This window comes from Cytobacillus sp. OWB-43, assembly GCF_034651445.1.
GTDB classification, from domain to species: domain Bacteria; phylum Bacillota; class Bacilli; order Bacillales; family Cytobacillaceae; genus Cytobacillus; species Cytobacillus kochii.
Genome location: NZ_JAYEFF010000009.1, coordinates 36545 through 94215, shown reverse-complemented (window position 1 = coordinate 94215; position 57671 = coordinate 36545). Strand labels below are relative to the sequence as shown.

The following is a 57671-nucleotide window of genomic DNA, read 5'->3' as shown; positions in this document are numbered from 1 at the left end:
GGTATTATTTAATTTGCCTTTATAGTACAGGTAATCAACTTTGTTTTTTGTAGCCGTTAATTGGGAAGCTAATATTGCAGTATATATTGTTGTTAGAAGGACAGCTAATACACCAAGTCCTAATACAGAATCATTTTTTAACATAAAATTACACCTCCTTCTAAATTTATCTTTTCTAAATAAGAAGAATTTATACGAAGGATAATTAGTTGATTAGGAGGGGAAGAGGATGCATTGGGAATGTCGATATTGTTATTTTCCAACTACAGTGGAAGGCGATAGGGTTTGTTCATCATGTGGCGCAGAATGGGAAGCAGCAAAAATTCTAGTTGAAGATGATGATTAAGAAACAAAAGGTATGAGGAGTTAATTTCAATGAATTACACAATAGGCAGCACGCTGATCCACGAGGGTAATAGATTCACAGTTCAAGATATTACGCACCTTGACCAGTTGACCTTTCTCTTTTTCGCAGAGAGTCCTGCTCAGGGGGTTAGGGAAGATTTGATTAAGTGGAATGAAATTACATTAGAGGAGGACAATTATGCCAATAGTTGATATTGATAAAACAAAGCAATTGGAATTTGGATATGGTGATATTGAAGTGGCTGCAGGACTTTTGCAATCTGATGATACAGTCGGTACCGTGTTGTTTTGGAATAACGAGAAGAGAAATGAAATTGGTGCTTATCATGAGTACGGTGAAGATAAAGTTATGAGTGTAGAAGAAACACCAGTACGGATGCTCTTTACAAAAATTGAAAGTATAGATGTTGTTATTGATGCATTAGAGAAATCTAAACAAAAGATGCTATCTAAAGATAAACAAGTAAACACAAGATAGAGAAAGTTTACTACGAAAAGAAAGAGCCCATCCAAGCTCTCTCTAATCGTGTGACCATATTATGGAAGTGGGTAAGAAAATATACCTAAGTAGGCACTGCGGAAGATTTTTAATTCCTTACCCAATAATAATTTATCCATAATTAATAAAAGTATGCATGAAAAATAAATAATTTAACAAAAGAAGAAAATAGCTCATATAGAGGGGTTGATTAAATGAAGAATAGATATGAGACACTTGGCGAGACTACCGTCATCTTCATAAAACGTAGAAACGGTGATGTGTTCAACACATTTATTGATACTTCTGATCTGGAAAAAGTAGATAGTTTCCCAGGTAGTTGGTTTGTAAATTACAACAAAAAGACAGAATCCTATTATGTGATGGGCAACACAAAAAACAAAGAGGGGAAACCTGCTTTGATCGGCATGCATAGATATATTATGGACGCACCAACAGATAGATTTGTGGACCACGTAGACAGGAACACTTTAAACAATAAAAGAAATAATTTGAGAATAGTAACCTTGTCCGAAAACAACCAAAATACAAGGGTTCAAAAAAATAACACATCTGGTGCTAGAGGCGTCACTTGGGATAAAGATAAGAAAAAATGGAGAGCTACTGTCAAATATAGAGGGAAGGTTTATTATTTCGGTTATCACAGAACTGTAGAAGATGCTTCGCTAGCAGCTAAAGAAGGAAGAAAAAAACTTCTCCCTTTTGCAAATTAAAAGTCCCTGCAATGCAGAGACATGACCAGGAATCCCCGGCACCCAATTATATTTTAACATAGGGGGTTCCTGTATGAAAGAAGCTGCCAGCATTAAAAGAATCGAATCGTTGTTAAAAGATTATCATTGGATGAAAAAAGAAGTGGAGCGCCTTGAAAAAGTACTATTTGGATATTCTACACCTATGAAAAGTTGGGGTGTTGCTCAATATGGGATAGAGGCAACTTTGCCAAAAGGAAGCTCTGGAAAAAGCCAAGCGGAGTTAAATAACATGGATTTACGTGAAGAACGTTTATATAACAGGCTAGAGCGACTTAGAGAGAAAGTATATGTTATTGAGTTTGCTGCCGAATTATTGGAAGATGAACGCGATAAAGTCATTTATGATTGTATCCTAGATGGCATGTCATTCCGAGAGATATCTTATCATTTGTGTATATCTAGAAATCAGGTCAAAAAAGCCAAAGAAACCATATTGAACCATTTGAGCCAAAAAAGCCACTTTGTGCATTTGTTGAAACACGAAAAATCCGCCTGCTAAAATGGAAGGCAGGACAGGGGAGGCAGTTAAACAAGCTGCTTCCTCTATTTTTGTGCGTTGCTCACCTTTCGGTGATTTTATAGGAGGATTTACCCCGTTTTATGGCGAATTATGTTATAAAAAGGGGAGGATTGCATATGGAACAGGTGAAACGAGGATTGTGGATTTGTTCTAAATGTGAGGCAGTAATCACAGATTATAATGAGTACCATGACAATGATGGCGTTTGTGATGTGTGTTATTCCATTCCTATTAAAAAACGAAGGGGGCTTTTGAAATGAGAAAAGATCCAGGAGGAGGAAGAATTAAGAAGGACCCGGGTGGTGGTGGTAGTCATCACCAAGACCCCGGAGGAGCTGGATTTAGAAGAGACCCGAAACCAGGTAGCTACTATTTGGACCCGCCTCAAGGTGGGCATCATATTGATTCTGGCGGTGGAGGTATATGATGAGAATTACTATTTTAAGAGACCCTAAGCCAGGTGGACATCCTTCTGACCCTCCACGAGGTGGACATCACCAAGACCCAGGTGGTGGTGGACACTGATGGGAAATAAAGTGGGTGGAAGTCCAGATAATAAAGGGTGGGGTATTCGGTAATGGATAAGAAAAAGCTTAGAATTGCAATTTTAAAAGAAATAGATAGTGGTAATAAATTTTTAACCGAGAATAATTTTGAAGTTGATTCTGAAACTTTTGATGAAGCAGTACGTTTCTTATATAGTAATGGCTATTTAAAAGGAGTTTCTTTAGGAGATAACAGAATTCATTTTTTTGAAGGAACGGCTTACTTAACTGAAAAAGGTGAAGAATATCTTTCAGAGAATGGCACAATAGCTAAAACATATAAGGGGTTAAAAGAAATAAGAAGTTGGTTACCATAAGCACCTTTCGAGGGTGCTTTTTTTATGTTCCAAAACAACTCAAATATATGGAGGTGGCAGGTGATGTAGCATGGCTGAAAAATATGTACAAGCAGAAAAAGATTATGTAAAAGGCATGAAATATAAAGACATTGCAGAAAAATACGATGTCTCCATAAACACAGTAAAGTCGTGGAAAAAGCGATATGGATGGAATAGAGATAGGGGTGCACCCAAAGAAAAAAGTGTGCACACAAAAAAGCGTGGTGCGCCAAAGGGCAATATAAACGCTAAAGGCAATAATGGCGGTGCTCCTAAAGCAAATCAAAACGCTGTAACACATGGGTTCTTCTCCAAGTTCCTTCCTGCTGAGACATTAGAAATCATGGAGCAAATGGAAGAGCGTTCGCCTGCTGATTTGATTTATGACCAGATACAGATTCAATATGCTGCTATCATAAGGGCACAGAAGATAATGTATGTAGAGGATAAAGACGAGATCATAAAAATGCTCAAAAAGAAAAAGGATTCCGATTTTGCAGAAGAACGTGAATGGGAATATCAATTCGCTTGGGATCGTCATGCAACATTTATAAATGCCCAATCTAGAGCGATGGGTGAATTCAGAAGCTTAATTAAGCAGTTCCTAGATATGGCTCATGAAGATGACGAGAGAAGGCTTAAACTGGAGCAGATGCAGTTAACTGTTGATAAGACTAAAGCAGAGATTGAGAAAATCTCTAACGATGGCAAAAACGACACTACACCATCCATCACCGTTGTAGATAGATGGAGTGATGACAATGAGTAAGCCAACGATTGATATTCAGAAAGAGGTCAATCCTCATTTTAAAAGCGTCTGGACCACTAAGAAACCCTACAACATATTAAGAGGCGGCCGTAACTCTTTTAAATCATCTGTCATTGTTTTAATGCTTGTTTTCATGATGATGAAGCTCATAAGAAAAGGTGAGAAAGCAAATGTTGTTGTTATCCGTAAGGTTGGTACATCTTTAAGAGATAGTGTGTTCTTAAAGATTCAGTGGGCTTTACGTAAGTTTGGGTTCTCTGTTGGGAAAACAGGTGATTTTAAGGACAGTGTAGCACCACTAAAATTGACTCATAAAAGTACAGGTTCTACTTTTTATTTTTATGGGCAGGATGACTTCCAGAAACTAAAATCAAACGATATCGGAAACATTATTGGTGTTTGGTACGAAGAAGCAGCAGAGTTTGCAAATGCTGAGGAATTTGACCAGACGAATACAACATTTATGCGGCAAAAGCATCCTTTAGTTGATATGGTTCGTTTCTTTTGGTCCTACAATCCACCACGTAATCCGTACAGCTGGATCAATGAATGGTCTGACAATATGATTGGTGAAGATAACTACCTTGTACATGATTCGAGTTACAAGAATGATGAGTTAGGTTTTGTTACTGAGCAGATGCTACAGGATATCGAAAGGATAAAGAATAACGACTACGATTATTATCGGTATTTGTACCTTGGTGAACCTGTAGGACTCGGAACCAATGTGTACAATATGAGTCTGTTTAAGCCGTTAGAGCAGTTGCCAGATGACGATAGGGTTATTGCTCTATTTTACTCAATGGACACTGGACATAGCGTTTCTGCAACTTCCTGTGGATGTTATGGACTAACTGCAAGGGGTAAGGTGATTAGATTAAATGGTTACTATTACAGTCCAGCTGGTCAAGTGAATAAAAAGGCTCCTAGTGATCTATCAAAGGATATATTCCAATTTATTATGGCTACATCTACTCAAGCACCCTATACAGGAGCGAGGATTAGGAATCGTACAATTGATAGTGCTGAAGGAGCTTTGCGAAATCAATATTTAAAAGATCATGGGCAACATTGGAACCCAGTTAACAAGCTTAAAAAAGTAGATATGGTAGATTACGTTCACGACCTTTTAGCGCAAGGTCGTTTTTATTATCTTGTAAATCCATTACCTACTAATCTACCGAACTGTGACAGCAACGATATATTTATAGAAGAACATAAAAAGTATCAATGGATAGAGAAGACACAGAACACTGATAATCCGCAAGTGGTGAAGGAAGATGACCATACTTGTGATGATTTTCAGTATTTTTGTGTTTCAAATGCTAGAGACTTGCGTTTGAAGGTGTAGGAGGTGGTAGATTGAGAATTATTGATCGTGTCAAAAGTCTGTTTAAGAGGGGAGGTTATGATTTGGCTGGGAAGAACCTGAAATCAATTAACGATCATCCTAAAATCAATATTGATCCGAAAGAATTGGCTCGTATTGAGCGTAATATGAAGCAATATGCAAATGAATATCCACAAGTGGAGTATTTCAACTCGCAGGGCCTTTTGAAAAAGCGGGATTATATGCCACTAAACATGAGGAAATTAAGCGCCGATGTACTTGCAGGATTGATTTTTAATGAGCAATGCGAAGTTACTGTTTCCGATAGAAAAGACGAGGAAAAGAAGGAAAATAGCTTTAAATCAGCACATGAATTCATTAAGCATGTATTTGAACATAATAAATTTAAGAAAAATCTAGCTGATTACTTGGAACCTATGCTGGCGCTTGGTGGGTTAACAGTAAGACCTTATGTAGACACTGAAACTGGTAATATTGAATTTTCTTGGGCGTTGGCCAATGCCTTTTATCCGTTACGAAATAACAGTAATGGTATATCGGAAGGTGTGATGAAATCAGTTACTACCAAAATTGAAGGTAATAAAATTATTTATTATACATTACTTGAATTTCATGAGTGGAAGAATGGATTGTATGTAATCACTAATGAACTTTATAAGTCTGAAAGTCCAAATGAAATTGGCAAGAGAGTGCCACTTGATGAAGTTTACAATGGATTACAAGAACAAGCAGAAATATCAGGGCTATCCAGGCCTTTGTTTAATTATCTCAAACCTTCTGGTTTTAATAACATAAACCCCCACAGCCCATTAGGGTTAGGGATTGCAGATAATGCAGTTACTACGCTAAAAAAGATTAATGACACATATGATCAATTTTGGTGGGAAATCAAGATGGGACAGCGAACAGTGTTTGTTAATGATGCAATGTTAAGTACATTGTCAGATGAAAGTGGTAGACCTCCTATCCAAGTATTCGACCCAGATGTCAATGTTTATAAATCCATTCATATGGGGGATGGTAAGGACCCGGTCAAAGATGTCACGAGTGATATTAGGACCGACCAATATATATCAGCTATCAATCAATCGCTCAGAACGTTAGAAATGGAATTAAAACTTTCTGTAGGGACATTTAGTTTTGATGGTCGAAGCATGAAAACAGCTACTGAGGTTGTCAGCGAAAATGATTTAACCTACCGCACTAGAAACGATCACGTTTACGAAGTGGAGCAATTTATTAAAGGGTTGATTGTATCCGTTCTTGAACTTGCCAAAGCGACTACCTGGAATGGTAAAAGCCTGTTTGATGGCGAAATCCCCACGTTTGAACATATTGGTGTCGATTTTGATGACGGAGTATTCCAGGATAGAGACGCCTTACTCACCTTCTACGGTAAAGCTAAAACGTTTGGTTTAATACCAACAGCAGAAATTATCCAGCGTGTTTTCAAAGTACCTAAAGAGACAGCTGAGCAATGGATAAAAGAAATTAATGCAGATCAATTAGGAACGGAGCCAGCAAACGTTAATCACCGCAGAGAAAGGCAGTACACAGGTGATGATGAATGATTACACCACATCAATTAGATTTGTGGTCGAGTAACATGGCTGAATTGTACAACAGTCTTGAAGGTGAAATCATTAGGTTGCTTATTAAGCATTTAAAAGATGGTTCTAGGGATATTACTGATTGGCAAGCTAAGAAACTATATGAATTAAGGTTATTCAATAACGAGGTTGTATCTCTTCTTTCTAAGGTTACAGATGTTTCTGAGAAGGAAATTAAACGTATGTTTGAAGATGCTGGTGAGGGCATTATAAAAGACATTGATAAGAGTATGACGGTTCCGTCTAAGCCTATTCCGAGTAATTTGGATATGATTATGCAGGCTTATTATGAGCAAGCTTGGGGAGATATTGAGAACTACGTCAATCAAACACTCATTACAACCAATTTCGGTATAGGAACTGCTCAAATTGCTTATCAAAATGTGCTAAATCAAACTGCTGCAATGTTCAATACAGGAATTTATACATTTGAGGAGTCTCTCGAAAGAGCAATAACTGATTTAGCCCAAAAAGGAATCCGTACAACTCTTACAGACAGAGGAAATAACACATGGAGCCTTGAAGGTTACGTTAGAACAGTTTTGAAGTCCACACTAGGAAATACCTATAATGAATTGAGAACACAGCGTATGAGTGAATATGGCGTTTATACAGTGGTTGTTACTAGTCATGTAGGAGCAAGGAAACAATGCTCTGCCATTCAGGGGAATGTTGTTGATTTGAGGATGCCTAGTGAAATACCTGAGGATAGTGAGTATAAATCAATATACGACCCTTCTTGGGGTGCTGATTATGGAACAGCAGGCGGTCACAGGGGCGTCAATTGCAGGCATTTGCATATTCCTTTTATTCCAGGTGTAAATACCAATAATCAACCTCATTACGATGCTGATCTAAATGCTCAAGTCGCTCAAGCCAGGGATACACAACGCAGGATTGAGCGAGAAATAGTTAAGTATAAAAAGAAACTTATGGTTGCTGAGGAATTAGGCAGTGATAAGGCTGATTACTGGCGAATGATGGTCAGACGGAGACAGGCGGCTATGAGGGAGCATCTTGATAAAAATAACAAGTACCTTAGTAGAAATTACAAAAGAGAAAAAGTATATACTCCTTTATCCACACTGATGAAAGACTTTGAAGATAAAGGACATGCTAGTTATTTAAGTAAATCGGAATTGAGAAGTGCCAATGAACAATATCAAAGGTACAAATCATTATTAGGGAGTGAAAGGCTTCCAAGAAGTATAGATGGATTCCTTGATCTGAAGTATAATAAAGTAGGAGAATGGAATATAATACAAGATAATTATTATGTGAAATCAAAATTGAAGGATGGCCAGTTCGGTTCCACTATTAACCCTGAAAAACAAGCTCCACACATGCAGGCTACGAAAATTGAAGGTAAAAGTTATTTTTATGACAGTGTAGATGTTCAAAAGTTATTTGATGAATATGCTGGGACTGGGGTAATTGAAAGAGATAATAATGGCAAGAGGAGAAACACAGAAAAAATGAGAATAACCGATAATATTGGAATAGCTGTAAGTTTAAACGGAGTACGACAGGCGAACTTTATAAAAATACACCATTCTAAAAATAGAACTCATATAGTACCAATATGGAAGGATGAATAATATGTTTTCAAAAATCCCTTTATTAGATTCCAAGGCAAAGGTAAAAGTTATTTTTGATGATGACAGTATCTTAATAGGTGTTGTTGACCATTGGACTTCTCCTGGAGATAGCGAAAAGGGTGTGGAAGAATTAACGATTGTTCCAACTCAAGGGAATTTAAAAGGTAACTATATCAATTTTGATGAAACAGAAGTGAAAAGTATTGAAGTAATCGATTGAAGCACTTAACCTCCGAAAAATGGTTAAGTGCTTTTTTGTGCCTGGAAAGAAAGCTTTTGGAAGTACCCATTGTTACCTGACCTAAGCAAGTCATTAAAAGGCTTATTTATTATGCAATCAATCGCAGTTATGCGTTAAATAACTAATCCATCGCGGACAATACCGCGTCAACAAATGTAGGAGGAATGAAAGATGAATAGAGAGTTTCTAAAAAGTTTGGGACTAGAGGATGATGCGATTGAAAACATCATGAAAGAACACGGTAAATCAGTTAATTCCATCAAGGAAAAGGCTGATAAGGTAGAGAGTTTAGAATCTCAGATAGAAGATTACAAGACTCAACTAGATGAACGTGATACCCAACTAAAAGAACTAGGGGAAAAAGCAAAAGGTAACGAGGAATTAACAGCTGAGATTGACCGTTTGAAAGGTGAAAACGAAACAACAAAGAACGAGTATGAAGAAAAGCTTCAGAGGCAAGCTTTTGACCACAAACTAGAGAATACTTTGGCGGGTGCAAAGGTGAAAAACACTAAGGCATTGAGAGCGTTATTAGATATGGACACAATCAAGCTTGATGGGGATATTCTAAAAGGTCTAGATGACCAATTGAAAACCCTTAAAGAAAGTGATTCTTATTTATTTGAAACAGAGCAAAAGCCAAATTCACCAACAATAGTTGCTCCTGGAAATCCACAAGGTGGAACTGGTGGGGTAAACCCATTCAGCAAGGAAAGCTGGAATCTAACGGAGCAAGGTAAATTATACAAAGAAAATCCGGACTTATACAATGCGTTAAAAGCACAAGCCGGAAAATAAAAGGAGAATGATATAAATGACTACACGTTTACAAGATGTAATCCAACCGGAGATTTTCACTCCATACACAATTCAAAGAACTATGGAACTATCAGCATTAGTGCAAAGTGGAATTATTGCTAATGATACTGAATTCAATAACTTAGCAGGCGGGGCGAATACCCTTATTAATATGCCCTTCTGGAATGATTTAGGGAATGAAGAATCTCAAATCATGAAAGATGAAGGCGACATGTCTGTTGGGAAAATTACTTCTAGCGATGATGTGGCTCGCAAACATGCTCGTGTTAATGCTTGGGGGGCGAATGGTTTATCAGCAATGCTTTCTGGTGACGATCCAATGGATGCTATTGCTCAACTAGTTGCAGCTTATTGGGCAAGAGATATGCAGCGCACACTACTTTCTACGCTTGGTGGAGTATTCAAAAGCACTTCTATGTCCAGTAAAGTATATGACATTACAGGTCGTGACGGAATAGCTGGAACAATCAACATGAGTACATTTCTTGATGCTACTCAGTTGATGGGTGACGCAAAAGAATCACTAACTGGAGTTATGATGCATTCTGCTGTTGAAACAGAACTACGTAAACAAGATTTAATTGATTACGTACCGCAATCACAACAAGGCAAACCAATTCCTTACTTTAACGGAAAACAAGTAACTGTAGACGATTCTATGTTCTACGATACAGCTACAGGACAAGCCGAAATGTACATTTTCGGTCAAGGTGCTATTGCACTTGGTAATGGATCACATCCGCGAATCATCCAAACAGAAGTTAGCAGAAATCCATTAGCTTACTCTGGTGAAGAAGCGCTTATCAACCGTAAAATTTTCATCTTGCACCCACGTGGCGTTAAGTGGAATGAAGGCGGAGTGGCTAACGTATTCCCTACGAACTCTGAAATTGACACTGCAGCACGTTGGACTCGTGTTTATGAGCCGAAATCAGTACGTATCGTAAAGTTCCGATTCAATACAGTACCGCAAACACCAGCAGGTTAAGGAGGTTAAAACATGGCTAAATACAAGGTATTGCAACCGTTCAGAGACATTAAAACAGATGAAGTTTACAAAAAAGATCAAGAAATTGAAATGACTGTCAAGCGCGCTGATGAAGCTGCCGAAAACTTAAAAAATCACAAAGGTGAGTTTTTGGAACGTATAGATAACAAAGAAGATAATGAGGGAGACAAATAGTCTCCTTCTTTTATTAGGAGGGAGATTATGGCTTATCTCACTTTTGAGGAATTTAAGGAACTGAATAATCGTGATATTGATGAGAGTGATTTTAATAAATTACTCTCAAAAGCTTCTGCTGTAATCGATAACGTTACTAACCACTTTTACCAAAGGGTGAACATCGAAAAGGATAATACATGGCGTGTAAATAAATTTAAACAAGCGTTATGTACTCAAATTGAATACTTCCACGTTCTTGGAGCTACAACATTCGAGGAAATAAATAATGCCCCCCAGACCTTTCAAGCGGGGCGTACAAGCGTTTCTAATGCAAGTAGATATAATCCAAGTGGGGCGAACGAAAGTAAGCCCTTAATCTCGGAGGACGTTTATATATACCTAGAGGGGACGGGCTTGTTATTTAGTGGTGTGATGACATGGTAATGCCTAAACCGCCGCAAAAATTTTTAATCGATGCTTTTTATTATAAAGAGTACATTGGAGAGAATGATTGGTCTGAACCTGAATACGCTGATTCAGTTCTCATTGAACACTGCCGTATTGACAGAGGCGCAGCTTATAGCTCGAGTGCCTCTGGTAAACAATTACTATATAATGCGGTTGTTTTTTGTTATGAGGGCATGACTACTCCAATACCTAAATTTAAAGTTCAATCAGTGCTTCATTTTGACGATACAAATCATATTGTCACGAAGGTTATTCCTATTTACGAAGCATATAGCACCACTATTTATTCTTATGAATTGGAGGTGGTCTAATATGGGGGTAACAGTTAATTTAAGTGTTGCTCGTAGTAAGTTGAGTGCCAAAGCAGTTAGAAATGGTCAAAGGACTTTAGCAAATCAAGCAGCCGCAGATATGAATCAGTTCGTTCCAATGGATGAAGGTAACTTAAGGCAAGCAATGAGTATTGCTGTAGATGGTTCTGGTATTGAGTATCATCAAAAGTACGCTGCAAGGCTTTTTTATATGTACATGCATAATTACACCACTCCTGGCACTGGTCCGAGGTGGGATATGAAAGCTAAAAACCTTTATATGAATGATTGGAACAAGGCTTTCATAAAGGGGGCTGATTGGTAATGGATTTTACAGAAAGATTGACCGATAGAATTAACCTAATCCCCAACCTTCCGCTTAACTGTAAGAAGGGATATATAGGGGCAGAAGAATCGCTTGTTATATATCCCTTGCCTGGTTCACAAGTAATTAGAAAGTTCATGGATGGTGTAAGTGACCAGCAATTAAACTATGAAATTGCTATGAAATCGAAGTCACAAAGCAAAATACATCAATCACTGTGGTTAGTACAGGATGAATTAGAGAGATTAGAAGAGTTGGAGAGTAATAATAATAGTTTTGAATTTGAGGACCTTTCAATAACGAACAAACCTTTCATCAATCAATTAGATGATCAGGGTTGGTTCGTTTTTTTATTGGATATTCAAGCAACAGTAACAGTTTTTAATACTAAGGAGGAATAAGAAATGAGAAGAAAAAATGCATTAAGAGGACATTTTTTACAACCGTATCTTCCGGGTACAGAAACACCAGGGGAAGAGTGGTTAGAACTTGCAAAATACATTTCTGCAATAGGTGATGATACACAAGAAGGGACTGAGGAGCAAGCATTCTATGACGGTGATGGCACACCAGAAACGGATGTTGTTTCTGTAGCTGGTGCTTACACTCCAGAAGGCTTTTATGACCCTGAAGACCCTGCTCAAGCATTGATTGCTGGATTAAAATACAAAACTGGTGATGGTCGTAAGGTTTGGCACAAAGTCGTTTCGGCAGATGGCAAGAAAGAATGGGTAGGTAGAGCAACAGTCTCAGCAATAGTAGCTGGAGCAGGCGATGCATCTGCTTATGAAACATTTAGCTGTAATATTCGTTTCGATACAATTCCAAAAGAAACAGATTTAACTACACCCTGAGGAACCTCCGGAAGACGGAGGCGATGAAGAAATACCAGAAGGATAAGAGAGGTTTAATGCCTCTCTTTTATTTCTAGAGGAGGATTTATGATGTCAAAAGATATACAAATTGATATTAAAAGAACTGGATTTCCTGTGAAAGTTGGAAAAGTGGAACTGTGGTTTGATAGCTCTTTTGAAAATCTCAGAAGATATTTTAATGTTGATGAATTAGCACAAGAAAAATTAAAGGTGGCTGAGGAGAAAGCTAAACATATCCACTTTCCAGAAGAAATTACTGTTGAGAGTCTCGATGAAAAAACAGTAGATGCCGCATTTGATGTTAATAAAGAGTTCATAGCAGCTCAATATGACATTATATTTGGTGATGGCTCATTCCGTGAAATTTACAAAGAATACCCAGATATTCTAGCTTTAGAGAAAGCCTTAGATGTAGTGGGAGCTGCCATCGCTCAACGGCTTGAGGAGCAAGAGACATCACGATCTAAAGAAGCTAAGAAAAAACAAAATGAATATCTAAATAAAAAAGCCAAAAAGAAGTAGGTGATGCAGAGTGAGGTTAAACGACCCTCTAATCACCGAGTTTACTTTTAAAGGTGAAACTTATTCGATTGATCTATCTTTTGATAATGTGTTAGATGTTTTTGATGTTCTATATGACGAGGTTCTCAACCCTCTTGAAAAAGCAGAAACTGCATTAAACTTACTAATCGGTTGCGTTCCTGATTCTGATGTAATTGATATGTGGAATTTAATATATCAAGAGTTTATTAAAATTGAAAACGAAACGTCAATTGAATATGACCTTCAAGGCAATCCAATGCCTGTTCAACAAGAACATGAGCAACTTATTGATTTAAGTATAGATGCAGAATTCATATATGCCTCTTTTCAACAAGCCTATGGAGTGAACTTGTATAAAGAGCAAGGAAAGCTTCACTGGCATGAATTTCAATCTTTACTCAACGGATTGCCAGATGAAACGATCATGAAGAGGATTATTCAAATTAGGGCATGGAAACCGAAAAATACTGATTCACCTGATTATAAGGCTGATATGGAGAAACTTCAGAGGAAATATTCTTTAGCTCAGGAGGAGGTGGAATAATTGGCAGATGGATCAATTAGGATTGAGATTGAGGTTGATGGCAGACAGGTTACAGTTGCATCTAATGCTTTAGATAGGTTAGGAGATTCAGCAATTAGGTCTGGCCGTGGAATGACAGTTGTAGAAAATAGTATGGATAGTATTAGTGATAGTAGTACTCAAGCAAGCTCTAGTGTGCGTGGTGCAGGTAGTGCTATTGAAGGATTAGGAGAAAGTGGTTCTAGGGCAAGTAGAGATTTAAGGGGAGTAGAAGGCAGTGTTGATGGCTTAGCTGATAGTAGTACTAGTGCGGCATCTAGCGTTCGCGGTGTTTCAGATAGTTTAGATGGTATGGCAAGCCAAGCTCAAGAGGCGAGTCAAGAGGTGTCAAATGTTGGTGAAGAAACAGGTAGAGCCTCATTCGGCATAAAAGAGTTAGCCACCTCTTTGGGATTGGTGGCAATTGGTACAGCGGTATTTAATGAATTAAAAAACTCAGTGGATGCGGCAATTGCACGTTTTGATACACTTAATGCATTTCCAAAAGTATTACAAGCCTTAGGGGTTTCTGCTGAGGATTCAGAGAAGGCGATGAATAGACTTTCTGAAGGTATCGATGGATTACCAACTACACTTAATGATATCGCTGGCAGTGCTCAAAGAATGTACACCTCTTTTAATGACATGGATAAGTCAACAGAGTCAGCGATTGCATTAAACAATGCATTGCTTGGCTCGGGTTCAAGTGCAGAGGAAGCAAAGCGTGGAACTGATCAATATATTAAGGCTTTACAGACCGGAACTATGAATATGGATACTTGGAACACATTATCCGAAACGATGGATGTCGGTTTGATTAAGATTGCTGAAGGTTTTGGATTTGCTGGTAAAAGCGCTAAGGATGATTTATACAACGCTTTACAAGACGGGGCTATTACTTTAGATCAATTCAATGAGAAACTTATTGAAGTTGGTACTGGTACTGGGATCATGGCCAAACTTGCAAAAGAAAATAGTTTAGGAATTGCTACTTCTTTAGGGAACTTACGAAATGCAGCAGCAAAAGGGATTGCCGATATCATTAAATCTTTCGATAAGCTATCCCAACAGGTAACTGGGAAAGATATCGCTCAAAATATTGATAGTTTAAAAGCAATAGTTAACCAGTCATTTAAAGTGGTTGGTTCGGTGATTGAAAGCACAACACCAGTCGTCAAGGCCTTTGGTTCTGCGGTAGGAGCAGTTATCCCTGTAGCGAAAGCTTTATCCCCAGTAATATTGAGCATGGTATCAGCATACGCAGGGCTAGTGATAGTCACTAAAGTTATAGCGTCTATTAAATCAATGAATGCAGTAATTACAACTGCTATTGCATCACAACAAGCTTTAACACTAGCTACACGTACTCAAATTACAGCACAAATGACATCAACTGCAGTAACTAGAGCTGGTGCCGCTGCTACTGTAGCTCATACAGGCGCTATTACATTAAGTAGTTTAGCTCTTGGTGTTTTAACAGGGAAAATCAAACTCGCAACCGCAGCAAAAATTGCATTTGCTGCTGCAACAAAATTGGCTATGGGTCCAATTGGTTGGATAACACTTGCAATTGGTGCATTAGTAGGGGGAGCCATTGCTTTAGTGAAATGGTTTAACAAAACTAGTGAAGAAGCTGAAAAATTAAATTCCGAGGGTGAAAGGTTAAGCGAAACTGTAACCTCACTAAATGAAGAGGTTAATAGTAGTGCTGAAGCATACAAGAAAAATCAAACAGAAGTTCTAGCGGCAGCCAAAGCAAACGAGGAACTAGCAAGTGAAATTGAAGATTTAACTAACAAAGAGCGATTATCTGCTGCTGAAAAGCAGTTGCTTAGTTCTTATATCGAACAACTAAATGGGCGAGTAGAAGGGTTGAACTTAGCTTATAACGAGGAAGCGAATGCTTTAAGTATGTCGTCCGAGCAATTACAAGCTCGAATCGGCTTGGTAAAGGAACAAACTTCATACAACGATGCATTACAGAGACAGACGGAAATTATTGAAGAACAAAACGAAGTACAAATGAAGCTCGAAGAGGTAAATGCTTTACAACAAGAGTGGAATGAGAAAAAAGCTGAAGGAACTGTTAAAACAGGGGAATATAAAGATGCGATTACTGCGTTAGGAGAGCAAGAGGCTGTTTTAAAAGAAACAGAAGCACAATTAGCAGAACAACATAAAATTACTGAGGAACAATTAACAGCTTCTATGGAGGCAGTTACTGAAGCAACAAACAATGGCGTAACTAATCAAATAATAAAATTCGAAGAGTTATCAGAATCACAACAATCGACAGTTGAATCTATGAAATCGACATGGGAGAGTTACAAAGAACAAGCTACGAATATGTTTGATACCCTTAGTGAAAAATCAAAGATAACTGTTGCAGAAATGACAGAGAATCTCCAAACAAACCAAGAGATTATTAGCAATTGGGCAGAGAATATTGCCACTTTAGCTGAGCGTGGTGTTGATGAAGGATTGCTCAATACTTTAAGAGAAGCAGGTCCAGAATCAGCAGGACACGTGAATGCATTAGTTAATGCCTCTGATGAAGAGTTAAAAAATTTAAGTGAAGCCTTTCAAAAAGGTGGAGACACAGCTACTGATGCTTTGAGCAAGTCGTTAGGAATTGAAGAATCAGGTGTAATGGAAGCTGTAGGACATTTAGTAACTGGTATGGAACAATCCTTAGCTGAAGAAATACAATCAGCTGATTTTAAATCACTCGGAAAGGCAATGCCAGAAGGAACAGCAGGAGGGATTGAAGAAGGATCACCACAAGCACAAAATGCTTCTAAAAATATGGCAAAGGATACGGCAAATGCCTTTAAGCAAGAAGCTGGAATAAATAGCCCTTCTAAAGTTTTTAAGGGTTTTGGCTCTAACATTACAGAAGGTTTAGTCCTTGGTATAAACGAAGGTAGTAATGCTGTTTTGCAATCAGTTCAAAATATGTTCAAAGGTATCCTTGAAAGTTCTGAAAAGAATTTTAGACAAATTTCTAAGGGGCATGATAATTCAGTCAAGATTATAGAAAAGTCGCTCAAAAAGCTACCACTAGTTACTCAACAAGCCATGAAAAACATGCTTGCTAGATTAAGAGCTGGGTCAAATGATCAAACCAAAACAATGAGGTTGTTAGCGAAAGATTTAGTTACTCCGTTCAACGGTACAAGAGGTCAATTTAATTCAGTAGGTAGGAATGCCATGGCTGGTTTAAATCAAGGTCTATTAGCTGGTAGAGGTGCAGTAATGTCTACAGCCAGGAGTATAGCAAATAGTGTTGCAAGCACCATGAAAAACGCTTTAAGAATCCATTCCCCTTCTCGACTAATGAGGGATGATGTAGGTCGTTGGATTCCTGAAGGGATTGCTGTAGGTATCAGGGAAAACGCTAAATCAGTTTATAAAGAACTAGATACCTTGTCTAACGGAATGATTTTAACATCAACGCCCGAACAAGCTTTAGGCACATCAAGAATGGCGCATAGTGGCATGGGGAATCAGCTTGTAGATGCTATTAGAGGATTTCAAATTCCTACACAAAATGAAGGTAATCAAGGTGAACCAAACAGTAAGCAACCAGCTGTTATTTCACTTTATGTTGGTTCTAAAGAAGTCGCAAGAGAGATAGTTGATGATATAACTAATCTACAAAACCGTTCCAACAATCGTAAACGAAGAAGACCAAGATAGGGGAGGTGAGGATATGATTTTTAACGGTATTGAAAAAGACTATATCAGGGTAATAGCTGATTTATTTAGACCACCTTCGCCTCCTATTATGTTTGATATATTCAATATGTCAAAAAGTGGAACTAGGGTTAGAAAAAAGAAGTTAATGGATGCTAACTTACAAGTGCCCATTAGGATTTCTAGCAATCAAAGAATTGAGTCATTGAAAGAAGATATGTCCACTTGGCTTATTCATGATGAACCGAAAAAATTAATATTCAAGGATAACCCTAACAGGTATTATCTTGCCTATTACGAAGGAATGGAGTTAAGTGAACGCCCCAAATATGCAAAGGGATACATCAACTTTTATTTACCACAAGCCTATAGGTTTGGACTTGAGAAAATAATTAATGTTACCTCTCAGCCTTCTGTTCATACAATTACTGGTCAGGTGGAAGTTCCATGGACAATTGAGGTTGTCTTTACTAAAGCGACAAATACCTTAGAGATAGAGGGCAGTAATAATTTCTACCTGCTATTAGCATATGAGTTTGTAGTTGGTGACAGGCTTACCCTTAAACTGGATGGGAGAAAGGCATTATTAAACGGTGAAGATTTAAGACATTCTTATAGAATGATTTCTAATTTTGTTCATTTGCAGCCTGGACAGTTTACGGTACAGGCAAGCCATAATTGCAGCTTGAAATATGACGAGAGATATTATTAATGAGGTGATATACCTTAGCGAAAGGATGTGATAGATTGAGTGAGTTGTATGTATTTAGCCAAAGAGAAAAGCCATTAACTATATTATCTGAAGATACAGGGCTGGTCAGTGCGCCTTACCGAATCGAGGTAAATAGCGTGCCGGACAAGCCTTTTTCTTTTACCGTTGAGGCAGACCATGAAAATGCTGTACACGTAAAGGAAGAAAATAAAGTCGTCTTTAAAGATCATGAAGGCGATTGGCGGTTAATGGTTATTCGTGAAATTGACGATAGCGATGGCATAAATGGACCAATGACAATAGCAACCTGTGAACCTGTATATCTAGCTGAGTTAAATGATCATATTGTTGTCGATAGGCGATTTGTTGATAAAACAGCAGATGAAGCACTAGATGCCGCATTATTAGGTACCCGTTGGATTGGAGAAGTATTGGTATCATTAGGTCTAGCTACTACAAACTTTTATTATTTATCAAGTGTAGAAGCTGTATGGGATATCTTGTCTACTTGGGGTGGAGAAGTAAAGGATGTTGTGGATTTTGACGAGCGCACTAATGAAATTAAGGCGTGTAAGATTCAGATATTACAAAGACGCAGGTACGAACATGGCCAACGGTTTGAAATTGACCATAATACAATAGAGATTGGTCGAACCATTCTAAGTTATCCAAAGACAGCGTTATACGGCCGTGGTTCATCCTTGCCTATTGAAGATGATGAAGGCGATCAAACAGGTGGATTTACCCGTTATATTGATTTTGCAGATGTTGAGTGGTCTATCTCAAAAGGGCATCCTGTTAATAAGCCAAAAGGGCAAATATGGGTCGGCGACCCTAAAGATATCCCTATTTTAGGCTATGAAGATGAAAACGGGAATATGAAGCATCGTTTTGGCATCTATAGCAATCAACAATATGAGGACCCAGAAGAGTTGCTATGGGCTACTTGGGATAACTTACAGGCTATAAAAAAACCAGAAGTCAACTATCGACTTGCTGCCGAACTGTTTGATGAAGAAGTATTTCTTGGTGACACCTCCATTGCTATTGATCGCCGTTTTGCTAGACCAATAGAAATACAAGCTAGAATAATAGCTATGGAATATGACATTTTAGACATTGACGGTACCATGGTTGTTGAGATGGGACAATTTCTAGAGTTAGATGATAATCGGCTTGAAGAATTAGAAAAAGAAGTTGAAAAAATCCGTGACCGCCCACAACAAGTCACTGAAGGTAGTTTCCCAGACATCAAGCCCACTACTCCAATAGATGTTGAAGCGATAAGTGGAATGGGAGCTATACAATTATATTGGGACTACGGCAGTTCGATTTATGTAAAACACTACGAAGTATATGGCTCACAGTTAAAAGACTTTGTGCCAGACACACAGCACTTATTGTGGAGGGGAAATACTAGTGGTTTTCTCCATTCGGTTGGTACTGATCAAGTTTGGTATTACAGGGTAAGAGCAGTTAATCAGCATGGAACTGCGAGTGATTGGTCAGTGCAAGTTAGTGCGGCAGCACACCGAGTAAGAACACCAGATATTTTATTTGGTCCTGATATCGCTTCAGAGTTAAGGGAGTTATCAAAAACTGCTGACATACTGGCTGATGGCACTATTTACGCTGATATGATTCGCCAAGATGTATATGATCAAATCCAAGCTGATTCAAAGCAATATACTGATGCTGAGATAACAGCAACAGAAGTTAGCCTGATGTCTGAGCTTGCAAATAAAGCAGGCTTTGACTATGTGGATGGAAAGATATATCTCGTAAATGAGGAATTGATTAATAAGGTAGACAATGGTGTTTATCAGAATAAAATTCTTCAAATTGATAACAGCCTAGATGGATTGTCTTTACGTGCGGAGAATGTGGAAGCTAATGTTAATGAATTAACTGGTGAGGTTGGAAGTGCTCTTAGTCAAATTGCTGCGGTTGATATTAAGGCTAATAAGATTTCTACTAGTGTCAATGAGCTTATGTCTGATTTTAATAATTTGGAGATCAGTGGGCGCAATTTAGCAAGAAGGAGTCTCGTTGCACCATGGGGCAATACTTATCAATTTGATGCATACACCTATACCATAGAGTCAATGGGTTCATCTGGAGCTGGTTTACGTTTGAGCAATACGATATTTAAGCCATTCACTGAATATATCCTAGCGTTTAAGATTAGAAAAATTTCTGGGAATATTACTACTATGGGTGGTCATAGCCAATTATCTTCGGGTAATCCAGTGTCTGTTTATAGAAATAATGAACTAGTGAGTGATGTGTGGACTGTTGGCTCTCCTTATCCCAATGATGAAGAAATCTATGATTATGAGATACATTTTACAACAAATGGTATGACAGCCACAGATACGCATCTGTATATCCAGCCTAATAGATCCAGTGGGTCTGGTGGATATGTCCCAATGAAAGCAGAAATATGGGATTTACAAGTGATAGAAGGCAATAAACTCGCTGGGTGGTCCCCTCCTCCAGAAGACATAGAAAGCCGTGTTTCATCAGCAGAAACAAAAATTGACCAAACAGCATATGACTTAACATTTAAAGCATCCACTCAAGAAGTTAATTCATTAACCGGTAGAATGACTTCGGCAGAATCATCCATCAGGGTCATATCGGATGATATTGAGTTGAAAGTAGACCGTGATGGCATTATTGGTGCGATTAATGTACAACCTGGGGATGTGAAAATCCACACTAGATTACTTGATGTAGGTGATTTTACAAATCTTATTGATAATGGTGATTTTGAGGATGACAAAGTTGGTCAATTGCCTTCTGGTTGGATAAACGAAAACTCTAATACTACTATTCAAGTAGTTGATCAGACATCTTGGTCTGGCAATAATGGATCATCAAAATGCTTAGGGTTGTGGGCTAGTGATGTTAGAAATGTAGATGCTCAACAGGAAAGAATAATAAAGGTTCAAGAAGGTGATGAATTATACTTCGAGCTAGATTATCGTTTTAATAATCTTGTTGGACCTGGTTCATTGTCCTATGGGGTAAGGACTTACGACCTCAAGAAACAACACCTTTCATGGACTACTGTAGCCTATGCGACTACTAAAACTTATGCATGGACTAAGTTAACTGGAACCTATAAAGTGCCTGCTGGTGTTGGATATATCAGACTTCGAGTAAGCTTTACTAATAACGGTGAGACAACAAATCGGGCTTGGATTGATAATTTAGTTGTTAGAAGAAAAAACAATGCAGCCCTAATTGTGGATGGATCAATTACTGCAAGCTTGATGGCTGCTAATAGTATTACGGCTCAAAATGGCGCATTAGCAAATGCGTCTATTACGCGTGCCAAATTACAAGATGCCATTATCGGTACAGCGCAAATTGATGATTTAGCTGTAACAGCTGCGAAAATTGCAAGCGTGAACGCTGACCGTATCAACGTAGGTGCATTGAGAGGTATTGACGTATATGGAGCTAAGTTCCGTTCATCGGATGGTCTAACTAACTTAGAAATCATTGGCGGGAATGTTCGTCTTACACAGTCTAGTGGGCAATATGTCAATGTTAATCCAGACGGGTTGTTTGGATATAATTCAGGCGGTTCTCAACGATTTAGTGTTGATAGATCACTAGTAACAAGTGCAGCTCTAGGCACTAGTAATTCTAATGTCTATTTGGCTCCTGATTCAAATAACGAAGTCAGGGTAGTTGATATTTCAAGTATTCCATCAGATGGTGTTGCAGAGAATTATAGTTACAGACCTATCAGGGCTCAAGGATTACGTTTTGGACCGGGATATAATGGATATATCGGAACAGATCGAGAAGTAAGAATAACAAGTTCAGCATTTACGCAAGCTGACGGATCAGTGGTATACCGTGATTTACGAGCTTCAGTTATTTATGGTTTTGGTTTTAGCACTAATTCAACCAATGCTTATATAGGGTCAGATGATGAAACAAGGTTTGTTAACAAGGGGTATGTAGATGGTTCTTCTGGTAACCCGGTATACCGTAATGCGAGAGGATATAAGGCTTACTTCGCTGGAATTGCTACAAACACATCAGCAGGAGGAACTCACTTATATCTGGGTGCTAATGGTGACATAAGAGCAACAGGTATTGGAATGGCTGATGAAGGAAGTATTATTTGGCGCCAAGTGGTCGCAGCTGGATTTCAAGGTAATTATATTGAAGTAAATCCGAATACTGCTGGTCAAAATTTATTTGTAAGAGCTAATAACGAAGTGAGAGCAACAGCTAGTGGAACTACAGGAACGTACATCCCTGTGAGAGCAGCAAGTTTCCCAACAGGTTCAATGGCCTCGTACAAAGAAGATATTAAAGAATGGACAGACAGTGCGTTAGATATCATTAACAGATCAACAATTTACCAATACCGTCTAAAAAGAGAAGTTGAAAGTGGGCATTCACGAGTAAGACAAGGGTTAGTTATAGGTGAGGGTTATCAAATTGCTGATGAACTGATTGATGGCGATGGTGTAGAGCAATATCTCATGAACAGTATTAACATGAAAGGGATCCAAGAACTAGATAAAAGAACCCTTGGACACGCTGACGAAATTAACTGGCTCAAAATAGAGAATCAGCATTTAAGGCAAAAGGTTGCAAAATTAGAAGAAAAAATTAGCGCCGCATAAATTAGGAGGTTTTAAAATGAAAGTAGAAATCGAAAACGGTAAATTAGTAGCTGCAATTAACTTTATGTATGATCTAAAACTAGCAAGAAAACACTCGCGTTTCCGTCGCCATTTTATTAACAAAATGACTGAAAGACTAAAAACTGTGGAAGAAGATCGTAAAGAGCTTGCTAAAGAACATTCTCATAAGGACGAAAAAGGAGAAGCAATCGTGAAAGATGGTCAATTTGACATCAAAGACATGGCTGCTTTTACTAATGATTTAAAGGAATTGAACAACGAGAAACTGGTAATTGAAGGTGGTGATAATCGTGAAATGATACGAACTATCAAACATGTATTAAAGAAATTCGAAGATGTTGAATACGAAGGTCAGGACTCAGATGTTTACGATTATCTTTGTGAACAATTTGGTGTAGACGAAGAAGAAAAAGGAGATGAAGAATAATGTTTGATATTCAAATTACAGGTACAAATATTCGTTATGCTGATGGTGATATTTCTGTTGTACATGTTCAATTTAGAGCGAATGATCCAGAGTCAACAGTCACCTTAAATGGTTATATTCCAATATCTGCAGAGGATTATCAAGGAAATGAATCGATTCCAGCATTGAAAAATGTAGTAAGAACTAAATTGATTGAACGACTAACACCAGAGGCCGACTAGGGCTTTTTTAATTTGCATAAGGGGGAGAAATTTTGACTTTCATCGGATTAACATTACAAGAATGGGCGGCGTTGCTTGCCATACTAGGTACTCTCTTTGGGGGTATCTCTTTTATTTTTAAAGGAATTATTGTAAAGCCGTTAAGTGATGCCATTGCCAATCTACAAAAATCTATAGATGAGTTTCGCGAGCAAATGAAAGAGAGTGATGATGATCGTAAAGCCATCCACATGAGAATTAACAGATTAGATAAAAGGGTGCATGGTCTTGAAATTCAATTGAAGGGAGGTGAGAGACATGAATAAAGATGTTGTTGCTCAAGTAGTTGGTTTTTTATCAGCCATCATGATGTTTCTAGGCACTCTTAATGTTAAGTTTGAGTGGCTAACTGCCGAGAGCATTGACGCATTTGGCATTGTCCTTACAGCAGGAATTGCTCTAGGAATCACTTTATATACAATTTATAAGAATCATTTTGGATTTACTAAAAAAGCTAAACAACAAAAGGCTTGGCTAGAAAAAGCAAATAAGTTATAAGGCTGTCCAATCGGACGGTCTTTTTTTAAATTAAAAAAGGAGTGTTATATAAAATGGTTAAAGCTTATATTGATCCAGGTCATGGTGGTATTGATCCAGGTGCAGTAGGTAATAGTTTGTATGAAAAAATATTAACATTAAAAATTGCGTTGAAAATCAAAGAGTATCTTGAAGAGTATGAAGACGTACAAATCAAGATGAGCCGAACAGGTGACCAAACTCGCTCATTAACTTATCGGACTGATGATGCAAATGCGTGGGGTGCCGATGTATATGTATCACCACATATTAATGCTGGTGGCGGTGTAGGTTATGAGGATTTTGTTTATCCAGGAGTAGGACAAACCACATTGGCCATTCAAGATGCTATTCATAACGAAGTGATAAAAGCTACAGGTTTCAATGACCGTGGGCAAAAACAAAAAAACCTACATGTTCTTAGAGAATCGCATATGCCTGCAATTTTAACCGAAAATGGGTTTATCGATAATAGTGGGGATGCTGCTAAACTTAAGCAAGATTCTTTTATAGATGATGTTGCAAGAGGTCATGTTAATGGAATTGTTAAAGCATTTAACCTTAGGAAAAAGGAAACGTCAAAACCGAGCAAAGGTTATCGTCATACGGTAGTTAAAGGTGATACTCTTTGGTCATTATCCCAAAAATACGGCACAACTGTTAACAATCTTAAAAAGCTTAATCCTGGCATTAATGTGGATGCATTACAAATAGGAAGTAAATTAAATATTACTTCTGGTGCTACTTATCACACTGTAAAAAAAGGTGAAACTGTATCTGAACTAGCTAAAAAATATGGAAGTACTATTAAGCAAATTCGCGATTGGAATAAGCTTGATGGGAAGTATACGATTTATGCGGGTCAGCAGCTTCGTGTAAATTAAATAAAGAGCCCTTCAACAGAAGGGCTTAAAAATAATCAATTTCTATATGTTTGAATATCCTAATAAGTGTTAAACTATAAATTAATAGGAGGCGATAAAATGAGTAATCGTTTTCGTAAAGTTTTTGGCTCTGTAAAAGTGGAAATGAACCAATTAGAAAAAGAATATCAAGAAATGAAGAAAATAAATACTGCATTTTCAAAAAACAACAAAGATTCAATTGAAGAAAAATTTAGTGATTTCAATAAAGAAAAAAAGAAAAGGAATGAAATTTTTAATATTATTCGTAATAAATAGCGATTGGAGTTACTAAAAAGTCACCTTCTTCCAAAATGTTGAATGACCCCAAAATAATATCGAAAAACATATTTGGTACTAAATTAAAATCTTGAGCTTTTAAGTCTTCTACATGACCCATGCCATCAAATACTTTACCTTTTTTTCCTATTATTCTTACTAAAAATTTTACTTCTCTTGTTTGATCAACTCTTAAAGAAAGAGCTTCAGGAGATTCTCTCAAATATTGCTTTTTTACAATTCCTATAAAATTATCTGCTTTAATAAAAGAGGAGTTACCTAGAGTGGTAGAAAAATATTTACTAACATTGTTCAGATTTGTTATTATATCTAATGTTGGTTTATAAGAATCATACTTTTGAACGACTTTCCTAGCCCAATCCAATCTAATTCTTTCTTTAGCGTTTGGATTTGATTTTTGAACAAGTCGTCTAGCTTCATCTATATCTGCATCCGTAATGTCCATTAGAAAAATTTTCTCCAGAATCTTTACATCAGTCATATTTTTAATTAGTTCAAAATTATAGTACTTATATGAAGATTCTCCTAAGTATATATCACCGTCATTAAGTTTAAAATATGGTTCTATAAGATCTAAATCATCTAATTTTTGTAATAGAATGTTTAATGCATGATCGTGAAAAGCTTTATTTAATATATCTCTTGCACCTTCTAGAAATGTTTTAGAATCATGAGTAGTTTCATTTCCGGTATTTCCCAAGGACCCGTCAAGTGCTACCCCACCGCCCGGTAGCCACCCTGTATCAAGTCGTAATTGACCTTTTACACCTGCACTCTTTCCTTTGGATGCTTGTTGTCCAGTAGTTTCAGAAGTTTGTTTAGCGTCTTCAATTGAGAAAGAGTCTATAAGTCCTTCATCAATTTGAGCTAATAGTGAGTTCATAATATCTGTATCTAAATATATTATCTCTTTCATGTCATAAGTCTCCTTAATTTGGAATTTATAGTTATTTTAACATATAATGATAATACTGAAGTATCTAATAAATGAATTTAACAAAAATCCTCTCTATGATTGGCTTTCATTCCTTCAAATGCCTTCTGTAATGCTTCTTTTATTGTATTACCTTCTACTTTTATCCCACCATTGCTAGATGTACCAACGACAGTAACAGGATGAGATTTTGCAAAAATATAATACTGTATACCATGCTTTTTGACCACGTTATATATTAGGTTAGGCTTCATGATATCACTCCTTTTGAATATAATTCCACATATGGGTCAAAAGTCCTCCTTAACAAAAAAATAACCCATCTTATTAAGAGAGGGTGTTACATTTTTGAATGAAGTTCACTACTAAAAAGTCCTTTAGCTTCTGCAATAGTCTCTTTAAATGTAACTCCTATACATTTAATTTCGAGTTCTCCTTTTTTGGCAGTTACTGTAACTGTGTTTTTATCTGCATAAATATGATAAGTAACGCCATCATCAATAAATCCTAATGGCTCATATTTCATTAAACATACCTCTTTCCTATAATATGTAATTATATTAACAAAAAATAGGTAAAAAAGTCCTGTTATTTGCTCAGGTAAAAGCTTAAAAGTTCCTCGCATTTATTCCTAATTCTTGGATTAAAATAATTATGCTGCTCATCATAACCTTTGTAATGGAACTCGTACATAGTAAACGACTCGTCATGTCCAATCTGGTTTACTCTCATATTTTCTTTTCTCAGCTTATCTTTAACTTCTTTCAAATCACGCTGTACCTTCTTTATTGTGTTTTCCATCAATGTAATATAAGGCTGTTTAATCTTAAACGGAGACTTCTCAATGATCTTTATATCTCTTTCAAGGATGATAATAATCATCGGTAAGTATATAGCTTGCTCAAGAACATTACGATCAGCTTCATTAATCCTAGTCATGTTGTTAAACCCTTTCGACTGATATCACTTCATCAATGTGAAATTTTAAGGTTTTTAATTCGTTCGTTTCCAAATGGATGTACATATTAATATGATCAATTTTATCTACTATGCCCTCATAAGCTTTTGTGAACCCATCAACCCAGATGGTCATTTTGATTGTAAGGGTGTAGTTTAATGATTCCATCGTTATTATCTGTATTTCCTCAAGTTCTTGCTCATCTAATTCTGGCTTTTTTACTTTTTCATATTCTTTTGGTATCTGCTTAAGTAATTCAGTATGTTCGCTCATAAAGAACCCTTGCCATTTCATTTTTCCGCGGTCACGAATCATAAACTACATCTCCTTTTTTAATATTATATGCGAACTTTTGTTCTGGATTCAATTGAAATCGAACAAAAGTTCGTATAAAATATTGGTAAGGGAGGGCTAATCGATGAAAGGTTTACTTATTAGAGGATTTAACAACAAAGAGGAATTAGAAATGATTTATCTGGATAACAAGGGAGATATCAGCCAGAGAAGAATTAAAATTTTGTCCGTTTACGAAGATTACTTTCGTGCATATTGTTTTACCAAGCGACAGCAGCGCACTTTCAAGGTAAGTAATGTCTTATCGATTGGTCCAGTCAGGAAAGTAAGGAGAGGAGCTTAATCATGGGAGTGAAAATGCCAAAAAAGTCAAAACCACAGAGACCTTCAAGGGATGAATTTGAATTAGAAGAGTTGGGAAATGCAGTAGTTGAGGCACATAGGGAGAAAACTGAAGTCTTAATATTGTTGTGGCAAAGAGATCCTGTACAAGGGAAAATTGTTAAACTCGATGGTCAAACTCAAATGATACATATTGAAAGTAATTATGAAACAATTAAAGTGAAATTTATAGATATATTATCGATACAGAGCGCACCTCAATAGGAGGGCGCTTTTTTATTCGACTAGATCACCCCAAAGATTTTCTACAGTTTCATCCAATACCCTAGCTATCCTAATAGCCGCAGTTAAGGTTGGTAAAGATTTGCCGTTTACAATTAAACTTAGTGCACTTTTAGATATCTTTGCGTTTTCTGCTATGAAACTTTGTTTTAAACCAGATGCTTTGATTTTTGATTTTAGTTTGGTTTCCATCAAACATCACCTAGTTTTATTATTCGATAAATAAACATTTTGTCCTCTTAAATTTTTTTTGAATAGGACAAAAACGCAATATCATACGCTATATCATTCGGCAAGGTATTCGTTTTCAAATTCGGTTGGCGCACATTAATACGACCTAATGGACAATAGAAGTCAAAAAGGCTGATGCAGTCCTTTCTCGTGGCGTTTACTTTGCAACTATTACTATGTAATACAAAAGGAGATGGTGGTGTGATTTTCGAAATTGTATCGACCACTTTAATGGGGAGTTTAGCAGGTTACTCATACCTCAAAAAATCCGGTCTTAGTAATGATGCTGACAAGATACAAAGGATATTTAACAACGCTGGCCTTTCAATCAGGGAAGAAAGGAAAGTGAAAACAATTCGTCTTCAAAAGAAAAGAAAAATTGATGGAGGGATGGAGTATATTTATCAGCTGCCACTTGGAATGTCTTCAAAAGTTGTAATGGATAAGGCGCATGTATTAGAGGATGGTTTGAATATTAAAGATAATTCGGTTGATTACTCCTTTACTGATTTGCTTTCCCTTAAGTTTAATAAAGACATAATTAAACAGATCAAAAATCTAGGTGAAAAGTCAAAAAGGAAAAAGGAAATCGAAATATCGTTTGATGGCATGTTGCGTATTAAAGTTTATAATCAAGGGCTTGCAGAAAAGTATTTATGGGATGAAACCCATTTAAAGAAAAATACTTGGTCCATACCAGTGGGCCATACAAGAACATCAATAATACATCACAATTTTGACAAAGATAAACACCTTATCATCGCTGGCGCCACTGGTTATGGGAAGAGTGTGTTTCTAAAGTTGGCAGTCACAACACTTATAGCACAACAACCAGAACACACACATTTGCATCTTATTGATTTAAAAGGTGGCTCAGCATTTCAACGATTCAAAAATCTGAAACAAACAGATAATTTTGCACGTGATCCAGAAGAAGCTAAACAGATATTACTAGCCATTGATGAACAGATGACCAAGGAGTACCAATCTATTGTAGATAAAGGATACGAAGATGTAACAGAGGCAGACATCAAGGAGCGACACTTTATCTTCATTGATGAAGCAGCAGACTTAACTGATCATCCTGTTGCCATGGATGTAATAACAAGTATCGCTCGTAAGGGGAGGGGAGCAGGATATTATTTGATTTATGCCACACAATACCCTAGTGCTCAATCTATTCCACAACAAACTAAACGCAACATACCTATTCGACTTTGCTATGTACTAGATGATGCTACAGCATCGAATACAGCACTTGGTCAGACAGGTGCGGAACAATTACCGATGATACCAGGTAGAGGCCTATATAAAAATGTAAAGACTGATACCATTCAAACACCATTCATCAGTAATGATGAGATAGCTAGACAGATTTCGCCACATGTGGCGAAGGAGGTTATTAAATTTGAAGAATCAACAACGAATCGAACAGATACTTTTAAGCTTGAAGAAATGTGATTATCTCACTCGGGAACAATTGCAACGAATGCATAAGCTTGGCCAAGATCGCAACGCTCAAAAAATTTTAAGAAGTTTGAACCAATATTTATCTCATTTTTCAGATGATAGAAAGAAAGTTTATTATTTAAATGCATCAGGACGTGAATTTGTTCAAGCTGATAAAGTAAGAAAGAAAACAACACAAGTTAATCACTTTCTAATGCGTAATGACCTATACATTTCACTCGGTAGACCTACCACATGGCGCAATGAAGTTAAAATAACCCTCAATAACCTTTCCCTCGTATCAGATGCAGCTTATATTCTTAATAAAATCCACCACTTTGTAGAAATCGATAATAAACAATCCATGCAAAAGAATGTACAAAAGATAAAAAAATACAAAAAGTTATCTACATTTAATCCACAATTTCAATTAGTTTGGGTGACGACTACTTTATATAGAAGAAACCGGTTAGAAAAGCTATGCGAGGGTATGAATTTTAAAATCTACTTATGGGAGGATTTGAAATGAAAACTGAAACGATGTCTATTGGTGAATTTTTGTCTGGAGATTATAAGAAGAAAGAGTATAATAGAAAGAACAGTAAAATTATTAATAAGGTTGGTACCTCTATTACGATTCCATTAATTTTAGCTAAGCCGGTGTTTGCTGCTACACCTACAGCAATCCCTGTAGGGACAACAGAATATCTAGGAGAGAAATCTCTTGAAATATTGGCTCACGCTTTAGATCCATTGGTTGATTTGATGGTTGCATTGAGCTTCCCTATTTCTTCCGTTGTTGTTATCGGTTCATGCTTTTTCTTTATGTTGGGTAAAAGTGATAGGGCATGGACTGGAATACAAAATGGAGCTCTTGGTTATGTGCTTATACAAATTATGCCGATGCTGTTGAAGGTTTTAAAGGAAGTTGGGTCTGCAATTTAAATAAACGACCGTATTTTGACCACGTTTAATATATAAAAAGATATAAATATATATAATATAAATCGAAAAACAAAAGTTAAAATGCCGATATATCAAAGTTTAATATAATAATTTATAAACTATTATTATGCAATAGCACATGGGCGGCATGATGTAATCTAGCTTTTAAAAGCTTGTTATATCAACGTTCACACCATCGGCACCATTAAATAGGTGCCATATTGATAGAATATCAGAGGCTTCTCATTAGTTCTCCGAACTTTTGCGAAGCCTCTTTTTTTCGGTCTTTTGTTATATGCAAATATACTTGAGTTGTCGTTGAATCTTCTGTATGACCTAAACGGTCCATGATCTGAAGTAACTCAACTCCAGCCTCAGCTAAAAGAGATGTATGGGTATGTCTTAATGAGTGCGGGTAAAGGGAGATACTTTCTGTGTTTATCTAAAAAATACGGTACTACTGTAGTGAACTTAAAGAAATAAAATCAGAATGTTAAGGAAGAAGCTTTAAAAATTAGTAGCAAACTAAACATTACAGCAGGTGCAAAGTATCATAAGGTCGTAAAAGGTGATACAATAGCTGCACCTGCTAAGAAATATGGCAGTACGATTAAGCAAATTCGCGAATGGAATAAAATAGACTCAAGTATACGATTTATGTTGGTCAGAATTTAAGAGTGAAGTAACAACAAAGCCCTCTCATTCAAGGGGAGCATTTTAACTAAAGCACCTAAGCTTAAGTGCATTTCTTCACAAAGATATCCTTTTACAGTCCATTTAATACAGGAATGCTGCTACTTTAGCAACATAATAAAAGGAGTTCTCCTTTTATTAACGGACAACTCCTCGATTAACTAGTGGCAACTATCAACTAAGTCGAGTTACTTCAATTCTAAATCCCATCGTTCTTCCACGATTCTTTGCCCCCACAATAATTGTTCCTCTTTTGTCTTAGTGATTTTAAATCCAAATTTAGCATATAATCGTCTAGCCACTGGCAAACTACTTACTGTCCATAAATACACTCTTTCATATTGTTGCTCTTTGCAGTATTTAAGTAATGTTTGAACTAATTTTGTTCCTATTCCTTTTCCACGAATGGATGGATCGACAATGAACCACCTTAACAAAGCTGTTGTTTCATTATCCTCGACTAATCCCACACAACCTGCAAATTTTCCGTTATCCTCTGCAATCCAAATTTTTTTAATTTTCCCCTCAAAGGAATGGTGTAGATAATCTGAAAAGGTTTCATCAAACCCAAAAGTCTCACTATAAAATGCTCTTTGCCTTTCAATAATAGTTTCTTTGTCTTCCTCTGTATATTCATCTCGGATAGAAATTTCGGATTTATATTGATTAATAATCTCCGATAAAATCATTTCAATTATTCTCATTGATTCTATGAGGTTCTGCTGTTTTTTCGGTTCTATATTTTTTAGAAGAGATTTGACCTGTTGTTCGGCTTTCATTTCTAGTTCATGGTAAATTATCTGCCCTTTTTCGGTTAAATGAATATAATATGTACGCCCATCATTCTTCCCTTTCTGCTTAAAGATTATCTCTAGTTCTTCGTAACGTTTTAGGATTCTACTTACATATCCACGATCTAAATCCAGTTCTTCTTGCAAAAACTTTGCTGTACAATTACTTGTACTATTAATTTCAAATAATATCCTTGTTTCAGTTAATGAAAAAGGACTATCGTATACTTGCTGGTTCAGCAAACCAAGAACCTTTGTATAAAACCGATTAAATTTTCTAACTTCAGATACGATTGGAACAGTAGCTTGCATAATATGAACAACCCCCTTTATTAAAATGATTGACTTTAGCAACTATAATAAAAATGATAACGCAATATGATTGCTTTAGTCAACTATTGAATTGTGTTTATTAGTATTTTTATGTGAAGTATTTCACTTAAATAAAACTGTTCCGTTTAACAAAAAATAAGTCTCGTTTAGTTATTTGCTAAGTAAAAGCTGAAAAGTTCCTCACATTTATTCCTAATCCTAGGATTAAAATAATTATGCTAATCATAATATCCTTTATATTGAAACTCATACATAGTTAACGATTCATCATGTCCAATTTGGTTTACTCTCATATTTCCTTTTCTCAATTTATCTTTTACTTCTTTCAGATCACGCTGAACCTTCTTAATTTAATCTAAAACAAGGACTTTTCAATGATCTTTAAATCTCTTTCAAAGATAATAATAATCATTGGTAAGTATATAGTTGCTCAAGAAAATCACGATCAGCTTCATTAATCCTAGTCATGTTGTTAAACCCTTTCGACTGATATCACTTCATCAATATGAAATTTTAAGATTTTTAAATCGTTCGTTTTTAAGTAAAGGTACATATTAATATGATCAATTTTACCGACAATGCCTTCATAAGGTTTTGTGAATCCATCAACCCAAAAGGTCATTTTGATTGTAAGGGTGTAGTTTAATGATTCCATCGTTATTATCTGTATTTCTTGAAGTTCTTGCTTATCTAATTCCGGCCTTTTTACTTTTCATATTTGGCTGGTATCTGCTTAAGTAATTCGGTATGTTCACTCATAAAGAATCCTTGCCATTTCATTTTTCAGCAGAGGACATATTAAGATATGTAAATTCTTATCGATTTGTCCAGTTAGGAACGTAAAGAGCGAAGCTTAAACATGGGAGTGAAAATGCCAAAAAAGTCAAAGTCACTACGACCTTCAATGGATGAATTTGAATTAGAAGAGCTGGGAAATGGAGTAGTTGAGGAGCATAGGGTAAAAGCTGTGGTATTAATATTGTTGTGGCAAAGAGATCCTGTACAAGGGGAAATTGTTAAGCTTGATGGCCAATCTCATATGAAATCGCTATTGATAGTCTGATACAGTAAAGTAGGAAACGTCGTATAAAAAGCACCATTTAAGGTGCTAAAAAACCCTTGCTTTAAATTTACTTGGATTCGAAATCTTAATTGAAAGTACCTCCCCGCAATCTAAGCAGAATGTATAAATTTTTTCAGAACCAATTGTATACTTTTTAACTAGTGGTCGGATATTTATGTAGTCACTTCCTTGGGCAAATGATGTTCCTTCACATTGAGCACATTTTTTGTCTGGTGGATTCATTTTTTATCACCTCTTTATAAATAGTTACGATTGTATTTATAGAAAGGTTTCAAGTAAACAGAAGATATACAGATAGTTAATTAAATAAGTTGAAGAGTTGTAACGTTTGCTTTGCCGTAATTCCGGTACAAAAAGGTTATGTGAGTGGGGAAGAAGGAAGAACAAGCATATGAAAAGTAATTAAGACCACTTTTAAAAAGGTGGTCTTAATTTATTATTATCTAAGTCAACTATATTAAAAGAAAGGAGGACCAAGGCGAACAATGTTCAAGTTGCGATCAGTTATACTAATATCACCTGTTAACTCAGTAACAACCAAAGATATATTGTCTAACGGCTCAATTTGTATTGTAGTACTTCCTGTTGGACTGTCTGGACCTAAGACTATTGTGGAGCCTGGTACAATACTACCGTTAACAGATAATTGTAAAGTTGCTGATCCGGTTCCTTGCGAGACTACATTTGCTGTTGCTTCATAAGCACCAAACACATTAGCGAATATCGTATCAGTACTACTACCAGTATTATACTGAGCTCGTGTTGTATCAAAAGTAACTAGTTGATCAATATTTGATAGAGACAATGGTGAAGTACCATATAATGTACCGTATGCGATTGTCTGTCTAAGCGCTTCATATACAAATTGAAAAACTAGCCCAGGATCAATTGGTCCTGGTGGTCCTTCAGGCCCAGTGGCTCCAGTGGTACCAGTAGCCCCTAAACCAGTAGTGCCAGTAACTCCGGTAGCGCCCGTAATGCCAAGTCCAGTAGCCCCAGTGATACCAGTAGTTCCCGTGACTCCGGTAGCACCCGTAATGCCAAGTCCAGTAGCCCCAGTGATACCAGTAATTCCCGTGACTCCGGTAGCGCCCGTAATGCCAAGTCCAGTAGCCCCAGTGATACCAGTAAATCCCGTAACTCCGGTAGCGCCCGTAATGCCAAGTCCAGTAGCCCCAGTGATACCAGTAGTTCCCGTAACGCCAGTAGCGCCCGTAATGCCAAGTCCAGTAGCCCCAGTGATACCAGTAAATCCCGTAACGCCAGTAGCGCCCGTAATGCCAAGTCCAGTAGCCCCAGTGATACCAGTAGTTCCCGTAACTCCAGTAACGCCCGTAATGCCAAGTCCAGTAGCCCCAGTGATACCAGTAGTTCCTGTGACTCCGGTAGCGCCCGTAATGCCAAGTCCAGTAGCCCCAGTGATACCAGTAGTTCCCGTAACGCCAGTAGCGCCCGTAATGCCAAGTCCAGTAGATCCAGTGATACCAGTAACGCCAGTAACTCCGGTAGGACCAGTAATCCCAAGTCCGGTAGAACCAGTTACACCAGTTGGCCCAGTAGCGCCGGTCGTTCCTTTGATTATAATTGGTTGACAACATGTTTTTTGACATGGTTTATATCTTTTATTTTGCTGGTGACATCTCCTTTTTTTAGATAATATTGAGATCACCCCTTACTATATAGGTTAATACTATAAGATATAATCAAAAAGATAATCTGTTTGTGCTAATATCACGATATAGGTACAAAGTTTTCATATCATTCTCGTTAGGTAAAAGTAGAATAGACTGTACTTAAAATGTTGTACTGTTTAAGGTATGAACGGAGGTTGGAAGCGAGATTTAAATAAATGACCATTTTTTACTACTTTTAACATATCAAAGGAAGTAAATATAAAGTTTAAATTGTATTAAAAATCAAATGCAGTGAAATATAATATTTTATTAAACGATAACGCACAGGTGAAATGATTTAATCTGCCCTCAAACTTGATAAATAAGGTTTCGTAAGTATGATACGATTGCATGCTAACAATAAGGATTAAGGCTCTTCAAAGGTTCACTGGACTTTTAGGAGGCTCTTTTTCATTTCTTGTTGATCAACTTGTCAGTATTTCTTATAGCCTCAATAATCCTCCTAAGTTTATTAAGCATTTTTGTAGCATCAGAACAAGGTCTTCTTTTTACTCCAACATTTTTCTTCAGCAATCCGGTAAGGTGAAATCGGATTTTTTTTATAATCGTCAAATTGGTTAAAGTGCAAAAAAATAATCTCGACATGAATTGAGCAATACATATACCTAAAAAGATGAGTGAGTGTCTTTATCATAAGAGTTGTTTTTATAGAATAATGTAAAAACTGTAAATTTTATTAATGATATGCCGATAAGTAATATAAAGGCTTCTGAATATGCGGCTTAATATGTACAAAATAATAAATTGAGTGCAAAAATGCCAATAAATACATGGATGTTCTAAAAGTGGATATTAGTATAATAGAAAAGCATTATTGCATTAGTTATTAGAGAGAGATAGGGGGAAACATTTATGAAAAAATTAAGCTGTTTACTTGTACTATTGGTGATTTTCCTTGTTGCCTGTTCGAATGAATCAGCAGAAGGTGAAAAATCAACAGATCAAAAGCAAGAAGAAAAAGAAGGAGCAGTAAACGTCGATAAAGGTCTCTTAAATGTGGAATTAACACTACCAGCTTCTTTTTTTGAAGGAGAAGATATAGACACAGTTATTGCTGAAGCTAAAAAAGAAGGAGTAAGTGAAGTCACAAAAAATGAAGATGGATCTCTCACTTATAAAATGCCTAAATCTGAACACAAAAAAATGATGACAGAAATGGGAACATCTATCACAGATTCAATAGAAGAAATGAAAAGTAGCGAAGATTATGTCTCAATCAAGGATGTTACTCATAATAAATCATTCACAGAGTTTACTTTATTGGTAGATAAAGAATCTTATGAAAATAGCATGGATGGATTTGCTATATTTGGTTTAGGTTTACAAGGTTCTATGTATCAAATGTTTAATGGAGCGAATCCAGAAGATTATAAGGTAACGGTATCTGTGAAAGATGAAGTAACAGAAGAGGTTTTCGATGAAGTTATTTATCCTGATGCTTTAGAAGAAATGGGAGAAACAGAAGAAGGAACAGAGTAGAACCCTGGCCTTAAGTCAGTTTCGTTTTTTATGTTTTATGGAATAGGGTGTTTTTCATTCAAGAGGAGGAAGAAATTTGAACAACAGTTTCAAACTACTTATTTTAGGATTAATAATGGTCGTTTTTCTCGCGGCCTGTGGGCAGGATACAAAAGATACAGAAGTGAACGAAGAGAATCAACAAGGTGAAACTGCACAACCAGAAGAAGTAGAGAAAGAAGAAGAGCCAAAATCAAAACTTGGTTCACGAACAAATCCTGTACCTTTCCAGAAAACGGCTACAGTAGATGATGAGTTGTATGATGATGAAGGTAATACGTACGCAATTAAATTTGATTTAACAGTAAAAGATGTTATTCGCGGGGATGAAGCCTACCAAAAATTAAAATCCATGAATGAGTACAATGAAGCGGCCCCAGAAGGATATGAATGGGTATTAGCCGAAACCAAAGTGAAATTTGTTGAATCTGAAACAGAAGACTTATCCTTCTATATTGATGGGATCATGAACTTTGAAATGGTAAGTGAGAGCGGAGATATTTATAGTGGGGATGTTTATGGAACAACGGAACCGGATTTTAGCTTCGAGATGTATGTGGGGAACGAAAAAGAAGGTTATATATCTGGTTTAGTGAAAACAGGAGAAAATGCGCAACTTCGCTATGAAGAAATGTTAGGCGGACAGGTTTTCTTTAATTTACAGTAACTTAAAGTAGGGAAAATTGAATAAATAATTAGAGGTTATCGGGCGTTGTACAAACAGCTTGGAGACCTCTTTTTATTTTACAAGGTATAATTTATTTCCACAGGTAAACTAGGATTAAATATATTCGGTGCTATTGAGAAGGGCTTTTGTTAATGTGGAAGATAAGGTTTTAGGGGGCAGTTTTAAATTTAAATTAAATCGTCTTTGTTAAAACACAGAAGCATCCTTTTTAATCTCTAGGAGGCTTCTGAAGTAGTAATATTTATTTTTGTTTTCTTTGTAATCCAATTACAACTAAATATCCTGTTACGACAATAATAATACCTCGCAGGAAATTACCTAAAATAAGTCCTATTGAACCACTGTCTTGGTTTTCTACAAATCTACTTAGATAGTAAAATACTATGGTTGCAATAATAAAGTAAATTAAATACCCTAAATATCTCATTTTGTTATATCAATCCATCCGTTATTTTTATACCAATCTCTTCCATCGATAAATCTAGCTATTGCTGTCCCAGGATCGCCATAGTTTAATGCAAATCCAATAGCAGAACCGATTACTGTTGCAATAGCAACTCCTCTTATTGATTTAATCTTAAGTTTTTTAGCCTGGGCTGTAGCAACTCTAGAAAGCCCTTCTTTAGCTTTCTTCATACCCTTCTTTTTAATGTAATTTTTAAGTGCTGATATACCTCCGCCAACTACCCCAGCTATTGCTAAGTTAAAGGCTGCCCCTGCAACATATATACCAACAGCAACTTTTCCTTTTTTCTTTTTTGCTGCATAAACAGTATCTGCACCAAAAAGGACATTTTTCACTGTAGAGACAAAAGCAATTTCTTCACCTTCTAATACTTCTGCATAATTCTCTTCTAACTGGATTTGAGTCGCTTCTAAATCATTAAATGTTTCAGAATTTCCATCAAAGAGACCTATTAGTGCCTCTTCTAATAGTTCTACTTCTTCTGTTCCAGAAATGGCTGCTGTTTCTTTAGCGAGTACTAAGAATTTGTCTTTTTCATTCGCGTCCATTTTGGATATATCTAATTCATCAACAGCTGCTTCAAAATCAAAATCATCATTTAAAATCTCTTCATTAAATTCTTCTGAACCTTCTCCTGTATACAGTCCTAAATCTTCAAGTTCATTATCACTTAACTTATCTAAATCTTCAAATGTTATATTTTCAAGCGTTCCCTTATTAGAAAAAATCATCTTCAAAATTTCTTGATGGGTTGGTATCGGCGTAAGATAGAAGTGGTTCTGAAACGGTTGAAAGGAAAAGAATTAAAGCGGATAAAAATAAGAATTTAGGTAATATTAATTTCATAGAAATCCCCCTTTTGGTATTTAATTACATATAGAACTATATATTCCAACTATGGATCTATCAATAAATATTTGAATATTATTCCAAATTAAAAGTTTTTATAATATGTAGAACTTAATTTACTGTACTTATAATAGTTTATATGTGAGTATTTTGTAGTCTTTCAATCTTTTTAATTTTATTCCCTCCTTAAAGCAATATATTGCTCCTTTTTTAATGGTTTTGATATTCCTAGGATTTCTTTTACCCTCGAGATTATGTTTGATATTTCGATAAGCTTCCACATCAATATTTGAGATGAACTTCTCTTATCACATACATAAAAAAATGGTGCTTTTAATAATAACCCTTTATTATCCTACATCAATCCTTCGTTATATATCTTCAAATGGGATTTTCTGTATAAAATTACATACAAAACATTCAGAAAACACAGTCATAAAAAGCAATTATTGTTGTATTTTTTCGTTGGAAAAGATTTTAAACTTAGTTTAAGAAAGCGATTTCATTTAGGAGTTTAATGGAAAGGGTGGTTCTAGTTTATGAGTTTTAATAATGGAAATTGGACATCAGAATCGATTCATTCACTAGTGGATGCAGAGCAGGGGAAAATCGATCCACGTATTTATACGGATCAGGAGTTATATGAGTTGGAATTGGAGCGGGTTTTTGGTCGCTCGTGGTTGCTTCTTGGTCATGAGAGTCATGTGCCTAAGAAGGGAGATTATTTAACTACTTATATGGGAGAAGATCCTGTTGTGATGGTACGTCAGAGGGATGGCAGTATTAAGGTGTTTCATAATCAGTGTCGACATCGGGGGATGAGGATTTGCCGGGCTGATTGTGGGAATGCGAAGGCGTTCACTTGTACGTATCATGGTTGGGCATATGACACAGCTGGCAAATTAGTGAATGTGCCATTTGAAGAAGAGGCGTTTCCTTCTGATTTTAAGAAAGAAGATTGGGGGCCGTTGCAGGCGCGTGTGGAGATATATAAAGGATTAGTATTTGCCAATTGGGACCCAGAGGCACCGGATTTGTTGACATATTTAAGTGATGCCACACCATATATGGATACGATGCTGGACCGCTCTGAGGCAGGTACAGAGGTTATTGGTACGATGCAAAAGTGGGTGATTCCTTGTAATTGGAAGTTTGCGGCAGAGCAATTTGCAGGTGATATGTACCATGCGGCTACCACTTCTCATTTGGCAGCAGTAGTAGCAGGGTTGCCGGAAGATCAAGATTTGTCTGTTTTTCAACCACATATGAAAGGTCACCAGTTTCTTTCTGAATGGGGCGGTCATGGTTGTGGATTCTATCTTGATACAGCAAGAGGTTCGGTGCGTGTCGGTCCATTAGTAGATAAGTATTATAGTGAAGGTCCGGCATTTGAAAAGGCAAAAGAGCGATTAGAATCTAAAATGCCTTATCACAGAATGGGTGCAAGTCATATGACAATCTTCCCGAACTGTTCATTCCTTCCTTATGGAATGAATACTGTCCGCACATGGCATCCAAAAGGTCCGAATCAAATTGAAGTCTGGGCATTTGTCATTGTTGATAAAGATGCACCGCAGGAAATTAAGGATGAACTGGCTAGACAAAATGTCCGCACATTCAGTGCCGGTGGTGTATATGAGCAAGATGATGGAGAGAACTGGGTGGAGATTCAAAGCGCTCTTCGTGGCTATAAGTCAAAAACAGCTCCACTAGCTATGCAAATGGGGTTAAATGTACAAGGGAAAAATAATCCGGAATTTCCTGGTCAAACATCCTATGTATTTTCAGAAGATGTGGCGAGAGGGTTTTATTCTCATTGGGTCCGTATGATGTCTGAGTCAAGTTGGGATACATTGAGACCGCAGCCGGCCACGACCGCAACTGTTAAGTGAGTAGTGTTTAGTCAAACAAAGGAGGGTGAAAGAGGATGGAAGTAAAAGAGCTGGTTAAGCCGTTTAAATGGGCAGACAGTAGCCCAAGTTTGGAACTGCAGCATGAAATTGAACAGTTTTATTACAAGGAAGCACAGCTACTAGACCATTCGGAGTTTGAGGCGTGGTTAGCGTTAATGGATAAAGATATTCATTATTGGATGCCGATTCGCATGAACCGTTTAGGTAGAGAAATGGCTCAGGAGTATACGGCTATAGGACAAGGTGGGCATTACGACGATACTTATGAAACGATGCGCGGACGTATTCGGGCAAGAGTATCTGGGGTGAACTGGGCAGAGAATCCAGTATCGCGCACAAGGCATCTCATTTCGAATGTGATGATTAATGAGACGGAGGAGCCGAACACGTATGAAGTCGTGTCATCCTTTATCGTGTATCGTAATCGTTCTGAAAATCAGGCAGATATATTTCCAGGAGAGCGCAGGGATGTGCTGAGACGTTCAGAGGGAGGATTAGGTTTTAAAATAGCCCGCCGCACGATTTTAATCGATCAGAGTACACTTTTGTCAAATAACTTATCTGTCTTTTTTTGACATATAAGAAAGTATAAAATTTTTTAGTGGGTTTTCAGATCTAGCTCCAGGCGACATCGGCTCTATGGCCTAAGCCAATCCGCAGGAAAGGTTAAGGAACAACCTTTCCGCCGGCTCATCTTATGCTTGTCGGCGATTACGGGCGCCTTAAGCTTTTCTAAAAACATGATTAACAAGGAAAGGGGATGTATGGAATGAAATATACAAAGGTTTGCACCTTGTCTGATTTACCAGATGATGAGGGATTAAAAGTAGTGGAAGGGGATACGGCTGTAGCAGTGTTTAATGTGAATGGTAAAGTACTTGCCACACAGGATCGCTGTTCTCATGCCAAATGGTCACTGTCCGAGGGCGGTTATTTAGATGGAGATGTCATCGTTTGTTCACTGCATATGGGGAAGTTTTGCGCTCATACGGGGGCAGTAAAGATGGCTCCACCTTGGAAACCTTTGAAGAAATATCCGGTAAAGGTTGAGGGGGAGGATGTATTTGTGGCATTTGAGGATGGTTACTTTGAAGCAGAACAAAGTAAGAGCAAAGTAATGGATGGTTGACTTATTTTCACGAGTGGGGAGCTACAATGATGAAATTGACAAATGAAGTGGCCTTTGTCACAGGCGGAGCGTCCGGTGTTGGCCGGGCGATTGTAGAACGTTTCGTGTCTGAAGGTGCGAAGGTAGCAATATTTGATAAGTCAGTGGATCGTCTAAAAGAGCTTGAGCAGACATTTGGCGATGATGTCATGGGCATTGTTGGAGATGTTCGACAGCTGAGTGATTTGAAGTCAGCGGTCAATCAGTGTAGCGAACATTTTGGCAAAATTGACACCCTCATTGCAAATGTAGGCATTTGGGATTACAATATGGCACTTGTCGATCTTCCAGAAGATAAATTAGATCAAGCATTTGATGAATTATTTCATGTCAATGTGAAGGGATATTTACTAGCAGCTAAAGCCTGTCTTCCACAACTGGCTGAAACTAGAGGGAATATGATCTTTACTGTTTCCAATGCTGGGTTTTATACAAATGGTGGAGGACCGCTTTACACTTCCACAAAACATGCGGTGGTTGGGTTAATCCGCCAGTTGGCCTTTGAGTTGGCTCCTTATGTTCGTGTGAATGGAATTGCGATTGGCGGTGCCATGACAGATTTAAGAGGACCTGCTTCATTAGAAATGGATAGCCGCTCTGTCACAAGCATGTATAAGGAATGGTATGAGGACGAAGATTTGGAAGCAGGTAAAGAGAATATCGCAGCAGCATCTCCAGTCGGCCGTATTTTGCAAGGAGAAGATTATGCAGGTTCTTATGTGTTTTTTGCCTCTCGAGATGACAATATTCCCGCTACAGGCACTGTATTGAATTTTGATGGGGGTTGGGGAATACGCGGGATTCGTAGAAAAACAGGTAGTGAGGGTCTGTTGGAGAAATTAAAGGTTAAAGCTTTTGAAGGATTATAAATGAACGTTCGAGTAAGCGGATCATTGGTGGGCTCAGAGCAATAGAAACCCCAACTTAGCTAAGTTATTTGACTATAGTGTTTTACCTGTTTTGCTTAGGCTCACTAGTCATTAATCGACAGATACTTCCAAAAGAAGTAGAATAATTGTAAAATACTAATTTTTCGGGTAACTAATTCAACTAGTAACTTTCTTAAGTGGGTGAGTATATTGCAAAATAAGGTTCATTATCCTGAAGCTTTAGAGGCATTTGTACAAATGTCTTCAAATTTTGGCAACTTTAACTACACGGAGAAGGAATTCGAATCAGGATTGCCACAAATGCTTTTGAATTGCTTAGATAGAGTGTTAACAGAAAAAAATCATTTACAAGCTGCTGTAGATTTTAATAATGAAGCCATTGGACACTTCCTAAATGGTGTTGGCGAAGCACGATTGGCTGATGTATGTTATCAACTTACCAATAATCCTATTATTCTTGAAGATTTAGGATTTAATTACCTATATTCAGTCGGGTTAGATGCAGAACTGGCTAAACAATATAGTAATCAATTAAAGACCATTGTGAAAAACAATCAGAATAAAGCTATGCAGACGAAATTGAATGAACTGATAGAAAATCAGCAAGTAGTCGAAATGGAGCAATCTAATCAACATAAGAGATTAATAGCACCGATGATTTCAAAGGGGAAGGTGGTAGGATATTGCTCCTTTATTAAGCCTTCTTTTACTGAACTCGATTGGTTGAAAATGAAACAAATGCATTTGGTTGGGTCAGTAAGTAACTACAATAAGGAGTCCATTTTAGATACAGAGCTTAGGTTAAACATTAAAGGTGGACTGTTAGAAGACATGATTCATAATCGTCTAAATCCTGTCGTGTTGTTCAAAAGGGCAAGACATATTGGCGTAGATTTAGGGAAAGAGTATCAATTTCTCGTTTTAAAAGTGGATGCAGATTTTTATCCGAGTGAAAAGGAACCAATTGGTGCAATGAATCTGATTGAAGTTTTCTCAAGATATTTTATGGAACGTAATCTGAATATTCTCATATCGGAGGGTGCACAAAACATTGCCGCTTTGTTACCTATAGATATGTTCTCGAAGCATTTTATAAACGTAGATGAATTTATACGGAAATTACTTCATTTTCTTAAAGAGAAATATCCTCAAAATCCTTTTAAAATAGGCATAAGTTCAAAAGCAACATCGCTTGAAGATATTCCTATTCTATACAATGAAGCACTCATTTCATTGAATGTGAATAATCAACAAAAAGACATCATGTACTTCGATGATTTGGGTGCTGTAGGGATATTATTTCGTACAGGCAAAAATGAAGATATCCGACATTTCTGTAACAAGATGTTGTCAAAGTTAGTTGAGTACGATCGCGGGAAAGAATCAGAACTTACCAAAACATTATACATCTATATTAAAAATGGACAAAATATGTGTAAAACAGCAAAAATCATGAATTTATCACTAGGTGGTTTACGTTATCGTATACAAAAAATCGGAAAAATTTTAGAAGCAGATATTAATGATCTCCAAACAAGTAGTCAGCTTTTCTTAGCATTGCAGGCAAGCATTATTTTAGGAGATCTACATTTTGAATAATCATTGGCGGGTTGATATGTGCCTGCCGTGATATGAACAGTAAAACATAAGAGGTGGGAGTTATGGCTGAAATAGTAGCAGGAGTAGCAATGTCACATAGCCCAATGATCATGACAAATGAAGCTGGCGGTGGTGAAAAAGGACAACGCTTTCTAAATACCGTTACTGAGATGAAACAATGGCTTAAGGATATGGGGACAGATGTGATTGTGCTTATATCTGATGATCACTTTAATAGTTACTTTTATGATCACATGCCCTCCTTCACGATTGGAGTTGATCGCTGTGAAGGATGGGGAGATTGGGAAATTCCTGAATATCAAATTCCAGTCGAGAAAGAGTTAGCGAAGCATGTACTTGATACAGGATTGGGTAATAATGTAGACTTTGCTTTTTCCATGAGAATGAAAGTGGATCATGGTCATACGCAAGCAGTCCACTTTTTAAACGATGATTTAAATATTCCAGTTGTGCCGATTGCGGTGAATACAGCTGCCCCTCCACTTCCGACAATGGATCGGTGCTTCCAAGTCGGAGAAGTGGTTCGTGAGGCAATTGAAACATGGGAAAGTGATAAAAAAGTAGCGATTGTGGCATCAGGCGGCATTTCTCATTGGGTGCCGATTCCGAAGATTGATAGTGAAAAACCTGAGGATCAAGAGCTAATTAAAGTTCTGACAAATGGTCGTCAGCAGATTGAAGAGCTGGATGAATATTTAAACACGCGTAAAACACGTGTGACAAGCTTGAAATCTGGACCGGTCAATGAAGAGTGGGATCGTAAATTTTTACGAAACATTAGAGAGAAAGATTATCAGGCACTTAGACAATGGTCTCCAGATTATATAGAAGAAAATGGGGGAAATGGCGGCCAGGAGATACATAATTGGCTTGTGCTGCTTGGAATTTTGCAAGAGTTTGAACCAGAGGTTGCTTGTTATGAACCCATCCCTGAGTGGGTGACAGGAATGGGTGTTGTTAAGTTCCATAAAGTATAAAGGAGGATGTTCAGATGACAATTTGGAATGATTTAGCCGATTTAGCTTTTAAAAATTATTATGTCGATGCCAATGGAATAAGAACGAGAGTGCTAGAAGCAGGAACTGGTGAACCACTTATTTTGCTTCATGGTACAGGTGGTCATATAGAAGCCTATGCTCGGAATATTAGAGGATTAAGTGAGCACTTCCGCGTCATTTGTATTGATATGCTTGGGCATGGATACACGGAGAAGCCTAACCACCCATATGGAATTGATAGCTATAGTGATCATCTATTAGGAGTGATTCAAGCTTTAGATTTGAGGGAAGTCTATTTATCTGGTGAATCCCTAGGCGGATGGGTTGCAGCCTGGTTTGCAGCCCATCACCCTGGCATTGCTAAAGCTTTAGTATTAAATACGCCTGGAAATGTAAATAACAAAGCTGAAGTGATGAAAAAACTGAAGGAATCTACCGTTAAGGCGGTGCTAGAAGCAAACTATGAAAATGTGAAAACGCGGCTTGAATGGCTAATGTATGATAAGAGTCAAGTGACGGATGAACTGATAGAGGCACGATACAACATCTATACCCAACCATCCTATCAAAAGGCAGTTGATCATATTGTCGCCTTACAAGAAATAGAATTTAGACAAAAATATAGCTGGGACCCCTCTTGGTGTGGAAAGATTGATGTGCCAACCTTATTAGCATGGACCGACCATGACCCAACTTCAACTGTTGAGGAAGCTATGCCGATTCAAGAGATGATACCCGGAAGTGAATTAATCGTTATTAACGACGCGGGCCATTGGCCGCAATGGGAAAAGGTTGATGCGTTCAATAAGGTCATTATTGACTTTTTTAGCAAAATACCTGTGAAGTAAGTTTGTATTGTCTTACCTGACTTTGATAGTACAAGTGTAAAAATGTACTATCAAAGTTTTTTTGATATTCACAAGAAAGGGAGTTTAATCATTTGAGTAATCAAAAGACGATTAGTATACAGCAAATATACGAGCATTTACTTCATGCTGAACAAACGAAAACAGCGATTAAGCCACTAACTAATCAATATCCTAACCTAACTATTCACGATGCATATCAAGTCCAACTAAGAGCAATTGAACAGAAAGTGAAAGACGGTCATAAAGTTGTTGGTAAAAAGATTGGTTTAACATCCTTTGCGATGCAAGAACTTTTAGGAGTCGATCAACCTGATTACGGTCACTTATTAGATAGTATGAGCATACCCAACAAGGGATCAATCGATATCGATTCACTTTTCGAACCAAAAGTTGAAGGGGAAATTGCATTTGTACTTAATAAGGATTTAAAAGGCTCACATGTGACAGCCGAGGAAGTTTTATCCGCAACTGAATATATTATTCCTTCATTAGAAATTGTAGATAGCCGTATTCACAATTGGGAAATCAAATTAGAAGACACTGTTGCTGATAATGCATCTTGTGGGCTTTATGTATTAGGAGATGAGAAATTTAATGTTAGTGGTTTGGAGCTAAATAAAATCGAAATGAGCCTTTATAAAAATGGTGAATTATCGAATAAGGGAACAGGTGCAGATGTCTTAGGCCATCCAGCTGCATGTGTAGCATGGTTAGCGAATAAGTTATTTGAATATGATGTTGTTTTAAAAGCGGGAGAAGTAATTTTATCAGGTGCCTTATCCGCAGCAGTCGTTGCGCAAAAAGGAGATGTGTTTACTGCGGAATTCAGTAAGCTAGGAAAGGTGGAAATTGTTTTTCGTTAAAGGTACATACAAATAATCTATTATGCACCCTTATGAAGTATCAGTCTGATTACTCCATAAGGGTTTTTGCACTTTAATAGAATGGATATGGTTCTTTTGTTCATAATAAAGGAATAAATAACCATTTTAGGTTACGTTTTATACGTGATTATTACAGGTGATGTAAAAATTAAAGTATCTTAAATACAAAGTCGTTAAGTTAGGATTAAAATGCGTATGATGAATAGATTCTTTTGTATAATAAATGCGTTTTAATGCTAATAAAAGTAGGTGTGTAAATAATGGAAACCATCACAGATATATTTAAAAAACCAACTTCAAATAATGAAATTCAATTAATAGGGATGAAAGAAGAGGAAATTGCATTTGATCATTCGAAGGTGAAGTTTGTCGGAGAGGGCAATACATTAATTGTTGAACGTGGCGCCAAATTTAAAAATACGAATATTCATTTTAATGGCAATCATTCAGTTGTCATTATTGGTAAATCCAATCGACGTGCGACATTTAATGTTTCAGTATGGAATAATAGTGCCTTCTTTATTGGGCGCAATTATTCTTTTAATGGGAGTGCTAGATTTATTCTTTCAGAGCAAAAGAATCTTTTCATTGGTCATGATAATATGTTTTCCACAGGTGTGGTTGTAAGGTTAGCAGATCCACATTTGATTTATGATGCAGCAACGAAAAAGCGCATCAATCCAACTAAAAGCGTTTATTTAGGTGATCATATTTGGATTGGACAAGATGTGATGATATTAAAAGGTGTTAATATTGGGTCTGGTTCTATTCTTGGAGCAAAATCACTTGTGACAAAATCATTACCATCCAATGTGTCAGCAGCGGGAAGTCCGGCTCGAATTGTGCGCAATGATGTGTTTTGGGCTCGCCCATCTGTACATGCGTATACAGAAAATGAAACGGAAGCCGCAGAGCAATTTGCCGATGATCGGTTCATTTATAGCGAAGATGGAAGTATAAAGGAACCTATGAAGGTTATTGAAAAGCAATTAATTGATGCTGCTAACTGTGATGAGAAAGTAAATATCTTATTGCCTTACTTAGAAAATACTCCTAAAAATCGCTTTTATACTTCTGTGAAATCGAAACAGAAAGAGCCATTACTTAAAGGGATATTTTCAAAAGGAGAATAATTACTTCACATAAGTTGGTAATTGGTATAATATAATTATAAAATAATTGATGATTGATTAATCAATCATTTCAAGAAGGTGTTCAAATGCCATTATCGGAAAAACAAATTCAAAATATGGAGCTCCGGAAAAAGAAGATTTTAGAAGCGGCTATGGGGTTATTTGCGACTGAAGGGTATGAGGGTACGACAATTAAGAAGGTTTCTGTTGCTGCCAATGTTAGTTTTGGTAGTGTGTTTACTTATTTTAAAGATAAGGAAGCATTGTTTTATACCGTTGTTGTTGAACCATTAGCGGAATTGAAGGAGCGCGTTTTATTTTTTGATGAGACGTCTGCTGATCCTTTATTGGAAACAAAACAGATGTTAAGAGAGCATTTTAGAGCATTTGCAGAAATGAACCGTTATTTGCAATTGGTTGTACAAGTTGTGGGACAGCATGAACGGTATGCTGATGTGTTTAAGGAATTAGATGAGTTCCATGATGTATTTCGTGTGAAGGTCGGGAAATTGGTACAAAACGGGCAGCAAATAGGGGTGTTTAAAAAACAAGATCCGCTTATTGTTGCTACGTTGTATACGAGTCTCTTAATAGGCGTTCGTTTAAATTCGACTGATAATCGCTATAGTGATGTGTGGGAACAATATGCTGTCACTGCACTAAATCTTTTTGCACCAACTGAAAAAGTAACAGATAAAGGACTTTCTTAGTTTAGGGAAGTCTTCTCATTCGTTTCAACAATGATTGATTAATCAATCATTAAAAAGAGGAGGAATATGTATGAAAAATCTGCACCCAGCCATCCGTATTAGATTACTGTTACAATTCATTTCATCTATTTCAACAATGGCGATTTTACCTTATATCATTATTTATTTTGCTGAGGAAGTTGGGAAGGCCGTGACAGGTGTTCTATTTCTATGTGTGATGTTGGCAAGTGTTTTAGGCTCCTTATTAGGTGGATTTACTTCAGACAGAGTAGGGAGAAGGAAGGTAATATTGCTTGCAGAACTGTTTGTATTTATAGGGTATATAGGTGCTGCAGTTGCCAATACATCCGTTGGTGCCTATCCTTACATCACTTTTCTATTTTTTATAATCATTCAATTTAGCACAGGTGTCGTCAATCCAGCCTATCAAGCATTAATCATTGATGTGAGTTCCCCTGAAGAAAGAAAAATCATTTACACTTATGCCTATTGGGTTCGAAATTTAGGGATTGCTATTGGTAGTATGGTCGGCGCTTTCTTCTTTTTTTCCCACCTTGTCTTATTACTCCTTAGTGCAGCTCTTGTGTCCTTCCTTTCTATTTTGATGACAAAGGTGTTTATTAAAGAAACCTATCAACCTAACGTGCAGCGGCAAAAAAGTAGTCAAACGATTCAAGTGTATAAAGAGTATTTAAATATATTAAAGCATAAATTTTTTATCATATTTATTCTTGCTAGTGTATTAATTGTAGCTGTGGAGGAACAATTAACGAATTATATTGGTATTCGTTTAAAAGAACAGCTCCCAAATCCAATACAAATCATTACCGCCATTCCTATGGAAGTAGATGGTGTGAATCTACTAGGATTTTTGAAGGCAGAAAATACTTTACTTGTTGTTGCGCTTACGTTCGTTGTTATCACAGTCATAAAAAAGTGGAAGGAACGTGTGACATTTTTGGTTGGACTTTTGCTATTTTTCACCGGTTATACAGTTCTTAGCTTTACAACCATTCCCATGCTGCTTATTGTTGCTATGTTTCTTGCATCTATTGGTGAGATGATGTATATCCCGATGCAGCAGGCCTTGCTCGCTAATAGTGTGCCTGATCATGCGAGAAGTACTTACATGTCGCTGTATGGTGTTGCCATTTTCTTAGGTGTCAGTGCTGCAGGTGTCGTTGTCATTGTAAGTGAATGGGTTCCGCCTCTTGTTATTACTGGTGCAATTGGTCTAATGGGCGGGTTGAGTTTTATTTTGTTTGCGCGGTTAGTAAGCATAGCAAAGAAACAAGAAGAAACAAATATAACTAACCTAAAATCAGTCTCTAGATAGTAGGTTAGGTCAAAATGCAATATGTTTAAAAATCGACAAAAAAAGGGTGCCTACCTTCATCCAAACAATACTCGACCCGTTGCCTGTAGTTTTGCCATCCAATCATTTGTAATGCCTGGTCAATAGGGAAGTAGCCAACTGCTAAGCTTTCTGAGCTTGTGGTTAGTTCTCCGCCGGTAGGTTTGGCAAGGAATAAGGTGTTACAGATGGATTTTTCTACGTTTTGGAAGATGCCACAGAAGCGTATGATCTCTACGTCGATTCCAGATTCTTCTTTTGTTTCGCGGATGGCTGCCTCTGTGATGGATTCACCTTCTTCTACTTGTCCACCAGGCATTTCCCAACCTCTTAGTGGCCCTTTTATGAGTAGGATTTCATTATGATCGTTTAAAACAATCGTTGCTGCTGAGACAATATGTTTAGGTGTAGCCATAAAATCTCCCCTTGTATTTTTTAGATAATTTATTCCATATTATCATGAATGGATGAGATTTTTTCTAAAAGTTAAATCTATTAAAACATTTCAGCTTTACCTTACTAAAGAGTTTTCTTTTTCTGCAAAAAGGTCTACAATTTGATGTAAGTAATCATTGTGGAGGATTTAGGATGATAAAGCGAAGTTTAGTTGAAATTCAGGATATGTTAAATGGTTCAGGTCTGCAAGAAGAGTACGCTGATATCCGTGTTGACGGGGTTTCGATAGATACAAGAACATTACATAAGGGGAATTTATTTATTCCTATTATGAGAATTGATGATGGTCATAACTATGTAAATACGGCTTTCGATCGGGGGGCTACTGCAACCCTTTGGAAGAAGGGGCATAAGCATCCACCAGAAGGAGTACCTGTGATTTACGTCGATGATCCACTTCAAGCATTACAAGAGTTGGCAACTGCTTATCGTGAGCAATTAAATATAAAGGTTGTCGGTGTAACGGGGAGTAATGGAAAAACAACAACGAAGGATATGGTTAAGTCCATCTTACAGACGACATATAAAGTCCATAAGACAAAGGGGAATTTAAACAGCCAAATCGGGTTGCCTCTTACCATTCTTGATGTCGCAGAAGAGACAGAGGTCCTTGTTCTAGAAATGGGTATGAGTGAAAAGGGACAAATTCATCGTCTGTCAACCATTGCTCAGCCTGATGTTGTAGTTATTACGATGGTTGGTTTGGCACATATTGCGACACTAGGTTCAGAAGAAAATATCGCCAATGCTAAACTGGAAATTATTGATGGTTTAAGAGATGGCGGCTTATTTATATACTATGGCGATGATGCTCACTTAAAGCAGGCGTTAGCCAATGTTGATTTACCCATGCGTGTTAAAACATTCGGTCATGAGGTAACGAATAATTACTACTATGAAAAAGTAAAAGAATATAAAAAATATCTTGAGTTTGATATCGCAGGAGAGCAGTTATTTAAAGATCTAAAAGTATCGATCATTGGTAAACATAATGTGAAAAATACGTTAGCAGCGGTAGCTGTCGCTCTTGAATTGGGAGTGACACCTGAAAACATTATCGCTGGATTGAAGAACTTAGATTTGACTGCCATGCGAATGGAAACAATTCAAACAAAAAAAGGATACACCATTATTAATGATGCTTGGAATGCGAGTCCTAACTCTGTACAAGCTGCGATTGAAACAGTACAGGAAATGGAGGGCTATCATCAGAAAATATTAGTACTAGGAGATATGCTAGAGCTAGGTGATAGTGCTGAAACTCTCCATAAACAAATGGCAAAGGCAATTGACCCGAATGAAATTGATTTTGTCGTCACATATGGAATATTAGCCTCTGCAATTGCTAAAGAAGCGAAACAAATGATGGGGGAAGACAAAGTGGTGTCTCCTTATACAAAATCGGAAATCGTCCAATTTATTAATAAAATCGTGAAGAAAGAAGCCCTCATTCTATTTAAGGGCTCCAGGGAGATGAAATTAGAAGAAGTAGTGAAAAACTTAATCTAAGTTTAAAAGCAGCTCACTTAAAATTTATGTGAGCTGCTTTTTTATTTTCCTATTTGGTATAATTCTCCTTTCAATAACAAATAGTAAGGTCAGAATATTGTGAAGGGAAGTGCACGCATGACAGAAGAAAAGATTAACCTTTCTTCTTCGGAGTTAGCGTCTTTATGGACATCTTATATGCAGAATACGATGTCCGTTCAGTTTTTAAGTTATTTGCGAGAAACCGTTGAGGATAAGATGATATCTCAACTAGTACAAACTGCTTGTCAGATTTCAGAAGACCATATAGCAAAATTGAAAAGTATCTTTCAACAAGAGAAAATACCCATTCCAAAAGGGTTTACTGCTGAGGATGTAAATATTCATGCCCCGAAAGTGTATACAGATATTTTTATGTTAACCTACATTCATCATATGGCTAAAGCTGGCATGCTTAGTTATAGTGGCTTTCTTGCCTTAAGTGCAAGAAAAGATATAAGGAAGCTTTTTAATAAGACACTTTTTGCGACAGCTGATTTATTTGAGCAAAGTTCAGAAATCCAAATCAATAAAGGTGTATTTGTACGATCGCCTGTTATTCCTTATCCAAAAGAAATTGATATGGTGGATGATAAAAGTTATTTCAAAGGATTAAATCCGTTTGCAGACAAAAGGGCGTTGAATGCTGTGGAAATCTCTCATCTTCATCTTAATTTTTTCAATAATGTTGTTGGGCTAAAATTAGCTACAAGCTTTGCCCAAATGTCACCAAGAAAAGAAGTACAAAAGATATGTATACAAGGCAAAGATATTTCAGAAAAACATGTGGAATTATTTGCTGTTACTTTGATTAACAATGGTCTCCAAGCACCAATTGATGGAGATGTTAGTATTACCAATTCAACTGCCGAAGTATTCTCGGATAAATTAATCCTTTTTCAATTAGGGATGTTAACAGCTGCCGGGAGTGGAAACTATGCGACGGGTGCTGCAGCAAGTCAAAGGCATGACCTGATCATCAATTATGAACGTTTAGCTATGGAAGTGGGTCAGTATGCAAAGGATATAGGGAATTTAATGGTGGAATTGGGTTATCTTGAACAACCACCTGGAACATTAGATAAAGAAACATTAGCCAAAAATAAAGAAAAACATTAGTAAGGTAAGCATCGTGAAGATGCTTACCTTTTTACTATCCGTGATTGGTAGAACGTCTACTTTACGCCATTGACCTAGCTCTATTTATTCTTAGGAGGCGATTAGATCTCTTGTAGATAGAGTAGTTTAATTTCACTAACCATCTTTGGATTAGATGAATCAAATGAGCAATAAATTCCAACGTCCATCCCTCCACACCGATATTACGTGACGAGCACGTAGCCCTATCTTTTCCTAAAGAATAAATGTTATACAGATGAAAAGTTGGTAATAAATGACGAATGTGACATGTTTAATAAAGGAGAGAAAGGGAATGGGTTAAGTAGAATCAATAATATCCCTAAAGGAGCTTGATTATACTTATGCGAAATTATACTAAGCAATATATTAATGGCGAATGGGTCACATCAACGGGATCTAAAACCATTGATGTCATTAATCCAGCAACGGAAGAAGTAATGGGAAAAATTAGTTCAGGAACAGAAGAAGATTTAGATAAAGCAGTGGCAGCGGCCAAAGCTGCATTTCCATCATTCTCTCAAACATCAGTAGAAGAAAGAATTGAGTTACTTGAGCGAATTTGTCAAGAATACGAAAAACGTAAAGACGATATTATAGAAGTGATTACAGAAGAACTTGGCTCTCCTGTTAAGCGAAGCAATAAAGTCCATTATCAAATGGGTTTACAACACTTTAAACAAGCGGTAGAGGAATTAAAAACGTTCAAATTTGAAGAAGAACGAGGAAACACATTAGTTCGCAAGGAAGCGATTGGTGTAGCAGGACTCATAACACCATGGAACTTCCCTACGAATCAAACCTCTACTAAACTGGCAAGTGCGTTTGCTGCTGGTAGTACCGTAGTGCTTAAACCAGCATCTAATACACCATTTGCAGCGATGATTTTAGCGGAAATCTTTGAAGCGGCAGGTTTGCCAAAAGGTGTCTTTAACCTAGTAACAGGTTCAGGTTCAACAATCGGTAATGGCATTAGTTCACATCCTGATATTGATTTCGTATCCTTTACAGGATCTGGTGAAGTCGGACAAAAAATTATGGAAAACGCAGCTTCAACTATCAAGAAAGTTTCTCTTGAGTTAGGTGGAAAATCACCACTTATCGTGTTAGATGATGCAGACATTAAAGGAGCGGCAAAAACAGCCGTTGCGCTCGTCGCAGGAAATACAGGTCAAGTTTGTACAGCGGCAACAAGAACACTCATTCCAAAAGGAATGCATGATGAATTCGTTGAGGCTGTAAAAGAAGTGATTGAAAACTTCCCAGTCGGTGATCCAACAAGTCAAGATGTTCAAGTGGGTCCTCTTGTCGATGCAGATCAATGGGAAAGGGTACAATCGTATATTAAAAAAGGATCAGAAGAAGGAGCAGAATTAATTGCCGGTGGTCCTGGAAAACCAGAAGGACTGGAGAAAGGTTATTATACGAAAATCACTGCTTTTACAAATGTGAAAAACGATATGACGATTGCCCAAGAAGAAATCTTTGGACCAGTAATGAGTATCCTCACATACGATAACTTGGATGAAGCAATCGAAATCGCTAATGATACCATTTATGGATTAGCTGGATACGTTTACGGTGGCGATCGTAACACATTACAAAAAGTGGCCAAAGGCATTCGCGCTGGACAAATCCAAGTCAATAATTCAAAAACTGATTTCTCAGCACCGTTTGGCGGCTTTAAACAATCAGGCATTGGACGTGAATGGGGAGACTTTGGTATCGAAGAATTTTTAGAACCTAAATCCATCATCGGCTACTATGCTTAAATCTAATAGGTTCCCTTGTACCGGGGACCTTTATTAATTTTTCTAAAGGTGTTGACAGAATGTAACACTAGATGTAAAGTGAACATGGCAATCCATATGAATCCTCGTTAGGTGAGGCTCCTGTATAGAGATATGCTACTGCCCAAAAATGTCCAAAGACGCCAATGGGTCAACAGGAACCATCGACATAAGGTGGTTTTTAATGTAGCTGGTATTTACCTATGCTGTACAGTGCTAAAGCTCTACGAATGGAGGGGTAATTACTGCTTGTACAATACACGTACATGTTGTATTTTCTATGCATTTTATGCACCTCCACGGTTAGTTGGAGGTGCTTTTTCATTTTAAAAAAACAAGGAGGTGGTGCGGGATGGATAGTATTCCCAATCCGAGGTCGAGTAAACAGGAATTGATCAATAGGGAGAAAAGAGGAGGGTATTTGTTCTGCACCACTCATCTTATACAGAATAAATAGGCTCTTCTTCAGAAATGGAGGAGTCGAAATGAACCAATTATTAAAATTAAAACAAAAAAAAGATTACCAAAAACAAGTATTAAAATATATCACTGAACGCAACTTAAAAATGTTTCGTGAGACATTCCTTGAATTGCATCCGACGGACCAAGTAGAAGTGTTTAAAGAAATGGAACTGCCATTACAAAAACAATTGCTACTTTTTCTGACACCCGAAGAGTTCTCTGATATTTTCCAAGGGCTAGACTTAGAGGATCAATCTGAGGTTTTCACTCATATAGGCTTTCAATATGCTGTCGCGATGTTTAATTATATGTCCGCTGATGACGTTGCCGATTTCTTGCTTGAAATGGAAGTAGAAAATGCAGATGATATCCTTCAATCCATGGATCAAGAAGAAGCCAATAAAGTCATCGAGCTGATGACTTATGCACCGAGAACGGCCGGTGCCATTATGACGAAAGAATTCATTCGCATTTCAGTTGAGTCCACTGCCGCCCAAGTCATTGAAGAACTAAGAGAAACGGCAATGGCTGCTGAGACGATTTACTATTTATACGTCGTCGATATAGAGGAGCGTCTTGCTGGGGTTGTTTCATTAAGAGATTTAATTATTGCACAGCCTGATCAAATCATTGATGATATTATGAGCACACAAGTGGTTTCTGTACCGGTCAATGAAGATCAAGAAAAAGTGGCACGTTTGATTAAAGAATATGATTTTCTAGCGGTTCCTGTCATTGGGAAAGAAGGAAAGCTTGTCGGTATTATTACAGTCGATGATGTTATCGATGTACTAGAAGAAGAGACAGATGATGATTTTGGAGAATTTGCTGCTTCTAAAGGGGCGACAGATTTAAACTTAACGGCTTTTAGTGCCGCAAAAAAGCGTGCACCTTGGATTGTTTTATTGATGTTTTTCGGTATGATTACCGCTAACATCATCGGTCGCTTTGAAGAAACATTACAGCAAATTGTCATCCTCGCTGCATTTATGCCATTGATTATGGGAACGGCAGGTAACACAGGGACACAATCATTAGCTGTTGCAGTCCGTGGATTAGCCACTGGATCAGTAGAGAAAAACGGTGTATGGCAAATAGTGAAAAGGGAATTGGGTACTGGTTTGATGCTCGGTGTCGTATGTATGATCGTATTAACAGGTATTATTGGTCTATTCTACCAAGGAAATTGGCTGCTTGCTTTTATCGTTGGTGCGTCACTATTTTTAGCATTAAGTATGGCCGCAGTGATTGGAGCAGTTGTTCCGCTCATTATCAACCGCTTAAAAATTGATCCAGCCATTGCATCCGGCCCTTTTATTACTACATTAAATGATATTCTTAGCCTACTGATTTATTTCTCTATTGCAACGACCATGATGGACAAAATTATATGAAAGAACCAACACTTCCATTTAAGAATGGAGGTGTTTTTTTATGGGGAAAATACAATACAAAAAGCAAGTGGAGAAAGATAATTAGGAAATCGGGGAAGATAACTTTGTATCATTCTTGGCGTGTTTCCGTAAATTCGCAACGAGCCAGGATTTGTTGAGAGTACGATTTTTGGAGCGTTTATTCCTTAAATGAGTCAAGATTTGCAGAAAGTCCAAAATTTTGGAGCGTTTACTCTTTAAACGAATCAAATATAGAGAAACCCCATTTTATTTGATACGTTTCCAGCAAGAAACGAGTCAGGATTCTGAGATTGGTGAAGAATTTGAAGCGTTTGTATGTTAAACGCGTCAAAATTAGTAGAAGGTTCAAATGTTTGATTCGTTCCTTTCCAAAACGAGTCAAGATTTACAGAATGTCCAAATTTTTGGAGCGATTACTTGTTAAACGAATCAAATATAGAGTACCCCCCTTTTATTTGATACGTTTCCAGCAAGAACGAGTCAGGATTCTGAGGGCGGTGAAAAATTTGAAGCGTTTATCTGTTAAACGAGTCAAAAATAGTAGTTGGTTCAAATGTTTGATTCGTTCCTTTCCAAAACGAGTCAAGATTTACAGAATGTCCAAATTTTTGGAGCGATTACTTGTTAAACGAATCAAATATAGAG

65 protein-coding genes, 2 pseudogenes and 1 riboswitch (1 of these 68 cut by a window edge) are annotated in these 57671 nt (G+C 37.1%); of the genes and pseudogenes, 53 read left to right on the top strand and 14 right to left on the bottom strand.

Going from position 1 to position 57671, the window contains the following annotated elements; translation table 11 throughout:
* Nucleotides 1-144, bottom strand: partial view of a hypothetical protein gene (locus tag U9M49_RS21265; RefSeq protein ID WP_322910556.1) — the 5' portion only. 6 nt of this gene lie to the left of the window's left edge; 144 of the gene's 150 nt are visible here — the first part of the coding sequence; the start codon lies at nt 142-144; the stop codon falls past the left edge of the window.
* Nucleotides 145-544: 400 nt separating this feature from the next.
* Here U9M49_RS21265 and U9M49_RS21260 point away from each other — a divergent pair, with 400 nt between their 5' ends.
* The 30 genes from U9M49_RS21260 to U9M49_RS21115 all read left to right on the top strand — a co-directional run bounded on the left by U9M49_RS21260 (nt 545) and on the right by U9M49_RS21115 (nt 25128).
* Nucleotides 545-844 carry a hypothetical protein gene (locus U9M49_RS21260; protein ID WP_322910555.1) on the top strand — a complete coding sequence of 100 codons (300 nt, stop codon included), beginning with the start codon at nt 545-547 and terminating at the stop codon, nt 842-844.
* Between the two features lie 215 nt (nt 845-1059).
* Nucleotides 1060-1578 (top strand): hypothetical protein, encoded by a 519-nt coding sequence (locus U9M49_RS21255; RefSeq protein WP_322910554.1) that lies wholly within the window; start codon nt 1060-1062, stop codon nt 1576-1578.
* A gap of 73 nt (nt 1579-1651) precedes the next feature.
* Nucleotides 1652-2119, top strand: coding sequence for a sigma-70 family RNA polymerase sigma factor (locus tag U9M49_RS21250; protein ID WP_095371164.1), 468 nt, complete (start codon nt 1652-1654; stop codon nt 2117-2119).
* A 137-nt stretch (nt 2120-2256) separates the two neighbouring features.
* Nucleotides 2257-2400 carry a hypothetical protein gene (locus tag U9M49_RS21245; RefSeq protein ID WP_322910553.1) on the top strand — a complete coding sequence of 48 codons (144 nt, stop codon included), beginning with the start codon at nt 2257-2259 and terminating at the stop codon, nt 2398-2400.
* On the top strand, nt 2397-2567 hold the full coding sequence (locus U9M49_RS21240; protein WP_322910552.1) for a hypothetical protein: 171 nt from the start codon (nt 2397-2399) through the stop codon (nt 2565-2567). The genes U9M49_RS21245 and U9M49_RS21240 overlap by 4 nt, the downstream gene beginning before the upstream one ends.
* A 150-nt stretch (nt 2568-2717) precedes the next feature.
* On the top strand, nt 2718-3002 hold the full coding sequence (locus tag U9M49_RS21235) for a YjcQ family protein (RefSeq protein WP_322910551.1): 285 nt from the start codon (nt 2718-2720) through the stop codon (nt 3000-3002).
* Between the two features lie 70 nt (nt 3003-3072).
* Nucleotides 3073-3792 (top strand): phage terminase small subunit, encoded by a 720-nt coding sequence (terS, locus tag U9M49_RS21230; RefSeq protein ID WP_322910550.1) that lies wholly within the window; start codon nt 3073-3075, stop codon nt 3790-3792.
* Nucleotides 3785-5143, top strand: coding sequence for a PBSX family phage terminase large subunit (locus tag U9M49_RS21225; protein WP_322910549.1), 1359 nt, complete (start codon nt 3785-3787; stop codon nt 5141-5143). Before terS ends, U9M49_RS21225 begins: the two co-directional genes overlap by 8 nt.
* An 11-nt stretch (nt 5144-5154) precedes the next feature.
* Nucleotides 5155-6714: a phage portal protein gene (locus tag U9M49_RS21220; protein ID WP_322910548.1), complete on the top strand. Its 1560-nt coding sequence runs from the start codon at nt 5155-5157 to the stop codon at nt 6712-6714.
* Nucleotides 6711-8351: a phage minor capsid protein gene (locus U9M49_RS21215; RefSeq protein ID WP_322910547.1), complete on the top strand. Its 1641-nt coding sequence runs from the start codon at nt 6711-6713 to the stop codon at nt 8349-8351. The genes U9M49_RS21220 and U9M49_RS21215 overlap by 4 nt, the downstream gene beginning before the upstream one ends.
* Nucleotide 8352: 1 nt before the next feature.
* Complete coding sequence (locus tag U9M49_RS21210; RefSeq protein WP_095371156.1) at nt 8353-8571, top strand: hypothetical protein; 219 nt, start codon at nt 8353-8355, stop codon at nt 8569-8571.
* Between the two features lie 192 nt (nt 8572-8763).
* A complete protein-coding gene (locus U9M49_RS21205; protein WP_322910546.1) occupies nt 8764-9390 on the top strand; it encodes a phage scaffolding protein in 627 nt (208 codons plus the stop codon).
* Between the two features lie 16 nt (nt 9391-9406).
* A complete protein-coding gene (locus tag U9M49_RS21200) occupies nt 9407-10399 on the top strand; it encodes a major capsid protein (protein WP_322910545.1) in 993 nt (330 codons plus the stop codon).
* A 12-nt stretch (nt 10400-10411) separates the two neighbouring features.
* Nucleotides 10412-10594 carry a hypothetical protein gene (locus tag U9M49_RS21195; RefSeq protein ID WP_251163180.1) on the top strand — a complete coding sequence of 61 codons (183 nt, stop codon included), beginning with the start codon at nt 10412-10414 and terminating at the stop codon, nt 10592-10594.
* Between the two features lie 27 nt (nt 10595-10621).
* Nucleotides 10622-11020 (top strand): hypothetical protein, encoded by a 399-nt coding sequence (locus U9M49_RS21190; RefSeq protein WP_322910544.1) that lies wholly within the window; start codon nt 10622-10624, stop codon nt 11018-11020.
* The gene (locus tag U9M49_RS21185) at nt 11014-11355 is read left to right on the top strand and encodes a putative minor capsid protein (RefSeq protein ID WP_322910543.1); all 342 of its coding nucleotides are present in this window, start codon (nt 11014-11016) and stop codon (nt 11353-11355) included. Before U9M49_RS21190 ends, U9M49_RS21185 begins: the two co-directional genes overlap by 7 nt.
* A gap of 1 nt (nt 11356) precedes the next feature.
* Nucleotides 11357-11680 (top strand): minor capsid protein, encoded by a 324-nt coding sequence (locus tag U9M49_RS21180; protein ID WP_095371150.1) that lies wholly within the window; start codon nt 11357-11359, stop codon nt 11678-11680.
* Nucleotides 11680-12081: a phage tail terminator protein gene (locus tag U9M49_RS21175; protein ID WP_322910542.1), complete on the top strand. Its 402-nt coding sequence runs from the start codon at nt 11680-11682 to the stop codon at nt 12079-12081. Before U9M49_RS21180 ends, U9M49_RS21175 begins: the two co-directional genes overlap by 1 nt.
* A 3-nt stretch (nt 12082-12084) precedes the next feature.
* Complete coding sequence (locus U9M49_RS21170; RefSeq protein WP_322910541.1) at nt 12085-12534, top strand: phage tail tube protein; 450 nt, start codon at nt 12085-12087, stop codon at nt 12532-12534.
* A gap of 90 nt (nt 12535-12624) precedes the next feature.
* Nucleotides 12625-13077 (top strand): hypothetical protein, encoded by a 453-nt coding sequence (locus U9M49_RS21165; protein WP_322910540.1) that lies wholly within the window; start codon nt 12625-12627, stop codon nt 13075-13077.
* Nucleotides 13078-13087: 10 nt separating this feature from the next.
* The gene (locus tag U9M49_RS21160; protein ID WP_322910539.1) at nt 13088-13642 is read left to right on the top strand and encodes a Gp15 family bacteriophage protein; all 555 of its coding nucleotides are present in this window, start codon (nt 13088-13090) and stop codon (nt 13640-13642) included.
* Nucleotides 13643-17359: a tape measure protein gene (locus tag U9M49_RS21155; RefSeq protein WP_322910538.1), complete on the top strand. Its 3717-nt coding sequence runs from the start codon at nt 13643-13645 to the stop codon at nt 17357-17359.
* A 13-nt stretch (nt 17360-17372) separates the two neighbouring features.
* The gene (locus U9M49_RS21150; protein WP_322910537.1) at nt 17373-18068 is read left to right on the top strand and encodes a distal tail protein Dit; all 696 of its coding nucleotides are present in this window, start codon (nt 17373-17375) and stop codon (nt 18066-18068) included.
* Between the two features lie 35 nt (nt 18069-18103).
* Nucleotides 18104-22723, top strand: coding sequence for a phage tail protein (locus U9M49_RS21145; protein WP_322910536.1), 4620 nt, complete (start codon nt 18104-18106; stop codon nt 22721-22723).
* Between the two features lie 16 nt (nt 22724-22739).
* Complete coding sequence (locus U9M49_RS21140) at nt 22740-23171, top strand: hypothetical protein (RefSeq protein ID WP_322910535.1); 432 nt, start codon at nt 22740-22742, stop codon at nt 23169-23171.
* Nucleotides 23171-23392, top strand: coding sequence for a hypothetical protein (locus U9M49_RS21135; protein WP_322910534.1), 222 nt, complete (start codon nt 23171-23173; stop codon nt 23390-23392). Before U9M49_RS21140 ends, U9M49_RS21135 begins: the two co-directional genes overlap by 1 nt.
* Nucleotides 23393-23424: 32 nt before the next feature.
* On the top strand, nt 23425-23697 hold the full coding sequence (locus U9M49_RS21130; RefSeq protein ID WP_322910533.1) for a hypothetical protein: 273 nt from the start codon (nt 23425-23427) through the stop codon (nt 23695-23697).
* Nucleotides 23690-23929 (top strand): phage holin, encoded by a 240-nt coding sequence (locus U9M49_RS21125; protein ID WP_322910532.1) that lies wholly within the window; start codon nt 23690-23692, stop codon nt 23927-23929. Before U9M49_RS21130 ends, U9M49_RS21125 begins: the two co-directional genes overlap by 8 nt.
* Before the next feature lie 53 nt (nt 23930-23982).
* Complete coding sequence (locus tag U9M49_RS21120; RefSeq protein ID WP_322910531.1) at nt 23983-24831, top strand: N-acetylmuramoyl-L-alanine amidase; 849 nt, start codon at nt 23983-23985, stop codon at nt 24829-24831.
* A gap of 99 nt (nt 24832-24930) precedes the next feature.
* Nucleotides 24931-25128: a hypothetical protein gene (locus U9M49_RS21115; protein ID WP_322910530.1), complete on the top strand. Its 198-nt coding sequence runs from the start codon at nt 24931-24933 to the stop codon at nt 25126-25128.
* Here U9M49_RS21115 and U9M49_RS21110 read toward each other — a convergent pair.
* The 5 genes from U9M49_RS21110 to U9M49_RS21090 form a co-directional block, all read right to left on the bottom strand.
* Entirely contained in the window at nt 25112-26065 is a 954-nt protein-coding gene (locus tag U9M49_RS21110) for a hypothetical protein (RefSeq protein WP_322910529.1), read from the bottom strand. The two genes, U9M49_RS21115 and U9M49_RS21110, sit on opposite strands and share 17 nt — an antisense overlap.
* Nucleotides 26066-26142: 77 nt before the next feature.
* Nucleotides 26143-26337 carry a hypothetical protein gene (locus U9M49_RS21105; protein WP_322910528.1) on the bottom strand — a complete coding sequence of 65 codons (195 nt, stop codon included), beginning with the start codon at nt 26335-26337 and terminating at the stop codon, nt 26143-26145.
* Between the two features lie 86 nt (nt 26338-26423).
* Nucleotides 26424-26609: a hypothetical protein gene (locus tag U9M49_RS21100; RefSeq protein WP_322910527.1), complete on the bottom strand. Its 186-nt coding sequence runs from the start codon at nt 26607-26609 to the stop codon at nt 26424-26426.
* A gap of 62 nt (nt 26610-26671) precedes the next feature.
* A complete protein-coding gene (locus U9M49_RS21095; protein WP_322910526.1) occupies nt 26672-27022 on the bottom strand; it encodes a hypothetical protein in 351 nt (116 codons plus the stop codon).
* A 4-nt stretch (nt 27023-27026) separates the two neighbouring features.
* Entirely contained in the window at nt 27027-27356 is a 330-nt protein-coding gene (locus U9M49_RS21090; protein ID WP_322910525.1) for a YolD-like family protein, read from the bottom strand.
* Nucleotides 27357-27459: 103 nt separating this feature from the next.
* Between U9M49_RS21090 and U9M49_RS21085 the strand changes: the two genes are divergently transcribed.
* A complete protein-coding gene (locus tag U9M49_RS21085; protein WP_322910524.1) occupies nt 27460-27678 on the top strand; it encodes a hypothetical protein in 219 nt (72 codons plus the stop codon).
* A gap of 2 nt (nt 27679-27680) precedes the next feature.
* Nucleotides 27681-27941, top strand: coding sequence for a YolD-like family protein (locus U9M49_RS21080; RefSeq protein ID WP_322910523.1), 261 nt, complete (start codon nt 27681-27683; stop codon nt 27939-27941).
* 12 nt (nt 27942-27953) lie between these two features.
* Here the strand turns inward: U9M49_RS21080 and U9M49_RS21075 are convergent, their stop codons facing one another.
* The gene (locus U9M49_RS21075) at nt 27954-28151 is read right to left on the bottom strand and encodes a helix-turn-helix transcriptional regulator (RefSeq protein ID WP_322910522.1); all 198 of its coding nucleotides are present in this window, start codon (nt 28149-28151) and stop codon (nt 27954-27956) included.
* Nucleotides 28152-28391: 240 nt separating this feature from the next.
* Here U9M49_RS21075 and U9M49_RS21070 point away from each other — a divergent pair, with 240 nt between their 5' ends.
* Genes U9M49_RS21070 through U9M49_RS21060 form a run of 3 tightly spaced genes read left to right on the top strand, consistent with a single transcriptional unit; the run spans nt 28392 to nt 30584 of the window.
* Nucleotides 28392-29651 (top strand): FtsK/SpoIIIE domain-containing protein, encoded by a 1260-nt coding sequence (locus U9M49_RS21070; RefSeq protein ID WP_322910521.1) that lies wholly within the window; start codon nt 28392-28394, stop codon nt 29649-29651.
* Complete coding sequence (locus tag U9M49_RS21065; protein WP_322910520.1) at nt 29599-30168, top strand: replication-relaxation family protein; 570 nt, start codon at nt 29599-29601, stop codon at nt 30166-30168. The genes U9M49_RS21070 and U9M49_RS21065 overlap by 53 nt, the downstream gene beginning before the upstream one ends.
* Nucleotides 30165-30584, top strand: a complete 420-nt coding sequence (locus U9M49_RS21060; protein WP_322910519.1) for a hypothetical protein — start codon at nt 30165-30167, stop codon at nt 30582-30584. The genes U9M49_RS21065 and U9M49_RS21060 overlap by 4 nt, the downstream gene beginning before the upstream one ends.
* Before the next feature lie 232 nt (nt 30585-30816).
* Here U9M49_RS21060 and U9M49_RS21055 read toward each other — a convergent pair.
* The 3 genes and pseudogenes from U9M49_RS21055 to U9M49_RS22725 all read right to left on the bottom strand — a co-directional run.
* Nucleotides 30817-31005 (bottom strand): annotated as a pseudogene (locus tag U9M49_RS21055) (tyrosine-type recombinase/integrase); the annotation flags it as partial.
* Between the two features lie 460 nt (nt 31006-31465).
* Nucleotides 31466-32380: a bifunctional helix-turn-helix transcriptional regulator/GNAT family N-acetyltransferase gene (locus tag U9M49_RS21045; RefSeq protein WP_307318802.1), complete on the bottom strand. Its 915-nt coding sequence runs from the start codon at nt 32378-32380 to the stop codon at nt 31466-31468.
* A gap of 493 nt (nt 32381-32873) precedes the next feature.
* Nucleotides 32874-33101, bottom strand: a pseudogene (locus U9M49_RS22725) (YolD-like family protein); the annotation flags it as partial.
* Nucleotides 33102-33272: 171 nt separating this feature from the next.
* Here U9M49_RS22725 and U9M49_RS21040 point away from each other — a divergent pair.
* Nucleotides 33273-33464: a hypothetical protein gene (locus U9M49_RS21040; RefSeq protein ID WP_307318800.1), complete on the top strand. Its 192-nt coding sequence runs from the start codon at nt 33273-33275 to the stop codon at nt 33462-33464.
* A 478-nt stretch (nt 33465-33942) separates the two neighbouring features.
* Here the strand turns inward: U9M49_RS21040 and U9M49_RS21035 are convergent, their stop codons facing one another.
* Nucleotides 33943-35154 carry a hypothetical protein gene (locus U9M49_RS21035; RefSeq protein WP_322910518.1) on the bottom strand — a complete coding sequence of 404 codons (1212 nt, stop codon included), beginning with the start codon at nt 35152-35154 and terminating at the stop codon, nt 33943-33945.
* An 877-nt stretch (nt 35155-36031) separates the two neighbouring features.
* On the opposite strand from U9M49_RS21035, the gene U9M49_RS21030 reads away from it, so the two are divergent.
* Both U9M49_RS21030 and U9M49_RS21025 read left to right on the top strand, forming a co-directional pair.
* On the top strand, nt 36032-36658 hold the full coding sequence (locus U9M49_RS21030; protein WP_322910517.1) for a hypothetical protein: 627 nt from the start codon (nt 36032-36034) through the stop codon (nt 36656-36658).
* A 76-nt stretch (nt 36659-36734) separates the two neighbouring features.
* A complete protein-coding gene (locus U9M49_RS21025) occupies nt 36735-37364 on the top strand; it encodes a hypothetical protein (protein WP_322910516.1) in 630 nt (209 codons plus the stop codon).
* Between the two features lie 444 nt (nt 37365-37808).
* Here the strand turns inward: U9M49_RS21025 and U9M49_RS21020 are convergent, their stop codons facing one another.
* On the bottom strand, nt 37809-38582 hold the full coding sequence (locus U9M49_RS21020) for a hypothetical protein (protein WP_322910515.1): 774 nt from the start codon (nt 38580-38582) through the stop codon (nt 37809-37811).
* Nucleotides 38569-38697: a hypothetical protein gene (locus U9M49_RS21015; RefSeq protein WP_322910514.1), complete on the bottom strand. Its 129-nt coding sequence runs from the start codon at nt 38695-38697 to the stop codon at nt 38569-38571. The genes U9M49_RS21020 and U9M49_RS21015 overlap by 14 nt, the downstream gene beginning before the upstream one ends.
* A 542-nt stretch (nt 38698-39239) precedes the next feature.
* Between U9M49_RS21015 and U9M49_RS21010 the strand changes: the two genes are divergently transcribed.
* From U9M49_RS21010 to U9M49_RS20960, 11 genes are all read left to right on the top strand, one after another.
* A complete protein-coding gene (locus tag U9M49_RS21010) occupies nt 39240-40592 on the top strand; it encodes an aromatic ring-hydroxylating dioxygenase subunit alpha (RefSeq protein ID WP_322910513.1) in 1353 nt (450 codons plus the stop codon).
* 35 nt (nt 40593-40627) lie between these two features.
* Nucleotides 40628-41188 (top strand): aromatic-ring-hydroxylating dioxygenase subunit beta, encoded by a 561-nt coding sequence (locus tag U9M49_RS21005; RefSeq protein WP_095370777.1) that lies wholly within the window; start codon nt 40628-40630, stop codon nt 41186-41188.
* A 194-nt stretch (nt 41189-41382) separates the two neighbouring features.
* The gene (locus U9M49_RS21000) at nt 41383-41742 is read left to right on the top strand and encodes a non-heme iron oxygenase ferredoxin subunit (protein ID WP_095370776.1); all 360 of its coding nucleotides are present in this window, start codon (nt 41383-41385) and stop codon (nt 41740-41742) included.
* Between the two features lie 29 nt (nt 41743-41771).
* Complete coding sequence (hcaB, locus tag U9M49_RS20995) at nt 41772-42650, top strand: 3-(cis-5,6-dihydroxycyclohexa-1,3-dien-1-yl)propanoate dehydrogenase (RefSeq protein WP_307318781.1); 879 nt, start codon at nt 41772-41774, stop codon at nt 42648-42650.
* 210 nt (nt 42651-42860) lie between these two features.
* Complete coding sequence (locus U9M49_RS20990; RefSeq protein ID WP_307318778.1) at nt 42861-44270, top strand: PucR family transcriptional regulator; 1410 nt, start codon at nt 42861-42863, stop codon at nt 44268-44270.
* 62 nt (nt 44271-44332) lie between these two features.
* Nucleotides 44333-45268: a hypothetical protein gene (locus tag U9M49_RS20985; RefSeq protein ID WP_322910512.1), complete on the top strand. Its 936-nt coding sequence runs from the start codon at nt 44333-44335 to the stop codon at nt 45266-45268.
* A 14-nt stretch (nt 45269-45282) separates the two neighbouring features.
* Complete coding sequence (locus U9M49_RS20980; protein ID WP_095370773.1) at nt 45283-46137, top strand: alpha/beta fold hydrolase; 855 nt, start codon at nt 45283-45285, stop codon at nt 46135-46137.
* Between the two features lie 92 nt (nt 46138-46229).
* Nucleotides 46230-47021 carry a 2-keto-4-pentenoate hydratase gene (locus tag U9M49_RS20975; protein WP_322910511.1) on the top strand — a complete coding sequence of 264 codons (792 nt, stop codon included), beginning with the start codon at nt 46230-46232 and terminating at the stop codon, nt 47019-47021.
* Nucleotides 47022-47302: 281 nt separating this feature from the next.
* Nucleotides 47303-48175, top strand: a complete 873-nt coding sequence (locus U9M49_RS20970; protein ID WP_322910510.1) for an acyltransferase — start codon at nt 47303-47305, stop codon at nt 48173-48175.
* An 86-nt stretch (nt 48176-48261) separates the two neighbouring features.
* On the top strand, nt 48262-48885 hold the full coding sequence (locus tag U9M49_RS20965) for a TetR/AcrR family transcriptional regulator (RefSeq protein WP_322910509.1): 624 nt from the start codon (nt 48262-48264) through the stop codon (nt 48883-48885).
* 70 nt (nt 48886-48955) lie between these two features.
* Nucleotides 48956-50221, top strand: coding sequence for an MFS transporter (locus U9M49_RS20960; RefSeq protein WP_322910508.1), 1266 nt, complete (start codon nt 48956-48958; stop codon nt 50219-50221).
* Nucleotides 50222-50246: 25 nt separating this feature from the next.
* On the opposite strand, the gene U9M49_RS20955 is transcribed toward U9M49_RS20960, so the two are convergent.
* On the bottom strand, nt 50247-50654 hold the full coding sequence (locus tag U9M49_RS20955; RefSeq protein ID WP_322910507.1) for an NUDIX hydrolase: 408 nt from the start codon (nt 50652-50654) through the stop codon (nt 50247-50249).
* A gap of 173 nt (nt 50655-50827) precedes the next feature.
* On the opposite strand from U9M49_RS20955, the gene U9M49_RS20950 reads away from it, so the two are divergent.
* From U9M49_RS20950 to mgtE, 4 genes are all read left to right on the top strand, one after another.
* Nucleotides 50828-52204: a UDP-N-acetylmuramoyl-tripeptide--D-alanyl-D-alanine ligase gene (locus U9M49_RS20950; RefSeq protein ID WP_322910506.1), complete on the top strand. Its 1377-nt coding sequence runs from the start codon at nt 50828-50830 to the stop codon at nt 52202-52204.
* Between the two features lie 117 nt (nt 52205-52321).
* Nucleotides 52322-53341, top strand: coding sequence for a DUF3231 family protein (locus U9M49_RS20945; protein WP_307318764.1), 1020 nt, complete (start codon nt 52322-52324; stop codon nt 53339-53341).
* A 362-nt stretch (nt 53342-53703) separates the two neighbouring features.
* The gene (locus U9M49_RS20940; protein ID WP_322910505.1) at nt 53704-55131 is read left to right on the top strand and encodes an aldehyde dehydrogenase family protein; all 1428 of its coding nucleotides are present in this window, start codon (nt 53704-53706) and stop codon (nt 55129-55131) included.
* A 96-nt stretch (nt 55132-55227) separates the two neighbouring features.
* A riboswitch (M-box (ykoK) riboswitch) is annotated at nt 55228-55392 on the top strand.
* A 242-nt stretch (nt 55393-55634) separates the two neighbouring features.
* Nucleotides 55635-57005: a magnesium transporter gene (gene mgtE / locus U9M49_RS20935; protein ID WP_095370766.1), complete on the top strand. Its 1371-nt coding sequence runs from the start codon at nt 55635-55637 to the stop codon at nt 57003-57005.
* Nucleotides 57006-57671: the final 666 nt, after the last annotated feature.

Excerpts from the sequence above, each read along its gene's own strand:
- U9M49_RS21260 (WP_322910555.1), top strand. The coding sequence starts at position 545 with ATGCCAATAGTTGATATTGATAAAACAAAGCAATTGGAATTTGGATAT.
- U9M49_RS21255 (WP_322910554.1), top strand. The coding sequence starts at position 1,060 with ATGAAGAATAGATATGAGACACTTGGCGAGACTACCGTCATCTTCATA.
- U9M49_RS21250 (WP_095371164.1), top strand. The coding sequence starts at position 1,652 with ATGAAAGAAGCTGCCAGCATTAAAAGAATCGAATCGTTGTTAAAAGAT.
- U9M49_RS21245 (WP_322910553.1), top strand. The coding sequence starts at position 2,257 with ATGGAACAGGTGAAACGAGGATTGTGGATTTGTTCTAAATGTGAGGCA.
- U9M49_RS21240 (WP_322910552.1), top strand. The coding sequence starts at position 2,397 with ATGAGAAAAGATCCAGGAGGAGGAAGAATTAAGAAGGACCCGGGTGGT.
- U9M49_RS21235 (WP_322910551.1), top strand. The coding sequence starts at position 2,718 with ATGGATAAGAAAAAGCTTAGAATTGCAATTTTAAAAGAAATAGATAGT.
- terS (WP_322910550.1), top strand. The coding sequence starts at position 3,073 with ATGGCTGAAAAATATGTACAAGCAGAAAAAGATTATGTAAAAGGCATG.
- U9M49_RS21225 (WP_322910549.1), top strand. The coding sequence starts at position 3,785 with ATGAGTAAGCCAACGATTGATATTCAGAAAGAGGTCAATCCTCATTTT.
- U9M49_RS21215 (WP_322910547.1), top strand. The coding sequence starts at position 6,711 with ATGATTACACCACATCAATTAGATTTGTGGTCGAGTAACATGGCTGAA.
- U9M49_RS21210 (WP_095371156.1), top strand. The coding sequence starts at position 8,353 with ATGTTTTCAAAAATCCCTTTATTAGATTCCAAGGCAAAGGTAAAAGTT.
- U9M49_RS21205 (WP_322910546.1), top strand. The coding sequence starts at position 8,764 with ATGAATAGAGAGTTTCTAAAAAGTTTGGGACTAGAGGATGATGCGATT.
- U9M49_RS21200 (WP_322910545.1), top strand. The coding sequence starts at position 9,407 with ATGACTACACGTTTACAAGATGTAATCCAACCGGAGATTTTCACTCCA.
- U9M49_RS21195 (WP_251163180.1), top strand. The coding sequence starts at position 10,412 with ATGGCTAAATACAAGGTATTGCAACCGTTCAGAGACATTAAAACAGAT.
- U9M49_RS21190 (WP_322910544.1), top strand. The coding sequence starts at position 10,622 with ATGGCTTATCTCACTTTTGAGGAATTTAAGGAACTGAATAATCGTGAT.
- U9M49_RS21185 (WP_322910543.1), top strand. The coding sequence starts at position 11,014 with ATGGTAATGCCTAAACCGCCGCAAAAATTTTTAATCGATGCTTTTTAT.
- U9M49_RS21180 (WP_095371150.1), top strand. The coding sequence starts at position 11,357 with ATGGGGGTAACAGTTAATTTAAGTGTTGCTCGTAGTAAGTTGAGTGCC.
- U9M49_RS21175 (WP_322910542.1), top strand. The coding sequence starts at position 11,680 with ATGGATTTTACAGAAAGATTGACCGATAGAATTAACCTAATCCCCAAC.
- U9M49_RS21170 (WP_322910541.1), top strand. The coding sequence starts at position 12,085 with ATGAGAAGAAAAAATGCATTAAGAGGACATTTTTTACAACCGTATCTT.
- U9M49_RS21165 (WP_322910540.1), top strand. The coding sequence starts at position 12,625 with ATGTCAAAAGATATACAAATTGATATTAAAAGAACTGGATTTCCTGTG.
- U9M49_RS21150 (WP_322910537.1), top strand. The coding sequence starts at position 17,373 with ATGATTTTTAACGGTATTGAAAAAGACTATATCAGGGTAATAGCTGAT.
- U9M49_RS21140 (WP_322910535.1), top strand. The coding sequence starts at position 22,740 with ATGAAAGTAGAAATCGAAAACGGTAAATTAGTAGCTGCAATTAACTTT.
- U9M49_RS21135 (WP_322910534.1), top strand. The coding sequence starts at position 23,171 with ATGTTTGATATTCAAATTACAGGTACAAATATTCGTTATGCTGATGGT.
- U9M49_RS21125 (WP_322910532.1), top strand. The coding sequence starts at position 23,690 with ATGAATAAAGATGTTGTTGCTCAAGTAGTTGGTTTTTTATCAGCCATC.
- U9M49_RS21120 (WP_322910531.1), top strand. The coding sequence starts at position 23,983 with ATGGTTAAAGCTTATATTGATCCAGGTCATGGTGGTATTGATCCAGGT.
- U9M49_RS21115 (WP_322910530.1), top strand. The coding sequence starts at position 24,931 with ATGAGTAATCGTTTTCGTAAAGTTTTTGGCTCTGTAAAAGTGGAAATG.
- U9M49_RS21110 (WP_322910529.1), bottom strand. The coding sequence starts at position 26,065 with ATGAAAGAGATAATATATTTAGATACAGATATTATGAACTCACTATTA.
- U9M49_RS21105 (WP_322910528.1), bottom strand. The coding sequence starts at position 26,337 with ATGAAGCCTAACCTAATATATAACGTGGTCAAAAAGCATGGTATACAG.
- U9M49_RS21100 (WP_322910527.1), bottom strand. The coding sequence starts at position 26,609 with ATGAAATATGAGCCATTAGGATTTATTGATGATGGCGTTACTTATCAT.
- U9M49_RS21095 (WP_322910526.1), bottom strand. The coding sequence starts at position 27,022 with ATGACTAGGATTAATGAAGCTGATCGTAATGTTCTTGAGCAAGCTATA.
- U9M49_RS21090 (WP_322910525.1), bottom strand. The coding sequence starts at position 27,356 with ATGATTCGTGACCGCGGAAAAATGAAATGGCAAGGGTTCTTTATGAGC.
- U9M49_RS21085 (WP_322910524.1), top strand. The coding sequence starts at position 27,460 with ATGAAAGGTTTACTTATTAGAGGATTTAACAACAAAGAGGAATTAGAA.
- U9M49_RS21080 (WP_322910523.1), top strand. The coding sequence starts at position 27,681 with ATGGGAGTGAAAATGCCAAAAAAGTCAAAACCACAGAGACCTTCAAGG.
- U9M49_RS21075 (WP_322910522.1), bottom strand. The coding sequence starts at position 28,151 with ATGGAAACCAAACTAAAATCAAAAATCAAAGCATCTGGTTTAAAACAA.
- U9M49_RS21060 (WP_322910519.1), top strand. The coding sequence starts at position 30,165 with ATGAAAACTGAAACGATGTCTATTGGTGAATTTTTGTCTGGAGATTAT.
- U9M49_RS21045 (WP_307318802.1), bottom strand. The coding sequence starts at position 32,380 with ATGCAAGCTACTGTTCCAATCGTATCTGAAGTTAGAAAATTTAATCGG.
- U9M49_RS21040 (WP_307318800.1), top strand. The coding sequence starts at position 33,273 with ATGCCAAAAAAGTCAAAGTCACTACGACCTTCAATGGATGAATTTGAA.
- U9M49_RS21030 (WP_322910517.1), top strand. The coding sequence starts at position 36,032 with ATGAAAAAATTAAGCTGTTTACTTGTACTATTGGTGATTTTCCTTGTT.
- U9M49_RS21020 (WP_322910515.1), bottom strand. The coding sequence starts at position 38,582 with ATGATTTTTTCTAATAAGGGAACGCTTGAAAATATAACATTTGAAGAT.
- U9M49_RS21015 (WP_322910514.1), bottom strand. The coding sequence starts at position 38,697 with ATGAAATTAATATTACCTAAATTCTTATTTTTATCCGCTTTAATTCTT.
- U9M49_RS21010 (WP_322910513.1), top strand. The coding sequence starts at position 39,240 with ATGAGTTTTAATAATGGAAATTGGACATCAGAATCGATTCATTCACTA.
- U9M49_RS21005 (WP_095370777.1), top strand. The coding sequence starts at position 40,628 with ATGGAAGTAAAAGAGCTGGTTAAGCCGTTTAAATGGGCAGACAGTAGC.
- U9M49_RS21000 (WP_095370776.1), top strand. The coding sequence starts at position 41,383 with ATGAAATATACAAAGGTTTGCACCTTGTCTGATTTACCAGATGATGAG.
- hcaB (WP_307318781.1), top strand. The coding sequence starts at position 41,772 with ATGAAATTGACAAATGAAGTGGCCTTTGTCACAGGCGGAGCGTCCGGT.
- U9M49_RS20985 (WP_322910512.1), top strand. The coding sequence starts at position 44,333 with ATGGCTGAAATAGTAGCAGGAGTAGCAATGTCACATAGCCCAATGATC.
- U9M49_RS20980 (WP_095370773.1), top strand. The coding sequence starts at position 45,283 with ATGACAATTTGGAATGATTTAGCCGATTTAGCTTTTAAAAATTATTAT.
- U9M49_RS20970 (WP_322910510.1), top strand. The coding sequence starts at position 47,303 with ATGGAAACCATCACAGATATATTTAAAAAACCAACTTCAAATAATGAA.
- U9M49_RS20965 (WP_322910509.1), top strand. The coding sequence starts at position 48,262 with ATGCCATTATCGGAAAAACAAATTCAAAATATGGAGCTCCGGAAAAAG.
- U9M49_RS20960 (WP_322910508.1), top strand. The coding sequence starts at position 48,956 with ATGAAAAATCTGCACCCAGCCATCCGTATTAGATTACTGTTACAATTC.
- U9M49_RS20955 (WP_322910507.1), bottom strand. The coding sequence starts at position 50,654 with ATGGCTACACCTAAACATATTGTCTCAGCAGCAACGATTGTTTTAAAC.
- U9M49_RS20950 (WP_322910506.1), top strand. The coding sequence starts at position 50,828 with ATGATAAAGCGAAGTTTAGTTGAAATTCAGGATATGTTAAATGGTTCA.
- U9M49_RS20945 (WP_307318764.1), top strand. The coding sequence starts at position 52,322 with ATGACAGAAGAAAAGATTAACCTTTCTTCTTCGGAGTTAGCGTCTTTA.
- U9M49_RS20940 (WP_322910505.1), top strand. The coding sequence starts at position 53,704 with ATGCGAAATTATACTAAGCAATATATTAATGGCGAATGGGTCACATCA.
- mgtE (WP_095370766.1), top strand. The coding sequence starts at position 55,635 with ATGAACCAATTATTAAAATTAAAACAAAAAAAAGATTACCAAAAACAA.